Origin of the sequence: Sutcliffiella sp. NC1, from assembly GCF_027594365.1 — a bacterium.
Taxonomy (GTDB): Bacteria; Bacillota; Bacilli; order Bacillales; family Bacillaceae_I; genus Sutcliffiella; species Sutcliffiella cohnii.
Genome location: NZ_CP115153.1, coordinates 615858 through 673528, shown reverse-complemented (window position 1 = coordinate 673528; position 57671 = coordinate 615858). Strand labels below are relative to the sequence as shown.

General features: G+C 36.0%; 70 protein-coding genes and 1 pseudogene (1 of these 71 only partly in view). 14 read left to right on the top strand and 57 right to left on the bottom strand.

Annotated elements, in window-relative coordinates:
• From O1A01_RS03405 to O1A01_RS03390, 4 genes are all read right to left on the bottom strand, one after another.
• On the bottom strand, positions 1-439 hold the 5' portion of the coding sequence (locus tag O1A01_RS03405) for an SEC-C metal-binding domain-containing protein (RefSeq protein WP_066413781.1). It extends 128 nt beyond the left edge of the window; only the first 439 of its 567 coding nucleotides appear in the window; its start codon is at positions 437-439; its stop codon lies off the left edge, out of view.
• Between the two features lie 291 nt (positions 440-730).
• Positions 731-1051, bottom strand: a complete 321-nt coding sequence (locus O1A01_RS03400; protein ID WP_066413782.1) for a helix-turn-helix domain-containing protein — start codon at positions 1049-1051, stop codon at positions 731-733.
• Positions 1052-1207: 156 nt separating this feature from the next.
• Complete coding sequence (locus O1A01_RS03395) at positions 1208-1366, bottom strand: hypothetical protein (protein WP_157076612.1); 159 nt, start codon at positions 1364-1366, stop codon at positions 1208-1210.
• A gap of 103 nt (positions 1367-1469) precedes the next feature.
• Positions 1470-1610 carry a hypothetical protein gene (locus O1A01_RS03390; protein WP_157076613.1) on the bottom strand — a complete coding sequence of 47 codons (141 nt, stop codon included), beginning with the start codon at positions 1608-1610 and terminating at the stop codon, positions 1470-1472.
• Between the two features lie 372 nt (positions 1611-1982).
• On the opposite strand from O1A01_RS03390, the gene O1A01_RS03385 reads away from it, so the two are divergent.
• Entirely contained in the window at positions 1983-2447 is a 465-nt protein-coding gene (locus O1A01_RS03385) for a hypothetical protein (protein ID WP_066413784.1), read from the top strand.
• A 340-nt stretch (positions 2448-2787) separates the two neighbouring features.
• On the opposite strand, the gene cdr is transcribed toward O1A01_RS03385, so the two are convergent.
• From cdr to O1A01_RS03265, 24 genes are all read right to left on the bottom strand, one after another.
• A complete protein-coding gene (gene cdr, locus O1A01_RS03380; RefSeq protein ID WP_066413786.1) occupies positions 2788-4725 on the bottom strand; it encodes a CoA-disulfide reductase in 1938 nt (645 codons plus the stop codon).
• Between the two features lie 270 nt (positions 4726-4995).
• The gene (locus O1A01_RS03375) at positions 4996-5910 is read right to left on the bottom strand and encodes a cupin domain-containing protein (protein ID WP_066413789.1); all 915 of its coding nucleotides are present in this window, start codon (positions 5908-5910) and stop codon (positions 4996-4998) included.
• 191 nt (positions 5911-6101) lie between these two features.
• A complete protein-coding gene (locus tag O1A01_RS03370) occupies positions 6102-6719 on the bottom strand; it encodes a class I SAM-dependent methyltransferase (protein WP_066413792.1) in 618 nt (205 codons plus the stop codon).
• Between the two features lie 496 nt (positions 6720-7215).
• Entirely contained in the window at positions 7216-7443 is a 228-nt protein-coding gene (locus O1A01_RS03365; protein ID WP_034626685.1) for a sulfurtransferase TusA family protein, read from the bottom strand.
• A 43-nt stretch (positions 7444-7486) separates the two neighbouring features.
• Positions 7487-8614, bottom strand: coding sequence for an MBL fold metallo-hydrolase (locus tag O1A01_RS03360; protein ID WP_066413795.1), 1128 nt, complete (start codon positions 8612-8614; stop codon positions 7487-7489).
• Between the two features lie 44 nt (positions 8615-8658).
• A complete protein-coding gene (locus tag O1A01_RS03355; protein ID WP_035661036.1) occupies positions 8659-9054 on the bottom strand; it encodes a DsrE/DsrF/DrsH-like family protein in 396 nt (131 codons plus the stop codon).
• Positions 9055-9071: 17 nt separating this feature from the next.
• A complete protein-coding gene (locus O1A01_RS03350) occupies positions 9072-9305 on the bottom strand; it encodes a glutaredoxin family protein (RefSeq protein WP_066413797.1) in 234 nt (77 codons plus the stop codon).
• Positions 9306-9317: 12 nt separating this feature from the next.
• Positions 9318-9893, bottom strand: a complete 576-nt coding sequence (locus O1A01_RS03345) for a sulfurtransferase TusA family protein (protein WP_270065549.1) — start codon at positions 9891-9893, stop codon at positions 9318-9320.
• Positions 9894-9948: 55 nt separating this feature from the next.
• Positions 9949-10233 carry a rhodanese-like domain-containing protein gene (locus O1A01_RS03340; protein WP_004427588.1) on the bottom strand — a complete coding sequence of 95 codons (285 nt, stop codon included), beginning with the start codon at positions 10231-10233 and terminating at the stop codon, positions 9949-9951.
• A 19-nt stretch (positions 10234-10252) separates the two neighbouring features.
• Positions 10253-10552, bottom strand: coding sequence for a rhodanese-like domain-containing protein (locus tag O1A01_RS03335; protein WP_425319496.1), 300 nt, complete (start codon positions 10550-10552; stop codon positions 10253-10255).
• An 88-nt stretch (positions 10553-10640) separates the two neighbouring features.
• Positions 10641-11120: a DsrE/DsrF/DrsH-like family protein gene (locus O1A01_RS03330; RefSeq protein ID WP_066413803.1), complete on the bottom strand. Its 480-nt coding sequence runs from the start codon at positions 11118-11120 to the stop codon at positions 10641-10643.
• Between the two features lie 71 nt (positions 11121-11191).
• Positions 11192-11419 (bottom strand): sulfurtransferase TusA family protein, encoded by a 228-nt coding sequence (locus tag O1A01_RS03325; RefSeq protein WP_066413806.1) that lies wholly within the window; start codon positions 11417-11419, stop codon positions 11192-11194.
• Positions 11420-11598: 179 nt separating this feature from the next.
• The gene (locus O1A01_RS03320) at positions 11599-11859 is read right to left on the bottom strand and encodes a metal-sensitive transcriptional regulator (RefSeq protein ID WP_066413813.1); all 261 of its coding nucleotides are present in this window, start codon (positions 11857-11859) and stop codon (positions 11599-11601) included.
• A complete protein-coding gene (locus O1A01_RS03315; RefSeq protein ID WP_157076614.1) occupies positions 11846-12166 on the bottom strand; it encodes a rhodanese-like domain-containing protein in 321 nt (106 codons plus the stop codon). Before O1A01_RS03315 ends, O1A01_RS03320 begins: the two co-directional genes overlap by 14 nt.
• 86 nt (positions 12167-12252) lie before the next feature.
• Positions 12253-12639: a rhodanese-like domain-containing protein gene (locus tag O1A01_RS03310; protein ID WP_066413822.1), complete on the bottom strand. Its 387-nt coding sequence runs from the start codon at positions 12637-12639 to the stop codon at positions 12253-12255.
• A gap of 163 nt (positions 12640-12802) precedes the next feature.
• Positions 12803-13060 (bottom strand): YidH family protein, encoded by a 258-nt coding sequence (locus tag O1A01_RS03305; protein ID WP_333482924.1) that lies wholly within the window; start codon positions 13058-13060, stop codon positions 12803-12805.
• A 75-nt stretch (positions 13061-13135) separates the two neighbouring features.
• Positions 13136-13519: a DUF302 domain-containing protein gene (locus tag O1A01_RS03300; RefSeq protein WP_066413825.1), complete on the bottom strand. Its 384-nt coding sequence runs from the start codon at positions 13517-13519 to the stop codon at positions 13136-13138.
• A 113-nt stretch (positions 13520-13632) separates the two neighbouring features.
• Positions 13633-14199 (bottom strand): carbonic anhydrase, encoded by a 567-nt coding sequence (locus O1A01_RS03295; protein ID WP_066413828.1) that lies wholly within the window; start codon positions 14197-14199, stop codon positions 13633-13635.
• The gene (locus O1A01_RS03290; protein WP_066413831.1) at positions 14186-15880 is read right to left on the bottom strand and encodes a SulP family inorganic anion transporter; all 1695 of its coding nucleotides are present in this window, start codon (positions 15878-15880) and stop codon (positions 14186-14188) included. The genes O1A01_RS03295 and O1A01_RS03290 overlap by 14 nt, the downstream gene beginning before the upstream one ends.
• A gap of 227 nt (positions 15881-16107) precedes the next feature.
• Entirely contained in the window at positions 16108-16335 is a 228-nt protein-coding gene (locus tag O1A01_RS03285; RefSeq protein ID WP_066413834.1) for a sulfurtransferase TusA family protein, read from the bottom strand.
• 14 nt (positions 16336-16349) lie between these two features.
• Entirely contained in the window at positions 16350-17486 is a 1137-nt protein-coding gene (locus O1A01_RS03280) for an MBL fold metallo-hydrolase (RefSeq protein ID WP_270065548.1), read from the bottom strand.
• Between the two features lie 24 nt (positions 17487-17510).
• A complete protein-coding gene (locus tag O1A01_RS03275; protein WP_270065547.1) occupies positions 17511-17900 on the bottom strand; it encodes a DsrE/DsrF/DrsH-like family protein in 390 nt (129 codons plus the stop codon).
• A gap of 18 nt (positions 17901-17918) precedes the next feature.
• Complete coding sequence (locus tag O1A01_RS03270) at positions 17919-18491, bottom strand: sulfurtransferase TusA family protein (protein ID WP_066413843.1); 573 nt, start codon at positions 18489-18491, stop codon at positions 17919-17921.
• Between the two features lie 23 nt (positions 18492-18514).
• Positions 18515-18835: a rhodanese-like domain-containing protein gene (locus tag O1A01_RS03265; protein WP_066413845.1), complete on the bottom strand. Its 321-nt coding sequence runs from the start codon at positions 18833-18835 to the stop codon at positions 18515-18517.
• A 196-nt stretch (positions 18836-19031) separates the two neighbouring features.
• On the opposite strand from O1A01_RS03265, the gene O1A01_RS03260 reads away from it, so the two are divergent.
• Positions 19032-19295, top strand: coding sequence for a hypothetical protein (locus tag O1A01_RS03260; protein ID WP_235858087.1), 264 nt, complete (start codon positions 19032-19034; stop codon positions 19293-19295).
• A gap of 192 nt (positions 19296-19487) precedes the next feature.
• Here the strand turns inward: O1A01_RS03260 and O1A01_RS03255 are convergent, their stop codons facing one another.
• The 15 genes and pseudogenes from O1A01_RS03255 to O1A01_RS03195 form a co-directional block, all read right to left on the bottom strand.
• Positions 19488-20123, bottom strand: a complete 636-nt coding sequence (locus tag O1A01_RS03255; protein WP_066413848.1) for a thioredoxin family protein — start codon at positions 20121-20123, stop codon at positions 19488-19490.
• A gap of 21 nt (positions 20124-20144) precedes the next feature.
• Entirely contained in the window at positions 20145-21701 is a 1557-nt protein-coding gene (locus tag O1A01_RS03250; protein ID WP_270065546.1) for a bifunctional metallophosphatase/5'-nucleotidase, read from the bottom strand.
• A gap of 24 nt (positions 21702-21725) precedes the next feature.
• A complete protein-coding gene (locus tag O1A01_RS03245; RefSeq protein ID WP_066413853.1) occupies positions 21726-22826 on the bottom strand; it encodes a sensor histidine kinase in 1101 nt (366 codons plus the stop codon).
• On the bottom strand, positions 22816-23505 hold the full coding sequence (locus O1A01_RS03240; protein ID WP_174522359.1) for a response regulator transcription factor: 690 nt from the start codon (positions 23503-23505) through the stop codon (positions 22816-22818). The genes O1A01_RS03245 and O1A01_RS03240 overlap by 11 nt, the downstream gene beginning before the upstream one ends.
• 21 nt (positions 23506-23526) lie before the next feature.
• The gene (locus O1A01_RS03235; protein ID WP_270065545.1) at positions 23527-24087 is read right to left on the bottom strand and encodes a peroxiredoxin family protein; all 561 of its coding nucleotides are present in this window, start codon (positions 24085-24087) and stop codon (positions 23527-23529) included.
• Between the two features lie 17 nt (positions 24088-24104).
• On the bottom strand, positions 24105-24821 hold the full coding sequence (locus O1A01_RS03230; RefSeq protein ID WP_084380292.1) for a cytochrome c biogenesis CcdA family protein: 717 nt from the start codon (positions 24819-24821) through the stop codon (positions 24105-24107).
• On the bottom strand, positions 24805-25467 hold the full coding sequence (locus tag O1A01_RS03225) for a hypothetical protein (protein ID WP_066413860.1): 663 nt from the start codon (positions 25465-25467) through the stop codon (positions 24805-24807). The genes O1A01_RS03230 and O1A01_RS03225 overlap by 17 nt, the downstream gene beginning before the upstream one ends.
• A gap of 562 nt (positions 25468-26029) precedes the next feature.
• Positions 26030-26548: pseudogene (locus O1A01_RS03220) on the bottom strand (MFS transporter); the annotation flags it as partial.
• Positions 26549-26640: 92 nt separating this feature from the next.
• Positions 26641-27360, bottom strand: coding sequence for a hypothetical protein (locus O1A01_RS03215; protein ID WP_066413862.1), 720 nt, complete (start codon positions 27358-27360; stop codon positions 26641-26643).
• A gap of 294 nt (positions 27361-27654) precedes the next feature.
• Positions 27655-27798, bottom strand: coding sequence for a hypothetical protein (locus O1A01_RS03210; protein WP_157076616.1), 144 nt, complete (start codon positions 27796-27798; stop codon positions 27655-27657).
• 243 nt (positions 27799-28041) lie between these two features.
• A complete protein-coding gene (locus O1A01_RS03205) occupies positions 28042-28476 on the bottom strand; it encodes a hypothetical protein (protein WP_066413869.1) in 435 nt (144 codons plus the stop codon).
• Positions 28477-28585: 109 nt separating this feature from the next.
• The gene (gene tnpC / locus O1A01_RS03200; protein ID WP_066413871.1) at positions 28586-30163 is read right to left on the bottom strand and encodes an IS66 family transposase; all 1578 of its coding nucleotides are present in this window, start codon (positions 30161-30163) and stop codon (positions 28586-28588) included.
• Between the two features lie 67 nt (positions 30164-30230).
• Entirely contained in the window at positions 30231-30587 is a 357-nt protein-coding gene (gene tnpB, locus O1A01_RS25405; protein ID WP_084380294.1) for an IS66 family insertion sequence element accessory protein TnpB, read from the bottom strand.
• 227 nt (positions 30588-30814) lie between these two features.
• Positions 30815-30907: an IS66 family insertion sequence element accessory protein TnpA gene (gene tnpA / locus O1A01_RS25400; RefSeq protein ID WP_425319484.1), complete on the bottom strand. Its 93-nt coding sequence runs from the start codon at positions 30905-30907 to the stop codon at positions 30815-30817.
• Positions 30908-30955: 48 nt separating this feature from the next.
• Positions 30956-31519: a TniQ family protein gene (locus tag O1A01_RS03195; protein WP_066413875.1), complete on the bottom strand. Its 564-nt coding sequence runs from the start codon at positions 31517-31519 to the stop codon at positions 30956-30958.
• A 729-nt stretch (positions 31520-32248) separates the two neighbouring features.
• Here O1A01_RS03195 and O1A01_RS03190 point away from each other — a divergent pair.
• A complete protein-coding gene (locus O1A01_RS03190; RefSeq protein ID WP_066413882.1) occupies positions 32249-33499 on the top strand; it encodes a hypothetical protein in 1251 nt (416 codons plus the stop codon).
• A 356-nt stretch (positions 33500-33855) separates the two neighbouring features.
• On the opposite strand, the gene O1A01_RS03185 is transcribed toward O1A01_RS03190, so the two are convergent.
• From O1A01_RS03185 to O1A01_RS03155, 7 genes are all read right to left on the bottom strand, one after another.
• Entirely contained in the window at positions 33856-36474 is a 2619-nt protein-coding gene (locus O1A01_RS03185) for a TrlF family AAA-like ATPase (RefSeq protein ID WP_066413884.1), read from the bottom strand.
• A 355-nt stretch (positions 36475-36829) separates the two neighbouring features.
• Positions 36830-38074: an MFS transporter gene (locus O1A01_RS03180; protein ID WP_066413887.1), complete on the bottom strand. Its 1245-nt coding sequence runs from the start codon at positions 38072-38074 to the stop codon at positions 36830-36832.
• A 55-nt stretch (positions 38075-38129) separates the two neighbouring features.
• A complete protein-coding gene (locus tag O1A01_RS03175; RefSeq protein ID WP_066413890.1) occupies positions 38130-38858 on the bottom strand; it encodes an MBL fold metallo-hydrolase in 729 nt (242 codons plus the stop codon).
• Positions 38859-38875: 17 nt separating this feature from the next.
• Complete coding sequence (locus tag O1A01_RS03170) at positions 38876-39523, bottom strand: ArsR/SmtB family transcription factor (RefSeq protein ID WP_066413893.1); 648 nt, start codon at positions 39521-39523, stop codon at positions 38876-38878.
• Between the two features lie 131 nt (positions 39524-39654).
• Complete coding sequence (locus tag O1A01_RS03165; RefSeq protein ID WP_270065544.1) at positions 39655-40773, bottom strand: cysteine desulfurase family protein; 1119 nt, start codon at positions 40771-40773, stop codon at positions 39655-39657.
• Positions 40774-41354: 581 nt separating this feature from the next.
• Entirely contained in the window at positions 41355-42758 is a 1404-nt protein-coding gene (rlmD, locus tag O1A01_RS03160; RefSeq protein ID WP_270065543.1) for a 23S rRNA (uracil(1939)-C(5))-methyltransferase RlmD, read from the bottom strand.
• Positions 42759-42775: 17 nt separating this feature from the next.
• Positions 42776-43639 carry a DNA-3-methyladenine glycosylase family protein gene (locus tag O1A01_RS03155; protein ID WP_270065542.1) on the bottom strand — a complete coding sequence of 288 codons (864 nt, stop codon included), beginning with the start codon at positions 43637-43639 and terminating at the stop codon, positions 42776-42778.
• A gap of 174 nt (positions 43640-43813) precedes the next feature.
• On the opposite strand from O1A01_RS03155, the gene O1A01_RS03150 reads away from it, so the two are divergent.
• Positions 43814-44665 (top strand): DUF4097 family beta strand repeat-containing protein, encoded by an 852-nt coding sequence (locus tag O1A01_RS03150; RefSeq protein ID WP_270065541.1) that lies wholly within the window; start codon positions 43814-43816, stop codon positions 44663-44665.
• Between the two features lie 66 nt (positions 44666-44731).
• The gene (locus O1A01_RS03145) at positions 44732-45199 is read left to right on the top strand and encodes a hypothetical protein (RefSeq protein WP_270065540.1); all 468 of its coding nucleotides are present in this window, start codon (positions 44732-44734) and stop codon (positions 45197-45199) included.
• Positions 45200-45220: 21 nt separating this feature from the next.
• Here O1A01_RS03145 and pdaA read toward each other — a convergent pair whose 3' ends face one another.
• Positions 45221-46039 carry a delta-lactam-biosynthetic de-N-acetylase gene (pdaA, locus tag O1A01_RS03140; RefSeq protein WP_066413905.1) on the bottom strand — a complete coding sequence of 273 codons (819 nt, stop codon included), beginning with the start codon at positions 46037-46039 and terminating at the stop codon, positions 45221-45223.
• A gap of 358 nt (positions 46040-46397) precedes the next feature.
• Between pdaA and O1A01_RS03135 the strand changes: the two genes are divergently transcribed.
• The 4 genes from O1A01_RS03135 (at position 46398) to O1A01_RS03120 (ending at position 48119) form a co-directional block, all read left to right on the top strand.
• Complete coding sequence (locus tag O1A01_RS03135) at positions 46398-46820, top strand: stage III sporulation protein AH (RefSeq protein WP_066413907.1); 423 nt, start codon at positions 46398-46400, stop codon at positions 46818-46820.
• Positions 46821-46984: 164 nt separating this feature from the next.
• Entirely contained in the window at positions 46985-47185 is a 201-nt protein-coding gene (locus tag O1A01_RS03130) for a DUF4083 family protein (protein WP_066413916.1), read from the top strand.
• 118 nt (positions 47186-47303) lie between these two features.
• Complete coding sequence (locus tag O1A01_RS03125; protein ID WP_066413919.1) at positions 47304-47486, top strand: hypothetical protein; 183 nt, start codon at positions 47304-47306, stop codon at positions 47484-47486.
• Positions 47487-47564: 78 nt separating this feature from the next.
• Positions 47565-48119 (top strand): GNAT family N-acetyltransferase, encoded by a 555-nt coding sequence (locus O1A01_RS03120; RefSeq protein WP_066413922.1) that lies wholly within the window; start codon positions 47565-47567, stop codon positions 48117-48119.
• 100 nt (positions 48120-48219) lie between these two features.
• Here the strand turns inward: O1A01_RS03120 and O1A01_RS03115 are convergent, their stop codons facing one another.
• Positions 48220-49077: a manganese catalase family protein gene (locus O1A01_RS03115; protein ID WP_066413926.1), complete on the bottom strand. Its 858-nt coding sequence runs from the start codon at positions 49075-49077 to the stop codon at positions 48220-48222.
• A gap of 199 nt (positions 49078-49276) precedes the next feature.
• Here O1A01_RS03115 and O1A01_RS03110 point away from each other — a divergent pair, with 199 nt between their 5' ends.
• Entirely contained in the window at positions 49277-49888 is a 612-nt protein-coding gene (locus tag O1A01_RS03110) for a class I SAM-dependent methyltransferase (RefSeq protein ID WP_270065539.1), read from the top strand.
• A 385-nt stretch (positions 49889-50273) separates the two neighbouring features.
• On the opposite strand, the gene O1A01_RS03105 is transcribed toward O1A01_RS03110, so the two are convergent.
• Positions 50274-51707 carry a DDE-type integrase/transposase/recombinase gene (locus tag O1A01_RS03105; RefSeq protein ID WP_270064909.1) on the bottom strand — a complete coding sequence of 478 codons (1434 nt, stop codon included), beginning with the start codon at positions 51705-51707 and terminating at the stop codon, positions 50274-50276.
• A 163-nt stretch (positions 51708-51870) separates the two neighbouring features.
• Here O1A01_RS03105 and O1A01_RS03100 point away from each other — a divergent pair, with 163 nt between their 5' ends.
• The 3 genes from O1A01_RS03100 (at position 51871) to O1A01_RS25395 (ending at position 52681) form a co-directional block, all read left to right on the top strand.
• Positions 51871-52146, top strand: coding sequence for a hypothetical protein (locus O1A01_RS03100; RefSeq protein WP_066413930.1), 276 nt, complete (start codon positions 51871-51873; stop codon positions 52144-52146).
• 143 nt (positions 52147-52289) lie between these two features.
• The gene (locus O1A01_RS03095) at positions 52290-52589 is read left to right on the top strand and encodes a hypothetical protein (protein WP_270065538.1); all 300 of its coding nucleotides are present in this window, start codon (positions 52290-52292) and stop codon (positions 52587-52589) included.
• A gap of 20 nt (positions 52590-52609) precedes the next feature.
• Complete coding sequence (locus O1A01_RS25395) at positions 52610-52681, top strand: hypothetical protein (RefSeq protein ID WP_443081807.1); 72 nt, start codon at positions 52610-52612, stop codon at positions 52679-52681.
• A 54-nt stretch (positions 52682-52735) separates the two neighbouring features.
• On the opposite strand, the gene O1A01_RS03090 is transcribed toward O1A01_RS25395, so the two are convergent.
• The 3 genes from O1A01_RS03090 to O1A01_RS03080 form a co-directional block, all read right to left on the bottom strand.
• On the bottom strand, positions 52736-54271 hold the full coding sequence (locus tag O1A01_RS03090; protein WP_270065537.1) for a fumarate hydratase: 1536 nt from the start codon (positions 54269-54271) through the stop codon (positions 52736-52738).
• A gap of 248 nt (positions 54272-54519) precedes the next feature.
• The gene (locus O1A01_RS03085; protein ID WP_270065536.1) at positions 54520-54666 is read right to left on the bottom strand and encodes a hypothetical protein; all 147 of its coding nucleotides are present in this window, start codon (positions 54664-54666) and stop codon (positions 54520-54522) included.
• Positions 54667-54809: 143 nt separating this feature from the next.
• Positions 54810-54992, bottom strand: coding sequence for an SE1561 family protein (locus tag O1A01_RS03080; protein ID WP_066413942.1), 183 nt, complete (start codon positions 54990-54992; stop codon positions 54810-54812).
• A 142-nt stretch (positions 54993-55134) separates the two neighbouring features.
• On the opposite strand from O1A01_RS03080, the gene yfkAB reads away from it, so the two are divergent.
• Positions 55135-56262: a radical SAM/CxCxxxxC motif protein YfkAB gene (gene yfkAB / locus O1A01_RS03075; RefSeq protein WP_270065535.1), complete on the top strand. Its 1128-nt coding sequence runs from the start codon at positions 55135-55137 to the stop codon at positions 56260-56262.
• A 47-nt stretch (positions 56263-56309) separates the two neighbouring features.
• Here yfkAB and O1A01_RS03070 read toward each other — a convergent pair whose 3' ends face one another.
• Positions 56310-57089 (bottom strand): YfkD famly protein, encoded by a 780-nt coding sequence (locus tag O1A01_RS03070; protein ID WP_084380296.1) that lies wholly within the window; start codon positions 57087-57089, stop codon positions 56310-56312.
• Positions 57090-57671: the final 582 nt, after the last annotated feature.

Genomic DNA, 57671 nt, shown 5'->3' with positions numbered 1-57671 from the left:
TGTCGTAAGTATAGCGGTTATTCACTTTTTTGTTATATAGTGGGTCAAGAAAAGTCTCAATAATTTTTGCCGCGATGCAATATTTCTTTTCTGCAACAACTACAGTTTGTCTGCAACCAATCTCCCACAATTGATTAAAGAAGTTACTGAAATAAGCTTGATTGCGTTTATTTCCAGTTAGATTAGTACCTTTCAATTCCCCTTCAACTTTCAAGGTCTGAGCTACATTTGCTATTAGCGTTGTGTCCCTCAATCGCGCATTCGGAACTATCCATCCTCCTACAACGTAGAACGGCTGATCTAAATCCAAGTAGTTGGATCCACTGTTTCCCGCCTCGTCAACAAATACAGTATAATGACCTTCGTGGAAAAAACAGCATTTTTTATATTTAAGTCCACTCCCACAAATGCAAGGGTCATTACGTCTAATGTTAGTCATAATAAAATCCTCCGTATTATATTCACGAATCTCTTATTAAAATAATACCAGAAGATAGCAAACATTTGTTATTATTTCCCATAATTATAGCAGTCTTTGCTGCGTAGTATCCGTCTATTTCGCAATCTAGCATATATATTGGACCATACACAAGGAGACAGTCCATTAATTTCCATTAAATGTTCGTTGAAAATCAACGATTATTCCATCCCAAATTCAATCCTAACAAACCGCCTCACAATGGTTAGCATGAAGTGTCAGTAATAGATCCACTGCGTTACTACTTGGAGACTATAAATTAAATTCATCGACATCACCCGCTTTCTGGCTTTTCAGATCAATACGAACTAATATTTCTTTTGCTTTAGTATCTAATTCAGTTGTAGTGATGAAGGCATCCTTAGAGATTCTCAAATGCTCTCCATCCGTTTTACGTGCTCCTTTAAATTTATCCTTTTCAAACATTCTTCGAATAATTTCCTCACTTACACCTAGTTTTTCAGAAACTTCACTTGGTTTGTAGTAAAGTTTATCTTCTTTAAATTTCGGGTTACCAGTATCTCCCGCAGTAAGTAACGAGGCTTTCACTTTACTACGTGTATGCTTTTCCATAGTCAACCTCCACATAAGAAACATAATAGTTCTGTTCACTCAGAATTAATTCTACTGAAACCTCCATAATTTTCACAAAATACATTTTAAAGATAACCATTTCTATTACTTTATAAATTGGCTTTGTTATCGTTTAGTTTGATTTTAATACGGAAATTAGAACTCATTGATAACAAAATCAATTAAATTTATATCATCAGCTGATAAATTAAATTGGTTTCGAACCTCTTCGTACGTGCCGCCTTTCTTAACTTGTTCAATTGCTTTAGCCAGTATTTCATCTTCACTATATGTATGTTTCTGTGCTTCTTTCATATCTAAATAACCTCTATCCAATTGTACCAAATCAACAATGAAGATTAACAGAGTCAACAAATAAAAGAAGAATGAGACGTGTATACTTCTTATGTCCCGTTCTTCACTCTTCCTCTATCCACTTTTTCATCGCTGGATCTTGCTTTATTATTTTTTCAATTATATTATAAAGTCCTTTGTCTTGGACGTTGGCTTTTCGTTCGTTCACATGCTTCTCTACTTCCTTTTTGAACTTTTCATTCAAGTGTGTTCCCCCTTTTATTTTCCTAACGTATTCTTCCCTTGCTTTACGATTTCCAAAGATACGTGTAGCTAAATAACCTCGCAATCCTAGACGTACTAGAATATCATCAATAGAGATATTGATGTCCCTTAGATAGATCCATTTCTGACTTGATAGGTGTACATAGATTACGTAGCCACCCTCTGCCACGATTTCAACGATTTCGTGCCACAGAATAGTTTTCGATCACAGCCTCCATAATGTTAGTTGCTACGTACCGTTTTTTCTATTCTTGTCTAGTCGATTTAAAATTAATTATTAAGAAAAATATTTAATGATAATAATAATAATGAAATTCGGAAAGATAAATAAAAAAGAAAGGAGCTCTATAAAATGAGTATGCCAAACATTATTCGAATAATTTTATTGGTAGCCCCTTGGCTTTCAGTTCCTGTGATACCTATAAAATCCTTTAAGCAATTTCTTCCTGTTACTCTTTTTGCTTCAACGCTTGTAACTGGGCTATGCGCACTAGCAGTACCTTATAAATGGTGGGTTGTAGAAGGTGGTTTAAAAAATAAGCTCCTTAATGACGGAAGTTTTATATTAGGACCATTTTTTATTGGGACAATATGGATTTTCCACTTTACGTTTGGAAATTTCAAACGTTATCTATTAATAAACTTGCTCATCGATTTGTTTTTTTCTTACCCTTTAAACTGGATATTTCAAAGAATGAAACTTTATAAATTAGTACACTTCACACCAAAACATATATTTCCTATTTTTACATTGTTCGCATTGACGATCTATGGATATAAATTATTATTAAGTCGTTTGAAAATTTTTATTTACTAATATTTAGAGGTTGCCTCGTTTGGCAACCTCTTATTTACTTTCTATATATGACTTGGATAGTGACCGACAGATATGATGTAGTCTGTTTGCCATATCTTTTTTATTTTAAGTGCTAGCGAACCATATATAGATATTATCAGAACTAGTTCAATTATGCAGCACGTAAGGTGAAAGTGTGTAATATCTTAACCCTGATGATAACTCTAAAACCATAAATATCTATTAGATACTAAATAACAACCCACTATTAATTAGAAGATCTTTTAGGCTTCAAAAAAAACAACCAAGACCAATTCAGAAGAAAGAATATGAACTCTTTACTATTCCTTAATTTCCAGCACTAATTTTTCTGAACATAAGCTTTAATCATTTTCCTATCTTTCTTCTCCTCTAGTAAAGTATGGCCATTGTGCTCACACCATGAAGGTAAATCCCTAACAAATTGTGAATCAGTTGCTGTTACTTCTAAAATTTGTCCTTTTCCCATTTCTTTTACTGCTTTTGCTACACTTATAATAGGTCCTGGACATTGAAGGCCGCTGGCATCTATTTTTACATCTGGTCTAAACTCTTGACAATCAACTCGTGCCACACCGGAGTCGTCCGTTTTCATATCACAGTCTTTCTTTTTATTGCTATGCACTGAAGAGTAAGTTTTCCAGCCACCATCTAAATTTTTCACTTTAAACCCATTTTCCTGAAGGATACGTGTAGCTAAATAACCACGTAGCCCTACTTGGCAATTAACATAAATCTTTTCATTTTTCGGAAGTTCTGTTAACCGCTCCCGGATATCATCAATTGGAATATTAATGGCCCCTTCGATAAAGCCCATTTCTAACTCGATAGGTGTGCGTACATCGACTAACGTAGCACCATTTGCCACGATTTCATCAATTTCATGCCACTGAACGGTTTCGATCACACCTTCCACAATATTGGTTGCTGCGTAACCTAGCATATTAACAGGATCCTTAGCTGAAGAATATGGAGGTGCATAGGCTAGCTCTAAGTCAGCAAGGTCTACGACGCTTAAGCCACCTTTAATGGCTGTTGCAATCACATCGATCCTTTTATCGACTCCATCCTTTCCAACCGCTTGCGCTCCATAGATTTTGCCTGTTTCTTTATCAAACACTAGTTTTAATGCAATCGGTGCTGCACCAGGGTAATAGCCGGCATGTGAGCTAGGATGAAGATGGATAACTTCGTACGGAATTCCTAAACGCTTTAATGTTTTTTCATTATTTCCAGTAGTTGCCACTGTATAATCTAAAACTTTAGCAATCGATGTTCCAAGTGTACCGTTATATTTAGCTTTCTTTCCGTAAATATTATCCGCCACAAGTCTGCCTTGCCTATTCGCTGGCCATGCGAGTGGAATCATCGTCGGCTTCCCGTTAATATAATCCTTTACTTCAATAGCATCACCAATCGCATAAATATTTGGGTCGTTTGTTTGTAAATAGTCATTTACTTGGATTCCTCCACGTTCTCCTACCTGAAGGCCAGCGTTAATAGCAAGTTCATTCTCTGGGCGAACGCCAATCGATAAAATAATGAGGTCGGTCTCCATTCGCTTACCGTTATTTGTAACAACAATCTTTCCTTCGCTTTCAAAAGACTCGACCCCATCGCTTAAAACAAGGTTGACTCCCTTTTCTTCAAGATGCGTATGAATGATGGATGCCATTTCATAATCTAACGGGGCCATCACTTGGTTAGCCATTTCAATAACCGTAACATCTATCCCTCGTTCATGAAGATTCTCTGCCATTTCTAAACCGATAAATCCACCACCAACGACAACCGCACGCTTTGGTTTTTCGTTATCAACATAAGACTTAATTTTGTCTGTATCTGGTATGTTTCTCAAAGTAAAAATAGCCTTTGCTTCGTTCAGCCCCTGAATTGGCGGAACGATTGGACGTGCCCCAGGTGAAAGCACCAAATCATCATAAGATTCTTCATACGCATTCCCTGTTTTAAGATCTTTGACTTGGACCGTTTTTGTTTCACGATTAATTCCAATAACCTCACTAAGGTTACGGATGTCCAAATTAAACTTTTTTGACATTCCTTCTACTGTTTGAACTAATAGTTTTTGGCGATCTTTGATCTTCTCACCAATGTAATAAGGCAAGCCACAGTTAGCAAATGACATATATTCTCCTTTTTCAAATAGGACAATCTTTGATGTTTCATCTATTCTTCTTAAGCGAGCAGCTGCTGTGGCACCGCCTGCGACTCCACCGACAATAACAATTTTCTTACTCATTATTTTTCCCCCTAGTTAGTTATCAATTACCTTACAGGGTATATACCCTGTATAGTATATTACGAGGTTACTCTCTTCTTTGATGTGATTTAAATCACAGTTAGCTTTTTTTATTTTAATTTTATAAAGCTAACCTACGAATGAAGAAAATCAATATAGAAACTAGAGATTAAACACTATAATATCGAATTTTAAAAGAGCTTGAAAAAACAACCGAATCTCAACAACCGGTTGTTTTTTCAAGCTCTTATTTTTCTTCATTATTGTATATCAATGGCCGTGTTCTTCTTCAGCCGCAATAGCAATAGCTTTTGTTTCATGAACGGTTCCATATGGATGCTGAGGTGGCGCATAGATAGAGTACAGCTTAAGTGGTTGATTTCCCGTATTGGTCAAATTGTGCCATTTACCAGCTGGTATCACAATCGCATAATCGTCATATACTTTTTCTTCAAAATCTAATCGTTCTTTGCTATCACCCATTTGAACAACTCCTTGCCCTTGTTCAATACGTAAGAATTGATCAAGAGTTGGATGAATTTCTAAACCAATATCCTCTCCAACATCAATACTCATCAAAGTGACTTGCAAATGATCTCCTGTCCATAAAGCGGTACGGAAATTGTTATTTTGATTAGTCACTTCTTCTATATCTACTACAAACGGTTCTGCCCCATAATCCATTATTTCACTTGTAAGTTCTGCATCTAACGAACCAAATCGTGTAGCGTTCTCTTGCTCACCATTTAGAGCCCATCTAAACACATTTTGTATTTGTGGATGCCCTATAAGTTGGGAACTCTTTTGATACTCTTCATAACCCTCTACTTCTAGCTCATAAGCCTTTTGTAAACCATCTCTATAACTCTGAAAAGGAACGTGATCGATCTGATACATAGGTAGGATACCAGTAAGATCGGTATAAAGATTGGTGAAATGAGTTAAATGGGCTTTGTTCCCTTCTAAAGCCTGAAGAATATCAATTTTATGTTTTTTAGACGGTGCAGCATTGGCTAACTGTCTATAAAACTTAATGGCTTTGGCCTCCCGTTTAATCCCTTCAAGTATTGCTTCAAAAGCTTGGTCATCCTGCCCGTGATGATTTCTTGTCATAAAGTCTGGATTATATATGGGTGTGTTAGCATTAGCGTAATATGGATATGGATTTGTGTTAGAATAATACATTTCATTCATTCCCTTCAATGGTTTATCAAACTTATCATATGCCTATGTGAAGAGAATGGACTACTAATGAATATACTTAATTAAAAAAGGGCATTTGATTAGTTTAATAACTTTTTAGTTTTTTTGCACAAAAGAAAAATAGAATAGGATCTACTCCTAATCTATTCTTTGTGTAACTACTAAAGAAAAAATCATAATTGGCTTTTGAATTCACTCTTTTTTTGCCCGACAAATTGAATAACATGAGACAAGCCATTATGTAAGTCTCCTTCTTGTCGGACAACCTCTCCCATAAAAAAGTGAACAATACGCCAATCAGAAAAAACATTTAGAAATTCTTCGGGTTTGTATAAAAGCTCTAAGTTCTGAGGGCCACCACTATTATATGGTATTTGATAATGCGAATACACTTCCGTAATAAAATAACCACCTGGTTTAACTGACTCTTTCACTCCTTGTAGTGTTTTCTTACGTAACACTTCTGGAAAGTGCCCAAAAATACAGACGATCTCATCCCATATGTTTTGTCGCCAAACAGCTTCATTTAGATCAACCAGTTGCGTATTAACTTTTACACCTTTTTCATCTGCTAATTTATTCGTTTTTGATAAGCCTGATTCAGCATAATCCCAAGCTGACACGTTCATTCCTTGTTCAGCTAAGAATACAGCATTACGCCCTTCACCTTCTGCAATAGCAAGAGCGTCACCTGATAATGGAAGTTTTCTCTGCACTTCCGCTAAAAACACGTTTGGTTCTGTTCCATATACGTAGCTCTCATTTTGAAAACGCGTGTTCCATAGGTTCATTTTCTATCTCCTAAACTGTATCTTATAAGAAGTAACACCCTATAATCAGAATAGACATATAGGGTGATAAAACGATTAACGAATCACGACAAAATTGCCTGTTCCCAATACATTTTTCGTATAATCTATTTTGACATTATTGAAATAAACCTTATCTTTCTCAGAAATTAAAAATTGAATACCATCCTGTGCAATGATTACATCATTTTCTAAAGCTGACTCTTCCAGAGCCAGACGAAGTTGAGGTCCTCCTCAACCAATCCCCATAGTTAAACGGATAAAGGGTTCTATTCCTTGTTTAATTGTATCTTGAATTTCACTTAAAATCTTTTCGACTGCTGTGGGTGTTATTTTAACCATCTAATATACCCTCCCTCTAAAAAGTTATAGTTTAATTATATGATTTAACAATGTCACTTCTTTTATAAAACCTAATGTTGTACCTCCCTTTTAAAGAAGAAAAAGGGAACCAACCCGGTTCCCTTTTCTTTTATATTTAGCCTTTTTTAATCCAGAACCTTAATACACCATCTTCTTCCGTATCTGATAATAACTCATGACCACCAGACTTCGCCCATGCTGCAAGGTCATTTTTTGCTCCTTTATCAGTCGCATGAATTTCTAGCACTTGACCTGAATCAAGTTCCGTCATAGCTTTCTTTGTTCGAACGATTGGCATAGGACATGCTAATCCTTTGGCATCTAATACTTTATCTGAGTTCATTTATAAAACCTCCAGTTATTTATTTCTAATTTATTATCGTTTGTTATCTTACTGCACAACGGTTTGGCCCAATTTCCATTTCACGTTGTTTCTCTTCATCTGGTGTAATTTTACCCATATTGGTTTCACGAATTTCTTGATACGCGTTTGGTTGTGGCGGTAAGTTTTCTGTCACCATTGATCTAAACTCATTTTCATCTTCAATGTTTAAACCATGATTTTGAGCAAATAGTGTGCCTAGTTTTTCTGCAACACTTCCATCTTCATTTAACTCTTCGATGATCATAAAGTGAGCCGGTAAAACAATCAACTCTTCTGATAGTTCTCTATAACGCTTATAAAGCGACTCACGTAAATCTCCTACCCAATCTTCAGCGAGTCCTGCTAGGTCAGGTCTTCCAATTGAATCAATGAAGAGAATGTCTCCGGATAATAGGTATTTTTCATCGATAACAAATGAAGTCGATCCGATTGTATGACCAGGTGAGTATAGCGCATGAATGTTGATCGTTGAGTTTCCGATCACTACGTCATTCCCACCTTCAAGTGCCGCATATTCAAACACTACTTCACCAGCGTCTTTTGGAGGTAACCAGTACGTTGCACCAGTTGCTTCGGCAATTTTTCTTCCTCCAGAAATATGATCAGCATGTAAATGAGTATCAAATACGTGTGTGATTTTTGCATTGATTTCTTTAGCAAAGTTCACATACACATCTGCCATACGTGTTGCATCGATAATCGCAGCTTCCCCATTTGAAACAACCATATAAGATAGACAGCCTTTACCTAGACGGACAAATTGATATAGCTCACCACCGTCTTTTAGGTTCCCTACTTTAACTGGCTCTAAATATTCACTCCAAGTCTTCATTCCGCCTTCAAGATAAGAAACATCTAGTCCTTCATCAGACAACATCTCTGCTACCATCATCGAAGAACCTTCTTTCGCACAAACGACTAAGACTTCTTTATCTGCTGGAATTTTATCCATGATTTCTTCTACGCCATCTAATAGTTCAAAATAAGGAATATTAAAGTAATCAAAGTTCTCTCCTTCAATCTTCCAATCAGCGAAATCCCCTTCATTACGAACGTCTAGAATAAATAGCTCTTTCTTTTCAATTACTTTTCTTGCTACTTCTTTTGAATTCATCGCTTTTACTAACATTTAATATACCCCCTATAGTATTTTTAAGTTTAAAAAAATTTTAATTAAAACGTTAATGTTACATCCGCATCCTTGGCGAATTCTAAGAACGTAACGGCTCCACCCACTTCAATTCCATCAACAAATGCATCTTTTTCTAGTTCCATAACATCCATTGTCATTTGACAACCAATCAATTTAACACCCATTTCTTGTGCCATTGCCACGAGTTCAGGGATCGCTGGAACATTTGCTTTCTCAAAACCCTTTTGGTAATGCTCTTTCCCCTCTGGCATTGGTAATTGACCGTATGCTTCTTTATGAATTAGGTTTAGACCTTCAAAGGTAAAGAATATCGCTACCTCTTGGTCTGTTGCAGCTGCAGCTGTTGCCACATTGAAAACTTTGTAGGCATCAAATAACCCACCATTGCTTGCGATAATCGCTAATTTTCTACTCATCTTCTTTCAACCTCCTATTACTTTCTCAATGCTGACATAATGCTATTCGGATCATAACCAACAACCCACTGGCCGTTCACTTCCGTTTGTGGAACCCCTAATTGACCTGTTTTCTCTACAAGTTGCTGCATAATGGCAGGATTTGTTTCTACATTCACTTCACGATAGGAAATGTTTTGATCTGCTAAAAAGTTCTTTAACATCACACAATAACGACAACGATTAGATGTATAGACAGTAATCTGATTCATAGTTGATTCCTCCTATTTACTGAGACTATCTGTTGGATGAGTCCATTCACTCATGCCAGGTACGACATTAATCACTTTTTTAAATCCTGCATCGGTTAACTTTTGTGCGGCTAAATCACTACGGCTTCCAGTACGACACACAACATAAATATCTGCATCCTTGCTTAGTTCATTTAAACGATTCTCAAGCTCACCAAGTGGAATGGATTTTGTCCCAGGAATATGATTGAAAGCATATTCAGCTGATTCACGTACATCTAACACTAGAATATCTTCTTTGTTAGCTAACTTTGCTTGAAGTTCCTCGTTGTTTACAACATGTGGGTGTTTCTTCTCTTCTTTCTCTTCCCCAGTCGCCTTACGAAGATAATGTTTTAACACATCGCCCTCTTCAACCGTTCCTAAATATTGATGTCCAGTGCTCTGTGCCCACGCCTTAATATCAGCAGTTGATCCTTTATCTGTTGCTTGAATTTCTAATACTTTTCCTGGTTCGAGCCCATTCATCGCTTTTTTTGTACGAACGATTGGCATTGGACATGCTAATCCTTTTGCATCTACTAGTTGATCAAATTTAATAGTTTCCATAAATAGTCCTCCTTAGAATGAATACCTATATAGGTATAATAAACTTCAAAAAATTTTACTGAACGTTCCCTTCCCAGTTCATCATGCCTCCAACCATATTGGTAGCATGAAACCCGTGACTGGACAGAAACTCAGTGGCTCTTCCACTTCTAGCACCAGAGCGACAAACAATAATATATTCTTTCGTTTTGTCTAGTTCATGTAGACGAAATTCTAGTAATCCAAGCGGGATGTTTACACTCCCAGGTATATGCCCTGCTGCTACCTCATCCGTTTCACGAACATCAATAATATTGGGGTTAACGAGACGTTCTACTTCTTTAGGTGTGATTTCTTTCATAACTGATTTCCTCCTAACGTTAGTTCCAAGCGCTCATACCGCCTTTTACGTTTGTGATTTTTTGAAAGCCCATTTTCCTTAACACTTTTGTTGCTTTATTGCTGCGCATTCCACTCTGGCAAATAACTACAACTTCTTTCTCTTTTGATAACTGGCTTGCCTTCTGAGAAAGCTCATGAAGAGGAATATTTTTAAATGTGTTAATTTTATTTCTAGAAAACTCACCAGATGTTCTTACATCAATAAATTGAACATCTTTTCTCTTTAACTCTTTTTTAAGCTCACTCGCTGAAATTTGTTTTACACCTTTAACAGGCATGAACTTATTGATTAAAAAGAATGCTACTAGGCCAACAATTATTATATTAATGATTACGTCCACTTTGTACCCCCTTGGGTAAAACTTATTAAATAAATAAGTTCACATTTCCTTCTTCAGCATCTGCTAGATATGCAGCTACTCCCGCGTATTCTAATCCATCAATTAATTCATTTTGCTGCAGTCCTAAAAGGTCCATCGTCATCGTACATGCCACAAGTTTGACTCCTTGTTCTTTAGCCATATCAATTAGATCCGGTAAAGGCATTGCATTATGCTTCTTCATGACATGTTTAATCATTTTAGGACCCATACCAGCGAAGTTCATGTTTGAAAGTCCCATGTTATCTGCTCCTCGCGGCATCATTTTAGCAAACATTTTTTCCAAGAACCCTTTTTTTACTGTTACTTGTTCTTCTTTTCTAAATGCATTTAATCCCCAAAATGTTGAGAAGATTGTTACTTCATGATCATAAGCTGCAGCCCCGTTTGCGATAATAAAAGCTGCCATTGCTTTATCATAATCACCGCTAAATAAAATAATCGTTGTTTTCTTTTTGTCTGTCATGTTGCTCTCCCCTTTGTCATTTATATTTATCTATACCCTATCAGGTATGTTTCCGATTAAAAAAATTTAACCTAGCCTTTTTTAATCCAAAACTTTAAAACTCCATCTTCCTCTACATCTGTTAGTAATTCATGACCACCTGATTTTGCCCAGGCAGCTAAATCATTCTTGGCCCCTTTATCAGTCGCATGTATTTCTAAAATTTGCCCAGCTTCTAATTCGTTGATTGCCTTTTTAGTACGCACAATTGGCATTGGACAAGCTAACCCTTTTGCGTCTAGAACTTTATCTGCTTTCATATTGTTTCCTCCTAAATATCATTTATACATATACCCATACAGGTATTATATCTGATTAAAAAAAATTAGTCAACCTATTTCTTAGCTAATAACAACTTTCTTTACTTAACTAACCGAGTACCTATAGGGGTATATTAACTTATTTTTATTGCCGCTGTCAACCTTTTATATTTATCTTTTTACCTGCTTTTCACTAACAAGTTAACAGCTTCCTGGATGGATTTTTCTGTATCTTCCCCATTTTCGATCTGCTCTCTGACACAGTGCTCCAAATTGGTACTAACAACAACACCAATTGTCCGGTCTAGCGCATTTCTTGCTGCAGAAAGTTGAACAACGAGATCCTTACAATCCTTTCCTTCTTCCATCATTCTTAGGATAGCTTTCACTTGCCCCTCTATGCGTTTCACTCTATTTTTCATTTGATCAGTGTATTCCATGAATTTCCCTCCTATCTGTGCAAGCCATTTGCTTACTATAATATTTATCTTCTAAATAATATCCAGCTACTTTAACACCTTTACTTTTTAAAAAACGAGCGCTTATCGTTACATCTAATATATCTGAACCAATAATACAAACAGGTTTCCCTTCAAGATCAGGTAAATTCCTTTTTATATAAGGCAAAGGAATATTATAAGAACCGTTGATAGGCGTTTTATGAGCCTGAAGATAACCTCTTACATCGAGTAAAATCGTTTTTTCATCACTGAAATGGTCTATATCCATGCGCGCTAATCCAATCACTGGCACAAATCTTCTATATAAAATATTTGATCCTATTAATAATAGCACAATTATGAAGATGGTCATATCGTTAACCTAAGAAGTATCTAATTTGTTACTTCCCCTTCCCAAGCAAGCATTCCACCTTTTACATTAATTAAATTTTGATACCCAAAATCTTTAAGTTTATTTAAGGCTTGTAGGCTTCTATTCCCGCTTCTACATATAATCACAACGGTTTTATCAGCAGGAATTAGATGATAATTGCTTTCTAACTCACTAAGAGGAACATTAATCATTCCCTCTATATGGGACTCTTGAAATTCGTGAGGTTCTCGTACATCAACATAGAAAACGTCATCAGATGCATTCGTCATCATGTTGGCAAGTTGTTCTGTACTCACTTGTTCTACCCCTATTGTGGGAATTAACTTATAGCCAATAAAACCGATAATGAATACAAGCGGCAAAATATAGGAACTATATTTCTTCATTACCTTAACCCCCTTTGCTCTTTATATTTTATATATTATACCCCTTAGGGTATAAAGTCAAGGAGTGTTAACAAAAAAATAATAAATACCAAACAATACCAATATAGCGGTAATGATGAATGTCATATAGAAGATAATTTTATACGAAGAATGAAACGTTTGGCTATTTATAGCCTTTCGATTTCGGTAATAAACAAATGTAGCAAAAAAAAATGGTTAATAGCCCCATCAAAAGAGAAAATAAACTAATAAACATTGCAATTGTATTGTCTAAGAACTCATTCATTGGTGTATTAAAGTGTAGGGTTGTTGCTAAGAATCCTACTCCAATAATAGCAATGGCTGTTCTAATCCAAGCTAAATACGTTCTTTCATTTGCTAAGTGTTGTTGAATATATTTAGATTCATCGGATTGATTCATTTGGATAGACCTCCTAACTTGTAAAACAAGCCTCTTGCTACTAAGTTAGACTTTTCACAAGAGACTTTATATGCATCAAATGCTTTTATCGATAGCAAAAATCAGTCTTTTCTCGATATCCGCAGCTATTCCATTTAAATCTTCATCATTTACATACTGTATTAATGAAGTAGGTTTTGGCATTCCAATTTTCGTTTTTCCATTATCGTTATACACTACTATCTTACAAGGCAGGAAGTACCCAACCATTTTATTTCTATCTAATACTCGTTTCGCTTCTTGGGGGTTACATACTTCTAACACTTTATATGGATCGTTAAATTCCAATCCTTTTTCTTGTAACTTTGCTTGGATATCAAATTCCCACAAGACTCCAAATTGCTCTTCCATCAAATTTACTTTTAACTTCTCAATTGTTTCTTCCATTCCACTTACTGTATCGACAGTATAATCAAACATAATTTTCTCTCCTTTATGAGTTATTGGTACCAGTAAAAACAACGTATTACTTTTTGCATTGTTAACTTTTAAAAAAATAGACACCTTATTTAGAGAACAACTTTAAGAACCAATTAATTCTCAAGCGGAAACACCCTTTCCAATTCCCCTGACTCGACATGAAATAAACATCCTAAAACTTCTATATCAGTCCCGTATTCCTTATAAATAGGGTGCTCCATTAATCTTTCGACTTGTTTTAAAACATTTAGCTTCGTTAATTCATCCAATGAAACTGGTTCTATCTTCGTACTTTTATCAGGTAGACTAGCGCGAACTCTTGAAATCCAACCCTGGAGCTCCTGCTCATCGTTCTCTAACCAAGCGGCCTTTACGCCTCCGCAGTCGGTATGACCTTTAATGACAATCTTTTTTACCTTTAAGTGTTTCAACGCATAATATAGACTAGCCGAAAAGCTTTCATCTTCCGTTACCACTTGATTAGCAATATTTCGATGGACAAACATGTGTCCTAAAGGCATTTGCGTAATGACAGAAGGACTAACACGCGAATCACTGCAAGACAAGACAAAGAATTCTGGTGTTTGACCTTTTTTTAACTCATCAAAGAATGTTGGGTCTTGTTCTTTAATCCTTTGTATAAATTCTTCATTTTTCTTTCTTAATTCAAGTTCCTCCATCTTTGCTCCTCTCCTTCTGTTTGTTAATTGCATTAAGCGCGTGCTCAACCGATAAATGCCTTAAATTTTCCCCATATTTTTCATCCCAGTTCGCTTTCTTCAATAAATCCATCACAGGACCTTTAATTCCCGCGAAAAGAAATGCAATATCCCCTTTTCTACATGACTCCATTATTTCTTCTAATGAATGTATTGCTACAGCGTCTATGGAGTTCACACCTGAAAAATCTAAAATAATCCACTTCGTCTCAGGCTTTTCTCCTACACGCTCACATAGTTTATCTTCTAAAAAGGTCATATTCGCAAAGTATAATGAAGCATCGACACGGAAAATCATAACTTCTGGGTCTACTTTTGCTTCTGGGTAGCGTTTAATATTACGGAACACATTTTCTTCTTGTAAATACCCTAACTCTGCGACATGAGGATACGCACTCCGAACGATAAAAACAAGTAAGGAAAATACTACTCCAATTAATATCCCTTGCTCAATCCCAATTGTTAGCGTAGCTATGAAAGTAATTACCCACGTCCAACCATCCACACTTTTGATTTTAAATAAATGTTTTGCTTCTTTCACATCAATTAGACTGTATACAGCAACCATAATGATCGCTGCTAACACTGCATTAGGAAGATAGTAAAAGAAACCAGTGAAAAATAATAACGTTAGGATAATAAGAATAGCAGTTATTATCGTCGCAAGTGGTGTCTTTGCCCCAGCTTGATAATTCACAGCTGAACGGGAAAATCCTCCTGTTACGGGATATCCTGCAAAGAAAGAACCACCAATATTAGCAAGCCCCAACCCTACTAGCTCCTTATTTGGAACTACTTTATATTTTTCTTTAGCCGCTATTGCCTTTGCCATCGCAATCGACTCCATAAAACCGATAAAAGATATGGCTAGTGCGATAGGAAGAAGTGCCATAACAGCATCTAGTGTAAATACAGGTAGCGATAATGACGGCAGACCTTTTGGTACTTGACCAACAATTTTCACTCCTGCTTGCTGCAGCTGTAAAAAGTAGATTGTACTAATGCTTAGGACGACGACCACAAGCGGACCTGGAATTTTAGGTACAATCTTTCTTAATCCAATCAATATGAGAATACTAACCAATCCAATGGTTAATGTTATTGGATTTATTTCAGAAACCCTGCTTATCGACTCAAATATAATTTTAAATACATCTTTATCTGCTTCTAGTTTCACTCCTAGTAAATGCTTCAACTGACTTAATCCAATAATGATTGCGGCTGCAGAAGTAAAACCACTAATTACAGCATGAGATAAGAAGTTTACTAAGAAACCAAGTCTAAGCACTCCCATTAGAAACTGAATTATACCTATCATAAGCATTAAAAGTAACACTAACGAGATATACTCATCTGTTCCAGGTTCAGCAATCGTAGATACCCCTGCTAGTACTAATAATGACACCATTGCAACGGGACCAACTGCTAATTGTCTCGACGTTCCAAATAATGCATATATAAGAAGTGGAATAGTAGAAGCGTACAACCCAATAACCGGTGGTAATCCGGCTAACATTGCATATGCCATCCCTTGTGGAATAAGCATAATCGCAACGATTAACCCCGCTGACATATCTCCGCTTAAATCCGAGCGTTTATATTTTGGCATCCATTCCAATGCCGGAATTAACTTTTTAAACATAAGGTTCCTTCCTCTCTTTTAATTTATAGTATACATATACCCCTATACCTAATATACCCCTATACCTATTTTAGGTTTATTGAGTTAATTTGTCAATCATTTAAATTTTATGTATAGATCAGACCTAAGAGGAGATACATGTTATAGACAACTAGAGGCATTTAACAATGTCCCTTACTTTGTTTAAAATCCTACTATGAAGAGTTATCCTCATAGTAGGACGAGGGTTAAGACTTTTTAATATAAAAAGTAAACACACCATTTTCTTCTTTATCACTTAATAAATCATGCCCACCCGAACTTGCCCAAGCAACAAGGTCGTTTTTAGCTCCCTTATCGGTAGCCTGTATTTCCAACACTTCTCCAGACTGTAACTCATCTATTGCCTTTTTCGTCTTCACAATCGGCATTGGACACGCAAGACCTTTTGCATCTAAAACTTTCGTCACTTCCATCTTTTCATTCCTCCTTAACGTACTGCACAGCGATTTGGCCCAATCTCCATCTCCCGTTGTTCCTCAAGATCTGGATTGATCTTGCCCATATTCATCTCTCGAATTTCCTGATATGCGTTCGGCTGTGGCGGTAAATTTTCTGAAACGGTTTTTCTAAATTCATTTTCATCATTGATATTCAACCCATGATTTTCTTTATACAAATTGCCTAATTCTTCTGATACACTCCCATCTTTGTTCATTTCATTAATTCCCATGTAATGGGCAGGTAGCACAATCAGATTATCTGCTAATTGTTTGTACCGGTCATAAAGGGTTTGTCTAAGATCTGCTACCCAGTCTTCGGCTTTTCCCGCTAAATCAGGGCGGCCAATTGAATCGATAAATAAAATGTCTCCTGTTAACAGATATTGATCATCAACAATAAAGGACGTACTCCCTATCGTATGTCCAGGCGAATAAATAACTTTGATTAACACTTTCCCAACCTTGATCTCATTTCCATCTTCGAGCTTCGTATATGAATACGTTACCTCTTCAGCATCCTTTGGTGGTAAGTGATATTCAGCACCTACCTTTTCAGCTAACGTTCGTCCGCCGGAGATATGATCAGCATGAAGATGCGTATCTAACAGGTGAGTTAGCTTTAAGTTATGTTCGCTAACGAATTGTTCATAAGGTTCGATTATACGTGCTGCATCAATGATAGCTACTTCTGCATTTGATTCAACTAAATAGGATAAACACCCTTTACCAATTCGAACAAATTGATAAATAGTACCTCCACCTGTTAAATCACCTATTTTAATGGGCTCTAGATATTCACTCCACGCTTTCATTCCGCCTTCAATAGAATAAACATGATCATACCCAGCTTCTGCAATTTGTTCAGCGACAAATTCAGACGAACCTCCCTTTGCACAAATAACATAGATCGGCTGATCTTTAGGCAATTGATCCATAATCGGATCAAGACTGTCAATTAAATCAAAGTAAGGCTTATTAATAATATGGACGTTTTCCCCTTCAATTTTCCAATCGTCAAAATCACCTGTGTTTCTTACGTCTAAAATAAAAATTTGATCGCCATTAAGAATCTTTTTTGTTAACTCTTTAACATTGATTCCTTTAATCGCAGTTGTTGTCGTCATGGTTTCCCCTCCTATAGTTCTTTATTAAAATGTCAGGGTCACGTCAGCATCTTTTGCATACGTCAAAAATGTAACGGCACCACCAACATCAATTCCCTCAATAAAATGTTCCTTCTCTAAACTCATAACATCCATTGTCATTTGACAAGCAATCATTTTCACACCCATTTCTGTAGCCATCGAAACAAGTTCATCAACTGGTGGGACATTGTTTTTCTTAAAGCCTTCTTGGAAATGTTCTGCACCTGCAGGCATGGGAAGATTTTTATGTGCCTCTTTATGAATTAAATTTAATCCTTCAAAAGTGAAAAATATTTCAACTTCAGCATCTGTAGCAGCGGCTGCTGTTGCGATATTAAAAACTTTGTAAGCATCAAACATTCCATCATTTGCAGCAATAATTGCCATTTTCATTGATACTCTCTCCCTTTTTTAATGAAGTTTATTTGTTGGACCCGTCCATTCTTTCATACCAGGTACCACATTTCTCACATGATTAAATCCTTTTTCAGCAAGCTTTTGTGCTGCGAAATCACTTCTGCTGCCGGTTCGACACACGACATAAATCTCACCACTTTTATTTAATTCTTCAAAGCGTTCTTCAAGCTCTCCTAACGGAATATGATCAGCTCCCGGAATATGCCCAAAAGCGTATTCTGCAGATTCTCTCACATCTAAAATGGTGACTTTTTTATCCCCTTCTATTTTTTTAGAAAGTTCATCAAGCGTCACAACATAAGGATGTTTGGTTTCCGTTTTTTCTTCTTCTGGGCTTGCTTTTCGAAGGTAATGTTTTAACGTCTCTGCCTCTTCAATCGTTCCAAGGTATTGATTCCCCGTACTTTCAGCCCATGCTTTTATATCGGCGGTTGAACCTTTATCAGTCGCTTGTATTTCCATGACTTGACCAGGTTCAAGCGTATTCATTTCCTTTTTTGTTTTAACAATTGGCATCGGACATGCAAGCCCTTTTGCATCTAACGTTTTATTTACTGTTACTTCCAACTCCTTCACCTCCCTAACATCTTTTATTTTCTTTCTAAATCACCTTCCCAATCCAACATTCCACCTACCATATTCTTCACCTTATATCCTTTGCCTTTCAAAAATTCAGCAGCTCTGCCACTTCTGGCACTGGATCGACAAACTAAGATATGTTCTTTGCTTTTATCAATTTCACTAAGTCGATCCTCAAGCTCTCCAAGTGGGATATGGTGTATTCCGGGAATGGCTCCTTCTGCTATTTCATCATGTTCACGAACGTCAATGATGCTATCCAGCTTGCCTTCATTTATGCGATGTGATACTTCAGTTGGTGTAATTTCTTCAATCAGTGTATTTGTTGACATATTGTATATTTCCCCCTCTAAATGCAGATAAAAAAAGAGTGGTACATAGTTATCATTTCAAAAGGCAGACATTTTTACTTCTTCAGGTTCAAAAAGCACTTTGCTAAATTCAGTTCTTTAACCCAATAATTTAATTCCGCTTTTACTACCATTCCGCGAATAGCTTTTGTCATTTAATCGAAAGAGGTGCACTTACATGGGATTCCTTCCTCCAACTTCAAGAAGAGTGCAGTTAAACACACCAGTAAAAGTGAACGAAAAGATTGCACTAGAAACACAGCAAAGTATTGAAAGGTATCAATATGAGAACAAGGAAGATATAATGAGGCGACTTGATAAACTTGATCAAGAATGGGATACTGAACGAGTTTTAGAAGCTTCAGTAGCATCTTTCGTTCTCCTTGGAACCTTTCTAGGGCTTACGGCAACAGAAGGTGCATTTATTTTCAGGAGTGATTAGTTATTTTTTACTGCAACACTCTGTGCAGGGTTGGTGTCCTCCATTACCATTAGAGGGTTGGGTATTAGGACCCCTATTGAGATTAATGAGGAACGCATTGCGTTACAATCTCTTTTATAAATTAAATACTTATAAAAGACCTCAAACAATGTTTAAGGTCTTTTACGATAAATTAGAAACTATTATGTTTTTTTATAATCTTTTTAGAACCAGCTCAATTTTTTTAGTGCCGTATGAGTGTAATGTTTGTAGTAGACACTTTTTCATCTTGTACGCGTTATCTTCTGAAATTGTTTTTTCTTCATGGTTAATATAAACTCGTGCTAAATCTTCTTCAAACTCAACTAATTCTAAAGTAGCACTATCTGGAAACGGGTTAATTAATGGTTGTAAATCAGCTTCAAATAGCAAATTGATTGCTGTAATACGAGGGGTTTTCACTGGTGTTGGATTAGTAAAATCTATGTCTACCGCTTCTAGTGCGTCACCATTGAGTAAATAGATAGTGTAAGATTCTACACTCTTCTCTCTTTTGGCTCCGCTTGGTAAGGTTGTATAGTTTTTTTTAGTTTTAATGAGTTGTATTACCTCGTCTGTTTCCATAAATCCCTCAACCCGATTAACTTCTTTTCCATTTTTATCTCGAAACAACGTAGTAGGATTATTACTAATCCGTGCCTCATTCGTTAACTCAGGTTCTTGATCAATAAACACAATCGAAAATGTTTGCTCAGGTAACAAGGTAGTAACCTCTTCCAAAACATGCCTCATCGTTCTACCTAAGGGACAAGCTGACATCGTAAATAGAGTGAGATTAGTCACTTTCATCGGTTTCACTCCTCAATATTACTATTCTCTAATGGAAAACACCTTTTTTTGAAATTTCTGGGAACCTGGTATACGTAATGGTTTACTCCACCCTTCTTCATATACAGGTAATGCCGGATTACTATGCATCCAGTCGATCACCATCTCAAAATCTGTTTGTTCCCATTTACACACATTCTGTCCTTTTTTTAAAGATGAGTACTTATGGCCACCTTCAAACATCAACTGGTTCAAAACAACTTTATAGAATTGATCAAGGGAGATTGGTTGATTATTCACTCTTACATTTAGAACTAAGTTTTTCAACTTAGAGGAATATTGATAAACAAAAGCAAGTCCTGTTACTTGAATAAGACCACCAACTCGTTCTTCTACATCTGGATGAATTTGGTTTAAAATACTTTGTTCTAAAGCTGCTACAATATCTCTACCTTTTAATTGTACGGTATAAATAGATGAACGATGAAGTAGCAAGTTCGTTAATTGTTCGAGTGTGATAGGCCCAGGAGGGATCGTTACCCCAAACCCTATTCCGGGTAATATTGAGATATCACTAGTTGTCTTAGTACGTAGAATATTGCCAAAGAACGTTTCAGCAGGCGATTCTCGCTTATAATTACGAATCATAGGAGATGTAATTCTTCCGACATCCTGCTCTAGTCGATCTTTGTGCTCAAACCGCATTTCATTTATCATTCTTTGTATATTTACATTCGGTTGAAAGTTCTCAGGGATAATAGGGATAATACTTCCTTCTGCTCCTACTAATGAGCTACGATTAAATTGCAACCTTAGTACCCCAAGTCCAGTATAGTATGGTGTAGACTGAGAAATGATGACACCATTTCTTATCTCCTTTGGAATGGGTTCATGAGAATGCCCTCCTACAATTACATCAATTCCTTCTATGTTTTCTGCCATCTTTCTATCTAAATCTGATCCTAAATGCGACAATATAATTACGCAGTTAACCCCCCTATTTTTTAATCGATTAATGTCCGACTGTATTGTTTCTAAACTAAACGTGTATTTAGCGCCACTTGTATTCTTTTTTGATGTTGTTTCGGGTGTTAAATGATAAGTCAGACCGTAGATACCTATTTTAAAACCATTGATCTCTTTCACCATATAAGGATTGCCTAATAAAGGTGCTTCTGTTTCCTCTTCTAATAAATTAGCTGCTAACATTGGAAAGTTCGCTTCATTTGCTCTTTGTTTTAAAACCTCTATTCCATAATCTACATCATGGTTTCCTGGTGTCATTGCATCATACCCTAATTGGTTCATCAATTTAATGTAAAAACTGCCTTTTGTTATGTTCGCAATTTCACTATCACAGAATACATCTCCTGCTTCAAGTAGAAGTACATGATCATTTTCTTGCCGAATACGATTAACTGCTTCAGCTAAATAGGCGAAACCACCTAACTTTTTATATAGAGGAAATGAGTGACACAAGCGCAATTGAGAAGAAATGTCTAAACTAGATATTTCAATAGGTAATAAATGTCCATGACTATCATTTGTATGAAGTAATGTGAGTGTCCACTCGTCTTTTTTTTGCTCCTTATAACTCATTGACAGCCTCCTAAAAAAACAACTTTATCCATAAAACGTTCTATCATTTTCAATTGGTAACATAAACCAAAAGGTATGAACATTTTGACTCGTTTTTAGGCCTACTTCTCCGTTATGAATTTTGATAATCTCTTTGACAATCGATAGTCCTAACCCAGACCCTCCTAAATTACGATTCCGTGAAAGGTCAGCTCGATAAAAACGTTCAAAAGGTTGGTTCTGATCTTCAACTGGAATAGGTAGCCCTTCATTTTTCACTTGAACTTGATAGCCTTTTTCACTCATAAAACCTATAATCTCCATCCATCCCCCCTTATCATAATTGAGGACGTTTTCAATTAAATTTGTTAAGACCTGTTTCAAGGCCTCTTTCTCAGCGTTTAACTGTTTATCTTCTACGCTAACCTTGATTTGGATCGATTGTTTCTGAAGTTCTAAGCGAAACATTTCAACTTGGCTTTCAATAAGAAGACGAATAGATAAGCACTCATAATTTACAGAGCTGCCATATTCATTTTCCCAAATATTAAGTTGTTGCAATTGTTCAACAAGACTTGTAAGCCTCATCGATTCTTCGAAAAGAGAATCGTATAGCTCTTGATTTCCACTTATTACTCCCGATCTTAATGCCTCTAAATAGCCATTGATATTGGTTAAAGGAGTTCTTAACTCATGAGCAACATCTTGAGTCATTTTCTCACGAGAATCCTCTACTTTTTTTATTTTTCTTATCATTTCATTAAAGTGCCTTGTTAATTGACCGATTTCATCAGAGTTTTTGTTATAAATAATCGCTGGATCGTTCCCTTTTGCAATCTTTTTTATCGCCTCCGTTAAAGTACTTAGTGGATATAATAACAAACGAATAAAATAAAAATGAACGACCGCAGCAATGAATATGGAGAGAATAACAGCGTAAACGAGGTAAGAATCCAATTGATTTGTAAAAGCTAACCTTTGTTCAGCTGAAAGAGAATTTTCTTTTTCAATTAAATAGCAAGCAAAATCTTTTACAGATACACCAACAATCCAAATGACCAGTCCGACAACGATACTATTTATCACCGTTAGCTTTAACATAAGGTTCATTTTTAACATTCTTTTTACGATTTGTTTAAAAGGCAACAAACTGATACCCCATGCCTCGAACTGTTTTAATACAATCTGGAGCGTCTACTTGCTCTAGTTTTTCCCTAAGATTTCGGATATGGACATCAATTGTCCGATTCGTAATATCTTTCTCAACATTTGGATAAAGTTCCTCGATCAACTGTTCTCTTGATAGAATTTGATTCGGGTGCTTCATGAACATGTATAGTAATTTGCTTTCATTATTTGTTAAAGAAAGTTTCGTTCCATTAAAATTCACTTCTCCTTTTAAAGGCTTCACTGTGATCCCTTGAAAACTAATTTTATTACAACGATTCTCTGTTCGACGCAGCACCGTTTCGACGCGAGCAACAAGTTCATTTGGACTAAATGGCTTTGTTATATAGTCATCCGCCCCCATTCTGAGTCCATTAATCCGATCTTTTTCTTCCACCTTGGCTGTAACCATGATAATCGGACTATCACTTTTCTTCTCTGTCCTAATCCATTTACAAACCTCTTCTCCACTGACTTCAGGAAGCATTAAATCAATGATCGTAAAACACGGATCGTACCGCTCAAACATGTCTATGCCTTGTTTGCCGTCTCCCGCCTCCCACACATCATAACCTTCTTTTTCAAGATAGATCTTAATTAATTGTCTTATTTTATGATCATCTTCTACAATTAAAATAGATTTGCCCTTAGTGTTCACTCCGAACCTCCACATCTCGTATTAATTAATATTGTTTATCATTGTCTCCATCATTTCATAAGACATGGGCCCAATCACTTTATTTTGAACGAACCCCTCAGTATCAATGACATAAGTTGTTGGTATAGAATAAGCTTGATACATCGCTCCGATATCACCATCGACATCTAATACAACTGGAAATGTCAATTGAAATTCCTCATACACAAAAGGCCTTACCGCATCTTTATTTCGCTCTTGAGTTGTTAAATTAACTGCCAATATTATAACTCCATCATTCTTATGTTTCTCATAGTAGTCTTGCATATGGGGCATTTCAGCTCGACATGGCGGGCACCAAGTTGCCCATAAGTTTAGGATTACTTTTTCCCCTCTAAAGTCTGATAACTTCAATGGCTCTCCTTCTAATGTTTCTAATTCAAAGTCCGGTGCCAAATTTCCTTGGTTTAATCCTACTTCAACATCTACTACAGTCGTTTCACTGTTCAGTTCATTCCCACTTTCTCCACGTAAATCCATTAAACCCCATCCTATTAGCCCAACTAAAAGGAGGATCACAATCAAATTCTTTTGTTTTTTCATCTTTTATTTTCCTTCCCTTAACCAAAATAGGTGAAAGTTGCAAGCCAAGCACTAATCCTTTGAAATTGACCTGTAAATAGAAGCAAACCTAAACCGATTAAAATCCAACCATTAACTACACTCAATTTAGGTAAGATTGAATTAATATTCCTTACAACTTTCAATGAATAGGTCACAAGTATTGATACCATTAAAAATGGTATCCCCAATCCTAATGAGTACACTGACAATAAAATCACACCACTACTTACTGTTTCGTGCGAGGCTGCTAATAATAAAATAGAGGATAAAACAACACCTACACATGGACTCCATCCAAATGCAAAAGCCATTCCAATTAAAAAGGAAGGTCCTGCACCTGCCCTTTTAGATTGCATATGTATTCTTTTTTCCCTCATAAGGAATTTGAGTTGTAAAAGGCCTACCATTTGAAGTCCAAAGATGATAATAAGGAGTCCGCTTATTTTTTCAACAATGTTTCTATTTTCCATAAACATTTGACCTATGAAACTTGCGGATACTCCTAAAAGGACGAAGATGATACTAAATCCCAAAATAAAGCTTATTGATCTAGTAAATACTAGTTTCTTATTTACATTGACCTTATCAGAGACTGTAGAACCTGTTAACGTAGCAATGTAAGCAGGAAGTAACGGAAATACACAGGGTGATAAGAAAGAAAGCAGTCCTGCAGTAAAGGCTACTAAAATGGATAAATTATCGATTCTTCTCACCCCTTTTCCATTTCTGTACTATTAGCATAAGTAGAGCTAACAAAATAAAACCAATTTGGAGATTTGTGAACCCAAAAATAACTGGTTTTATTTGAGTCAAATAACCTAAAAAGATTTGACCTAGACTATAAATTAATAAGCTGTTGGATAATTCTTTTCCAAGATCTACTTCCTTATTCTTCGACATGACAAATAGTAGCCATCCAGCTAAAAAAATTTGACCAGAGTAGTAAAAATAATTTGTATGGAATAAATAAATAAAATAAGTTGCGCTCCCTGCAAGCCAACCACTGAAAGTAAGATTCACATACGTTACTATTCCTATGCTCTGCTTAGTAGATTGAAAGTAAATATAAATGAAGCAAATTAGAATTCCTAACAACATTCCTTTTTGACCACCATCAAAATAAAGAATCCCCAGTGGATAGGCAAAAGCATGAACCGGATTGAATAATACATAACTTAGTTTCCAAACAATAAAGCCATAAAATAACGCATTAAATACCGTATCTAATAATGGTTTCTTGTCTAAATTTAATCGACTTAAACGAATGTTCATTGCTAGATAGGCTACTACTAGTGCACCCCCAATAAAGATCCATTTGATAGGCAAACGTATCGAACCAATAATTAAAAACTCCTCCATAATGCTCCTCCTTTATCTTCAGTTATACTTTGTGAATATTAAGAAACGTTTAAGAAGTAAATAAAACAAAAAAAGTGCATTTTCATATGCACTTCCCCATGACTCTTTAGCTAAATAAAGTACGATCCATAATTAACAATATCCCCTAAAAAATTGAGAGTACAGTACCCATAATACTATAGATAATAAATATAGCTCCTACCAGGAACCAAAGATAAACAGCTGGTCATATTGGAGGCGATATTTTAGCCTTTTTACCATCTGTTGTCCGTTTATTCATTCCTCACTAGTTAGTTGAACAACTTTTTTCTTCATTCTTCATATGATGCACACTCCCTCTACTAAATAATACCCTAACAGGTACATTATTAGGGTATGTAATCAACTAGAATTACAATTGTTTCACATATTTGATGAATTAAAAAGCCGATTTCTACGTTAGGTGTTATAGCGTACTTTACGTTGAAAATAGTTTGATTCCCAATCTCCTGCCTCTAATTTTAATAGTGACTTTTAAATCACCGCTAATCGTTAGCTTATATAGGTTAATCTGAATCTATTCTCAAACATCAGACTCTTCTCTTCTTTTTCCCGTCCTTCTAGACCAAATCACCACAGGAATCAGTAATAAAGACAATCCGCCTCCAGCTATTGACAATATTGTATAACTCGTATTAGCTACAATCATTCCAGACATAGCTCCACCAGAAGCACCTGTTAATGCTATGATAACATCCACTGTCCCTTGAATCTTAGCACGTTGTGATGAAGCAGTTGAATCAACAACCTAAGCTGTCCCACTTATCAATCCAAAGTTCCACCCTACTCCTAGTAAGGAAAGAGCTATGATTAAGACAAGAATAGAATCACTTGGTGCAAAAGCTGCCAACAAACCTGCTAATAGTAACGTGACTTCAGCAGCAATAGCCATCGCAGTTCGACCAACCTTATCCACAAGTACATCTGTAACCAATGAAGGAGGATACATCGACCCAATATGATTTCCAATAACAAGACCAATTGCGCCAAGTCCATGACCATGATGAGCCATATGAATAGGTGTCATCGTCATAATAGTTACTCTATTTCAGTTTATTAAATGTCGTATTACAAGAAAGTCCGTTGACTCTGGAACTTTTCAAGAGACAACGGACCTTTCTCATAAAACTTTTATCACGTTACCTTTTCTTGCATTCTTTTTCTTAAAATGATGATTAAATAGCACAATAAACAATTAATAATTACCGGGAAGATGGCCATGTCAATTTGTGCAAATATCATTAAAATATCTATTCCATTATCAAAGAGAATATTTGAATATTCCGGAAATTCAGAAGATAATTGAAACATTTCTAAGAATAAATGCCATACTAACACTATCACCACAAATATTATTCCTATAAATTGAATTGCTCTTTCAACAATTTTCAACTCACCTTGATAACATAAAAATGCCCACGTTACCAAAAGAGTTACAATGTAGATAATATAATCATAACCTCTTAAAATTTCAGTCTCTGAAAGAAAGATCATTGCAAATAATGGAACAATGACCATCCATGCTAATGATATTCTTAAACTTTGATAAGCTTTAATAGTAAAAACCCACAACGCTGCTAGTATTAAAGCTACCCATAACCAAATGATTATTTCGTTAACAAATCCAATATTACCGAAGATAACGCTTAAAATCAGAGTAATAATGAAAAGTAGACCTAGCCTTCTAACTTCTATACTTCGATTTTTAATATCTAACCAAATAAAGGTTGAAACAGATAATGTAGCAACTGGAGTAACTAAAATCTTGAATATTTCATAATACTGAGATAAAAACAAAAATACTACAGTTAACGCAAGAAACAGACCTAAAAACACCTTTTCTGTATAGTTCACTGAATTCCCCCTCACCTTTATTAGACATGTCCTTCTAATCAATATGCCTTGTACCATTTCCTTATACCTAAATTTTTACATTATTAGTATTTAAAATAAGTCTATATCACTAAGGAGTTCACTAAATTTTGTTGATTTCTTAATGTTTTGGTCTGTTGATACTTACTGTTGAACAGTATTTAGTCGAATACGAAAGACGATTGCTTTTAAAGTAATCGTCTTTCGAGGGTTATTCTATAACCAATATATTTGCTGCGCACAGATAATATTTTATGATCTTTAAACCTAACTTAGTTAATCCTTTACATCGTCCTTGCATATTTCACTAACTAGCTGCCACAACGCGTTGGTTTCTTTATTTTTTGGTCCAAGCCTATCACAAAGCTCCTCTACTTTGTTCCTAAACTCTTCCGACACACCATCATCTTGTTCTGCCATGTGGACAACTCCTTTTTTCTGAAAAAGCGACTTTGCTTCTTGAACACTCGCTCTTCTTTAGTCAAAAAACTACTTACAATATGTATTTTATGAAACAGTTTGTTTTGGTGATATTTATTATCTCTTTTTTATTTATCCCATATACAATAGAAGCATGACTAGTTTTCTTGTAAATCCTCATGATACGGAAAGTGAAAATGACCAAATCACGTGGATTGGGTCATTTTTTGTCTTTTAAATTAATCATAAACCCACTAATCTATTATAGTTAAAAACTTTTTTTAGAAGCTCCTCCATGATTTCATCGATTAAAATTTTTAGTTCTTTCCTAAAAACTGTGTAGGGAATTCTTTGTTCTACAATAGTTTCAGAAGGATATATACCTTCTTCTAGGAGTTTCTCAACAATCGGAATTACATCATACTTAATTTGATTTAGTTTTATTTCTTTTTGTCTAAGAAAGTGTGCCTTCCTCTTTGAAGTTATTTCTTCACACAAATCCTTTGCATGTCTATAGAGAATATAAGTACTATACTTAGATAATTTTATTGCTTGAGCCATACTTAAGGGAGGAATTTGTTCTGAATCTAATATTGTTTGAAGTTCTTTTCTAACTTCCTCAGGTGAAACATTATAATAGCTGTGCTGTCTATTTTCGAGATTATCAATTGCCGACAAATGTTACTTTTATCAATCGGCTTAAAATGAATTAAATCTACAATTGACGTTTGAAAGGTAAGCGTAAAATAATCCCCACCTATTTATAGATGGGGACTTATTATATGCTTTATTTAGATTTATTTGGAACGCTGCATTCCTCTGGGAGTGTTGATGACCAGGGTAAGAATTGTGCCAGTTGGTCTTTATCTGTCGTATCCACATTAGGGAGCTCCTCAAATAGATAGCTGAGATAATTGAAAGGGTTTAATCCGTTTTCTTTAGCTGTCTCTACCACGCTATAAATGATCGCACTAGAATGTGCGCCCATCGCGGTATTACTGAAAAGCCAGTTTTTCCGGCCAATAATAAAAGGCTTGATAGACCGCTCTGCACGGTTGTTATCGATCTCCAAACGCCCATCCTCTAAGAACGCTACTAAACGTTCCCACTGGTTACGACAATATTTGATCGCTTTGCCAAGTGCACTTTTGGGCAACACTCGTGGAGTTTGTTCACGAAGCCATGCCGAAAAAGCATCTAGCACTGGCTGGCTGAGTTCTAGACGTGTATGATAACGTTCCTTCGGACTTTTGTCCTTTATATCACGTTCAATTTCAAAGAGTTTATTACAATAGGCTAAGCCTTCCTTTGCTTTTACGGCAGTCGTATCTGCCGATTCAGGCAATGCTCGCAAAGCTTCCGTGAAGTTTCGACGTGCATGCGCCCAGCACCCAACCAGCGTTACACCAGAAATACTGTTGTAGCCTGCATATCCGTCTACATTCAAATAACCGTGAAAGTCGGCTAGGAATCGTTGTGGATGCTTGCTTGCACGCGTTTGCTGGTAGTCATAAAGCACGATAGGGGTGCTTTCTCCTCCAGTACGATACAGCCAAATGTACGACGTTGATTTGGCTGGTCGATCTGGTTCAGAAAGAACTTGTAAAGTTGTTTCATCCGCATGTAAAATATCGTGCTTCATCAGATGTGCATACATCTCATCGTATAAGAGCTGAAGCCAGGTGTTAGCACCGTAAATAACCCAGTTTGCCAAGGTTTGGCGTGGAATGGAAACACCAAAGCGTTCTAGGTGTTTCTCTTGACGATACAGTGGCATGCCTTCCACATATTTTTGTGTCATGGTATAAGCCATCGCGGATGGAGAGGCCAAGCTGCCTGGAAAAACAGGTTCTGGCATCTTCGCTGTAACGATGGGTGTTTCAAGTTCATGGCGTTCACAATGGCGGCAGCTATAAACATGGCGTACGTGCTCAACGACCTTCACTTGAGCAGGAATAACCTTTAATTCTTTGCGCACTTCCGTGCTCATGTCATGTAACTCACCGCCGCAACACGAACAGACCTGTTCCTCATCGGATAGACAATATTCAATCGTCTCGGTAGGCAGGTTTTCAAGCTTTTGTTCGCGCTGACCACGCTGCTTCTTACGCTTATATGCCACTGTTTCGATAGTCGGTTCTTCAACGGTCGAATCAGCCGTATCTTCAGCTTCATTGAAAAGTGAGATCTGGTCTGGGTTGGTTTTCTCACTAGAAGAGCCAAACCTCTGTTGTTGACTAAGGCGAAATTGTTCCTCATACCATTTAAGCTTGGTCTCTAATGCCTCTTTTTCCAGCTCCAGCTTTTCATTTTGCGCTTTATAATATTCAATTGATTCTTTTGATGTATGCGCTGTATTTTCCATAAAATAAGTATACGAAAAAGAACCCGACTTGACTAGTCGGAATCCTTATTTTGCGTCATTTTTATATTTATATAACAGTGCGTGCTTTCACTTCCGAGTGAGCTTGTTTTTGTTCAAGTGGTAAACCATCTAAGAGCCACCGCAGTTGGCGTGGATTGATGGGCACAGGTGGTGAATCTTTTTCAGATGGCCAGTGAAATGTTCCACGCTCCAATCTACGGTAATGGAGCCAGAAACCATTGTGCTCCCACTGCAGGATTTTCAACTTATCGCGTTTGCGATTACAGAATACAAACAAGCAGGGGGAAAAGGGATCGAGATTGAAGCATTCTTTTACAATGACTGCTAGACCATCAATGGATTTACGAAGATCTGTACTACCGCGTGCCAGGTAGACACGTTCAAAATGGGAATTGGTTATCATTGGTTTTGTAGCACATGTACAACATCCGATAATAAAGCCATACTGGCGCCCGGACGGACTTCAACGGAAATTGAACCAAAATGAATGAACACTGGGGCATGGCCACTGCTACTTATTAAATCGTCTTTCACGTTGACAGTCAGCCACTGTGTATCAAGTCCTGTATCAGAGGGTGTATCATCCTCAAAATGTCTTATCCAATAATACATTTGATGACTTTTGATTCCTTATTCTCGACACCATTGGGCCACATTTAAACCACTTTCTTTCCATGCATCAAATCTAGCTTTCCACTCTATTCTTTTGTCTGTTTGGGTCATGGCATAACCTCCTAAATAACTTTCTAGGAAGATTATCGCATGAACTTCCTACACTGAAAATGTGGGTTCTATTTGACGCTTACTTTGAAAGTAGAATGATAGATTTAGTAACTTTTCAAAAGTTATATTACTACGATCCATCACATATTCAGAGATCATACTTACATTAAGGATTTTACCAAACTCACTTATATTTCCATCTGTATATTGATTAACGAGCATTTTTACAATTTGATTAGGGAAATTTCTAAGTGGAATGTTGTTACTCTGTTGAAGGAACTCTAAAATTTGTTTAAAGTTCGAGATACACCATGAGTCCCATTCATCTAATTCCTTGTATTCTTCGACATTCTCTTTCCCTAGCCAATTGCCACATTTACCACAATGCCCTACCTGCTGACTTGAAGAAATGAATTTGTTTTTCTTGCCACATGAGTAACATTTCTCGTCTAATGGAACAAAGTGATCAGGACAATACTTCATTAATTCTATATTCCATATGAGTGGTTCATATATTTCCTTGCCTTCTTCTTTCCAACTTTCAAAGCAGAGGGGACACCAAGCACGGTTTTTCCTTATCATATTTCTTTTAATGAATATCTTATTGTGCAATCCTGCCCCAATAGTTTAAGTGAAGAACTTCCCAATATAACAAATCTCTATACAAAAAACCATACCAGAAGATAACCAATTATTGTTCATATTTTCCATAATTGGCCGCAGTCGTTGCTGCCGCAGTATCCGTCTACTATGCAGTAAAGATTCTATACTACGATCCTAATAACAGAATAATACAGTATTAAAATTTGAGTAGAATTAACAGCTCACTTCTCCATTAGCATGTGACTCAAACCTACTTATTAATAAACATACTGGTTATAAAGCAATAGAATAAGTATCATATACAATTTAAGTGCCTCTACAACACGACTATAGTTTCCACTTAAAAAGGCTATCTGAGTAAAAAAGTACCTAGGTAACCATTTCCAGCATACAGAAGTGTAGTTGCTTTTCTTTTATCCACTTCCAAGCCTTCTTTCGTAAGAAATCTTAATCATGATGATATTCCATACAGTAATTGAGATATCTGTAAAACACCCTAAAAATTGTTGTCAAAATACCCTCTAAATCAATGTTAAGGTATAGTATATGGGCATATATAGTTAAGCTAAGAGACTCCAAATTATTAGATAAAAATTTTTAAAAACTCTCTATAGATTTGATTCATTATTTTATTTATTTTATAAATAGAGTGTAGGACATTAACATAACAATCATAACAAACAAATCATAATACAATTTATAATCAGCCTACAACACAAATTAAGGAGGTTGATGCATATGAAAGAAGGAAAACAAAGTTTTAAAGAAAGTTATAGTAGTAATTGGGTTTATACACTTAAGCAGGTTGAAGAACTAAAAAATATCTTACTATCAAAAACTACCGAAGAGGTTTTATTTTGGTCGGACGGTACATGGGCAAGTAGGAAACAAAATATATTTTGGAATGATAAGGAAGATCCTTTGTTTACATTTACAAAGAATGAAATTCAATTTATAAACCAAGATACGGTTGAAAATTCACTTTATAGTATTTGTCATTTGATCTTTGGTTTAGACCATCCTTTATCTAATCTAGATATCCATGAATACCTATTAGAAAGAAAAAACACTGATATTAAAAGTTTTCTACAACGGGATTTATTCAGGAAGAACCATCACACTTATAGTTTTGTATTCACTTATGGTCATCTTAATTTTAAATGTTCTATAGAATGGGAAAACTCTAGTCGTTCTTTGAGAGTTTTACTAGATGATGGAACAATTGGGATTGCTGATGGTATTCGTTATATCATAAATTATCTTTTCGACCTCTCAGATGAGATAAGGAATGAATATGATGCCTTTATTTTATTCTGCAGGGAGATAAGGAAGTTTGAAGAATATTATTACAATAGCAAGAACGAATGTATATCTCAAACCACTACTCCCACTGAAGTACTTATGTTGCAAAGGGAGATGACAACAGACATTATTGGTAATTACATAAAAGTGGCCGACTTACTAGACTATTTTCAATTAGATATACCTTTCCCCAAAAGCAATGATAAAGAAAAGTATATTGATTTCAATGATTTATTTGATGATTACCACGATCTCTATGGATATATGGATGTTGGAGCCATCGAGAGCCATATTTATTGGTTTGTGAATAATAATATCTTAGAACCTTTTGATATACGGAAAGAAAAATGCATATACACTAATAGTTATGAGATCTTATTAGACAAAAGTTATCTGATAGAATGGAATTACCTTGAAGAATGCTTTAGGATAAAAGAAACAGATGAGAGTTATAAATACTTTGATTCTGCTAGAACACTAATTGATTATCTTCTTTCGAATGTCTCGGACTCAGATAAAAAATTTAAGGATATTTATAATAAAAATATCGAACAATTGGCTTATAAAATTTGTGAAAACTTGGATGATAATCATGTATATAAATATTTATTGAATATGATTACAACTTATGAAGAGACTAAACTGTGGAGAAATAGCCTACTAAATGACCCCGACTTACCATTCTAGTAGCGGATATGGCATTATGTGTGCCTAGTTGCTAAATAATAATATTTGTACTAGTTTTATATATTTTAAGAGTCTCTATAATTAATGTTGTAATAGGATATTTAATCCAAGGTATTTAAAATCTGAAAGAGATTGAGCATAATTCTGCATTAACCAAACCTAAAAACTTCCCTTGCACAGCTGCAAGGGAAGTTTAATATTATGAAAAACTGTTCCCATCAAATCGATAATTTATTTCAAATATTTTATCTGTGTACCATTCACAAAATCCCACATCATCTGTAAATCTCAGAAACATATCAAATTATAGTTGAGATGAAGTTCTTTTACTTTTGAGCACTATATTAATTTGAGATCTACAAATTATATTTTGCCTTTCTCATTTTAAACGCAATATTCCCACCCTCTAATGTATTTACCACCGCTGTTTTTACATTTGGGTTATCAACTGAACCGATACAATTTTCTTTAATTGAACCATGCCTATCTACTTCTTGCATAACCACTATTAGTTCAGCGTCACCGAATACAGGTATATTGGCATTATGTGTTGCAAAAATAAATTGTCTGTTTAATTTATAATCCCTTAAGCCATCAACAAAATTATTTGCAATATAGGAATTATCCAGATTGTCTTCAGGCTGATCTATTATCAGAGGGTCATTATTATCTAACATTAATATATTTAGGATAGCAGTACATTGTTGTCCTTTCGAAAGTTTACTAAGTGATTTATAATTTTCTTGTTCATTTTCCACACTAGCAGTATTTAGTTTGACATCTATTACATCTAATAATTGAACTAATTCAAGTTCTAATTTTTTGGCAAGCGGAATGTTGGCTAAAATTTCTGCCTTTGCTCTTGTTAAGTTATACTCTTCAATTAGTTTGTCGCTCCCCTGATTCAAATGCCCTATAAAGGAAAATAAGGAAAACTCATCTTTATCTCTTATCCAAGTTAAACTTTTTGGGCCTAAACCTTCAATGTCAGATAGAACCTCTATTAATTCATCTCTATTTTTAGCAGCATGTATTTCAATCTGTACTTTACCTCTTAATTTGCCTTTATTTATTTTTTTTACTGCCTTTCTTAGAGAATCATAGGATTGATCTTGTGTTTTTTTAAGTTTCTCTATCAGTGTTCTTCTTTCGGAGATTATTTCTTCTAAATCTTCTTCTAATTTCTTTGATTCACTTTTAATTGGGTTTATTCTAGCAATTTCAGCTACTGTTTCTTTATATTCTAAGGCAATTTCTTGTCCGGTTTTTCCATTTAACCCCTCTAATGATTTAATTGAATTTCGTATTTCTCCATCTGATTCTTGTTTTATCACTTTCCATTCAGAGTTAATATCTTCTACACTTCTGGCAGACTCTTTAACAAGTTTTTCATACTCATCCTTTAACTCATTAAGTTTTAAATTAAAGCTTTTGAATACTTCATCAACCAGTTTAAATTTAGCATAATTTGGAGTTTTATCTAAAAATTCCCTAGAAAAAGGTAAATCTACTTCACTAAATGGAACATTATGTTGGACAATGACCTCTTGCGACTTTTTTAAATACTCCTCTTCTGTGGAAAGATGTTCTATTGTACTTAACTTATCTGCTATCCCTGCTTCTTTAAAAAATTTCACTTTTTCCTCAAGAATAGGTAACTTTGAGACTCTGGTAGATGTTTCATCTTTTTTCTCTATTATATCTACTAATTTAATCGCATTTTGTTTTAATTTCTTAATTATTTCTTCCTTTTCATTTAAGTTATCTGCCTGATTGGGAAGAAACCTATTTAGAATATTTAGTTTGGCTTCTTCATTTGCGACTAGTTCTATTATCTCATTTTGCCCATAAATCTCAATATGAGGCAGAATGTCCTTTACAGTTAGATTTGATACAGAGTCATCTATATTCTTTACTACTGTTGGATCTCCGTATCTTTTAATGACTTTATATTCTTGTCCATACCGGTGATATGACGTAACATGCAATTCAACTCTGCCATTATCTAAACCTAGATTTGATTTAATTAACTCACTAAAGTACTTTTTTGAATCATTACTTTTGGGTTCTAAGTCTAAAGCATATCTCACCAACTCTAACAGTGTAGATTTCCCAGTACCCCGGCCACCAATAGTTGTATTTAAATTCCTTGATAAATCAACAGACATGCCGTCAAGATATCCTCCAAATACCTCAATTTTATTTATACTGCTATGAAAGCGTTCATTTTGGTCATATGAAAGTTTAACTCTAGCAGTCGGGTCTTGAAAAGCCTCTTTAAAACAAGTAAAATTCAAATCTGACATTTTAACTAAGCAATATGCATTTTTCTCTAATAAATCCTCAGGCTTACAAATATCCTTTGCATTTATAAACGCAAAAGGAGTTTCTTTCTTGTACATTGGTTCTTTATTTTTTATTATATTTATATATCTTGGATCTACTTCATTTAAACTATAAGGTATTTGCGCTACTTTTAGTCTTTCATCTGTCCAGATATGATTCATCTGACCCATTTTTAATATTCCATTGTCACTAGTGATATGTGCTGCGTACCAAAAACCACCTAATTCTTCTTCAATTAATTTAGCAATATCTAAGCAAGATAAATAGCTAGGCATTACTCCATTTTCTACATCAGTTAAACCTAGCCTACCAAGATATCGGTTTAACTGATCAGGAGTTGTCTCCTCTGAAAATTGACACACTATATGTATTTTTTCGGCTGTTGCAATTTCAAACCCCGGAAACACCGTTATTCCATTTTCAGTTAACAAATTCCTCAACTTTTCAGCAGTTTGAACACTTCCGTGGTCTGCCAAACCAACTACTTTAATTTCTTCTGATAAGCAATTATTTAGGACTGATTGATTATACTCTTCTTCGCTAATTTCGTGCTCTTCACCTCTATAAGCAACATAACTATAAGGATTAACCTGTAATGCACACTTGTAAAACTCAGCAAAATTCTTCAATTTAGTAACCTCCTTCTACATTTTTTTACACCTACAATTTCCATTATATATCAAAAAAAATTGTATTTTTCGTACTCAAAGTATGTAAATGAAGAAATATTTAATTTTAGGAATAAATTAAAGGCAGCAGAGTTTATAATAACCCCACTGCCTTTTTAGGTGTTTATAAAATTGATAGTAAAGTTGAGAATGTATAAAATACATTCATTACAACCTTTCTAGCCACTCTTTATCAAGCACTACTTCAACTCTCTGCTTTACCACTATTTGTGGTACGGTTCAGCACACACGTTTTGGTAAGTACCTAAACTAAAAAGCCAATCCTCAAAAGAATTGGCAGTATATGATAAAATTTTCAATTGTGTTCTGTTCTAACTTTTAGCGTTTCATTCATACGTGTACTAGATAGTAGTCCTGCAATGAAAGGCAGTAATGCCACTAATCCAATTGCCCATGTTACACCCATTAAATCTGCTATTATACCAGCAAGTAATGCACCAAAAGCGTATCCACTATCCCTCCAAAATCTATATACTCCCATGGAAGATGCACGCCAATTAGGAGCAGCAACATCACCAATCGCTGCTTGTAAAGTTGGATAAACCATCGCAGTACCTAAACCTAATAAAATTGCTCCAATAACCCATAAGAAGAAACTGTTAACAATTAGAATAAACCAAAGTGCTATGGCTTGTGTCCACATGCCATAGGTAATTAGTTTTTTTCTTCCGATCTTATCACTTAGTACTCCAGTAAATAATTGAAAGAATCCCCAAGCAGCGGGATACAGCGCAACAATTGTTCCTATTTGGCTGACACTTAAACCAACAGTAGTAAAATAGATTGGGAAGAGCCCCCACGCCATTCCGTCTTTTAGGTTTGTAGATAAACCAGAGAAACTAATCGTGGAAAGATTTTTGTCTTTCCATGTTGTTAAGTTAAAGACCTCTTTCGATGAGATATCTTTATTGGCTTCAGTGATTGTTGAATTATTTTGAATTTGAACTTTCAAATGCTGCCCTGTGTCTTTCACAATCAACGTTAGTAATATCCCAACAATGACAATTCCAATTCCGATATAAAATGGGTCTGGTCTTAATGAAGAAGACGAAGCCACATAGCCTGAAACTGCTGCTAACAATGCCACACCAGAATAACCTGCAAATTCATTTAATCCTACTGCAGTTCCTCTTTGGTTAGCCTTAGAGAGATCTATTTTCATATTGACAGTCATAGACCATGTTAAACCTTGATTAATACCTAAGAGTATATTTGCAAAGACGATAACCCACCAAGCATGAGCAAAAATTATTAAAATAGGTACAAATAAACCAATTATCCAACCTATTAATAGCACTCTTTTTCGACTAAATCTATCTGCTATTTGCCCTGCAAAATAATTTACAATCGCTTTGGAAAAGCCAAAACTAATAATAAACGATAATGCAGCACTTGTAGAGGCTAAACCAAACTGTTCTTCGCCTAAGATTGGCAGAACTGTTCGTTCTATTCCAACCATCGATCCGACAAATAGATTTGTTACTACTAACAATAGAAATTGAAAAAGATTTTCCCTTATACCAATTTTAGGTTGATTCATCCCTTTCACCTCCAATTTAAGAAAGCCTGAAATAATATCAGGCTTCCCTTCACTCTTATTTTCCTTGATTTGTTTTTCTCATTTTCGTAAAGTTCTCAGGTTGTGGTGGAACCTCTTTGGTCATAAAATCTACAAACTCTGCTTTTTCACCTTTTTGTAAGGCAAGATTAAATCGTCTTTCAAAACCTATTGTTGAAGAAGGCTTTCCACTCAATCCACGACCACATACTGACCCAGAAAATGCCCCCGGATATACTTCAATATGGTCTTCTAATTCCATGATTTTTTGTAAACTGTTATACAGGTTATTTGCTCCTTCCTCTATAGATGAGGCTAACTCTGTACGTCCAGCATCTCCAACCATCAACGTATGGCCTGTAAGAACAAACCATGGTTCTTCTCCACGTCTTGTGTCAGTTACAACAATAGAAATGTGTTCAGGCGTATGACCGGGTGTATGCAAGAATGTTAACTTTGTATTCCCAGCCATTAATTCCTCTCCATCTTCTACAGGTGTAAAATCATATGTGGTGTCTGCAGAACTATGAAGGACATACTTTGCACCTGTTTTATCTGCTAATTTTCTAGCACCTGATACATGGTCTGCATGTAAGTGTGTATCAATTACATAAACAATATTCAATCCTAAGTCTTTTGCTTCTTTAATGTAAAAATCCACCTCTTCTTCTAATGGATCAACAACAACTCCTTGAGAAAGGCTTCCACAACCAAATAAATAAGATGCCGCAACTGGATTCATGTGTAAATATTGACGAAATAACATAACTAAAACCTCCTATTTTAATGTTGTAATTGTTTCCATTCATTTATCCCTGATTCAAGCAATGAAGCATTGTATCCTTTTGAACGTAAAAACTCTACTGCTTCCGTGGCGTAAACACAATATGGTCCACGACAATATGCAACAACTTCTTTGTCTTTTGGCAATAAATCAAGTTGTTCTTCTATTTCAGAAATTGGGATTGAGATTGCACTTGGAAGGTGGTCGTTCAAATATTCATCACTTGGTCTGACATCAATTAGAGTAATAGAACCCTCTTCCACCTTTTTTATTAATTCACCAATCTGAATAGTATCTAACTCATTATTCTTTAAAATAAAGTCGTTCCTTACATAGTTAATCTCAGCAATTCGGTCTTCTGCAGTACTTCTTAAAGCCAAGACTAAGTTCAATACTTTGTTACAGGCTAATTGATAAATAACATAATTTTTCTCTTTAGCGAACGAAACTAACTTTGCATCAAGTAAGGTCTGTAAGTGCTTTGAAGTGTTCGCTATACTCATCTTTGTTTCAAGTGCCAATAATTCAACCGATTTAGGACCCTGAGTTAACAAATCTAACAATTCAATTCTTTTAGGACTAGATAAAGTTTTACCTATACGAGCAAATTCCCCATATATAAAGTCTTTAAATTCTCTAGAATTCAAAGTGTTCTCACCTCCCTCAGAATTTAATTCAACTATTCAACTGATTAGTTGAATAATAACACAATTTTTTTAGGTTGTAAATATAAAAATAAGCATGCCCATAGAATATCCATTAGACATGCTTTTTATTATTAAAGTATTTTCTTTAATCGAGTTATTACTAAATCGATTTCAGTTTTTGTCGTCTTCCTACCTAAACTAAATCTAACTGCCCCCATTCCAATATATTCTGGTACTTTCATTTCTTTTAAAACAGGTGATAACTCAATATTTCCAGAATGACATGCAGATCCAGTAGAAGCGGCGAGTTCAGGAATTTTCTCCAATATTTCTTGGCCTACTTTATTAATAAAACTTACATTCAAAGTATTAGGTAGCCTTTCTATAGGATCACCATTTAAGACAATTTGTTCATCGAATTCCTCTTTTAATCTATTCCAAAAATAACTAGTCAGGCTTTTTAAATCATCTGTAATTAGTTGTATTTTAGATAACTCACATGCTTTACCTAGTCCAATGGCAAGCAATGTATTTTCAGTCCCTGCCCTTAATCCAAACTCATGCCCAGCCCCATGTATTAGTGGCTCAAGTTCGATTCCATTTTTTATATATAGTGCTCCGATGCCTTTTGGGGCATAAATTTTGTGTCCAGCAATCGTCAGCAAATCAACATTTAATTCTTCAATATCTATTGGAACCTTACCTACAGATTGAGAAGCATCTGTATGAAAAGCAATTTTATACCTGTCAGCAATTTCTCCAATCTCTTTAATGGGTTGTAAAGTCCCCACTTCATTGTTGGAGTGCATAATTGTAATTAGAATTGTGTCTTCCCTAATAGCCTTTTCAATTTCTTCTAGTGAAACTTTTCCATATTGATCAACACCTACATATGTTACTTCTGCTCCTAATTGCTCTAGGAATTTACAAGGATTCAATATAGCAGGGTGTTCTATTTTAGAAGTAATGATATGGTTACCTCTACATTTGTTTTTGTAGTAATAACCTTTTAAAGCAAAATTGTTAGATTCACTACCACCACTAGTAAAAATAATTTCTTTAGGTGAACAAGAAATTAAATTTGCAACTTGTTCTCTTGCCTTATTCAGTAATTCTTTAACTGGTTTACCAGACCAATGTAATGCAGAAGGGTTTCCATAGTAATCCTCTAATAAAGGTTTCATCGCATTTATCACTTCAGGTGCTACTGGGGTACTGGCATTGTAATCAAGATATATTTTTTTATCCACCTAATTCACTTCCTTTATAAATTAAAATTTTGTCTATTTGCTTTTTATTTTTATAAATATTCATTATTCTTTTATTTAAGTATAATAAAAGAAAGCATAGTAATCTTGTACCATGCTTTCTTTTTCTTAACTATCATTATAATAAGGTTATATTTTTTCAAGCCACACATCATTTATGACTATTTCTACTCTCTGTTTTACCACTATTTGTGATACGGTTCCCCTTGTATAAAATAAAAGTTATATTAGTGGTTTTACAGTAGTAAAGATAAAAGTACCCTTTAGAGGAGAATATTACGTATTATAAGCGGTTAATATAGACTTCCATACCAATACTCTTAATCATGTTCAAAAGTAATTCTAGAGCCGTTTAAAGACTTATTACTAATGGAATTAAATTCTTAAATAATGCAAAAAAGACAGGTTATTCACCTGTCTTATCTTTTACGATAATAGTATTTAGTAATTTGTGTGTTTAAAGATGGTACCGGTGGTCGGGGTCGAACCTACACTCCAGAAGGAACACGATTTTGAGTCGTACCGCGTCTCCCATTCCCACCACACTCTTCTATTAAAAAAAATTATTTTAAAATTAACTCAGCAACCGATTCCACATGCGCCGTATGCGGAAACATATCCACCGGCTGCAAGTTCTCCACCTTATAATCCTTAGACAAAAACTGTATATCCTTCGCTAAAGTAGACGGATTACAAGACACATACACAACCTTCTTTGGCTTCACTTGCAAAATCGTTTGAAGCAGTTTGTCATCACACCCCGTACGTGGTGGATCCACAACCACTACATCCGGTTTCCATCCTTCTTTTACCCATTTTGGCATCCATTTTTCTGCTTTGCCTGCGACGTAGGTCATGTTTGTGTAGCCGTGGCGTTTGGCGTTCTTTTTGGCGTCTTCGATTGATTCTGGGATGACGTCCATGCCGCGGACTTCTTTGGCGTCACGAGCTAGCCAGAGTCCGATTGTTCCGACTCCGCAGTAGGCGTCGACTATTTTTTCTTCACCTGTCAGGGCTGCTGCTTTTTTTACTTCGTCGTACAGCTTTACCGTTTGGACAGGGTTGAGCTGGAAGAAGGCACGTGCACTAAGTTCGAACGAAATGTCGCCTAGTGTTTCTTGGATGACTTCTTCTCCACTTAAATGAATCGTTTCTTCACCGAAAATGAGCGACGTTTTTTGGCCGTTTATGTTTTGTAAAATGCTTTTTACTTTCGGTAATCGCTTTTTAATTTCTTCAACGATGAGCTTTTTTCGTGGGATGTCTGCTTGTGAAGTAATGAGGACAACTTGAATTTCACCAGACTCGAATCCAACTCTCGTCATAATCGTACGGACAATTCCTTTTCGTTTCCGCTCATTATATACGGACACATTGAAATCTTGGAGAATTTGCTTAACCGTGTTCGTTACTTCGGTCGTATCCTTATGTTGAATTAAACATTCCGAAATGTTGATCAGTCGATGCGAGCCCTCTCCATAAAGGCCAGCGATGATTTTTTCTTTATCTTTCCCAACTTGGAATTGACTTTTGTTACGGTAGTACCAAGGGTCTTCCATGCCAATCGTTTTTTCGATCTTCAGTTTATTAACGTTTAGTTTCGTATGGCGCTCTAACGCTTGAATCAAAATATCACGTTTATGGTCTAGTTGGGCTCCGTAGTCCATATGCTGGAGCTGGCAGCCGCCGCATAATTCGTAAACGGGACAAGGTGGTGCAATGCGGTGCGGTGATTTTTTTCGTATTTTTTTCACTTTCGCTTCGGCAAAATTTCGTTGAATGTTCGTTGCTTCCGCTACTACTTCTTCACCTGGAAGTGCTCCCTTTACGAACACGACTGACTTTTTGAAGTAGCCGACTCCTTCGCCGTTAATGCCGAGACGTTTTATCGTAATTGGAAAGGTTTGTCCAACTTCCAATCGAACGTTTGATTGAACTTGTTTTTGTTGTTGCTTTTGCTGTTTCATATGTTCCTCCGAAATCTTTATTCAATGCTGCGCCATAGGTAGAGGGATGCATAGCTTAAGTATGGCTCCCAATCTTTTGACCATTTTTCCATTTCGTCTTTGGACGGCTTCGCTGGAAGATTGAATAATTTTTTTAATGCATTTTGTATACCGATATCAGCAATCGGAAAAAGGTTTGGTCGACCAAGTGCAAACAATAACACATTTTGCACAGTCCAAGGCCCGATTCCTCTTACTTTTATTAGTTCTTTTAAAATTTCTTCATCTGTTTGATGATCGATATTCTCTACATTTAGTTTTCCTTCCGCAATCAATCTTGATGTATCGATTACATATTCCGCTTTTCTTCTACTAAATTGCAGCGAAGTTAACGCTTCATAATCTAACTCGGCAATTGTTTCTGGAAGCGGGTAAAACCATACTCCGTCTCGTTGAAAGCCAAACTGTTGCACAAATCGTTCTGTTAACGTGTGGGCAAATTTTAAATTTAACTGTTGGTGAATGATACATTTCATCATACAACCGTACATATTGAATTCTAAAACAATCGGCGTTCCTTCATGTTCTTTGAATATCGGAGCTAAATTCGTTTGCAAATAATGCTGCTGAACCGGTGTTAACGAGCGATCCCAATGGAAAATCCTTGCGATACGTTCCTTTATGGTTGAAGACATTTCTTTTTCACTACTCACTTCAAAAGCTGGATGTTCCGAAGTCCCAACCGCTTTAACCGTCACAACTACCGGCTCGCCTCTATCATACATCGGCACACGAATTATTCTCGCTTCCTTATCGACCGCATGTAACGGGTCCATCGAAAGCCGATCTAACACTCGATTAAATTCGTAAGGTCCGTCTATTTTCACTTCATAACTGTACATAGAAAATTCCCCTATTCTCCTTTACGTCTTCCCCCATTATAACGATTACCGTTCCCTCCTGACAAATATACGTTACGCCTCAAGTCTTATAAAAAATAATACTGAAGAGTATAGGATTAGGAAACGTTTTACCATACACTAGAAATAGATAATACGAATGGAGTTGGGGTCACAATGAAATATTTAGGAATGGGGTTATTTTTACTCATTGCCCTTTTTACTATTTACAATTTAATTATTAATGCAAGTTGGTCTTTTGGGAATAGCAAATCGGATGAGGTTGCCGTAACGGATTCCATCAATACGATTACGATAGAGGGTTCAAGCTCCAGTATCGAAGTTGTCACGGAAGACCGAAGTAGTGTCAAAGCAGAACTTGAAGGTAAAGGTGACGTGCTTGTTGAGAAGAAAGGAAAAACAATTGCTGTGGAATACAAACCGCCAACGTTTCGATTTATTTCTTTTGGTCGCCAAAAAATAACCGTTTATATTCCAGAGTCGTTTAATAAAACGATGGAGTTTGATATCGGTTCTGGGAATGTGAACTTTGAAGGAAGTGCAAGTAACCCAATTGTTTTAGAAGAGTTACAATTAGATATTCGTTCTGGGAATGCCAAGCTCGAGCATATTCAAGCAAAAATGTTGGATAGCGATCTTTCTTCCGGAAATGTAACGATTCGCAATGTAACAGTTGAAGACGGAAGCTTTGACGTTCGTTCAGGAAATACGACGATTCGTAACATTGTTGGATCCTTTACGGCAAATGTATCGTCTGGAAATTTACAAGTGTCTGTGGATGAACTGACCGGTGATGTCAAAATGCAAGTAAGTTCCGGTAGAGCAACTCTCCAATTACCGAAAGATGCGGACTTTACGCTTAACGGTTCGATTAGTAGTGGCCATATTAATACAGGCTTCCCTTTTGATCAAATAGACGAGGACCGTCGCTCTGTAGAAGCTTCTCACGGGGATGGAACACATTCGATTGAACTGAAGGTTTCGAGTGGAAGCATTAAAGTTCATTGATAGAAAACTTGTAACTTTTTCCTGCCCACCTACGTCCAATGAAAAAAAGAGAAGGTGGGCATTTTTATGAAAAAATTTGTAGTCCTTATCGTTTTTCTTATACTCGTTGGATGTTCGTCTGGGATTTCTCCTGTTGATGAAAGTATTGATGAAGTTGATTCACCTAAATACCCTGGTAGTGTGATTGTAAATGAAGTGACATATCCGATGGAACCCGGCGGCTATAGGTGGGAGAGAAAAACTTTGAGCGGTACAGAGGTCGTTATGACCGATGCAGCGTCTCCAAACCAAATTGCAGAAAGCATGGAACCTATTCAAGTGAAAAAAGGAGAAACGATTTCTTTTCAATTTGAAAAAGAAGAGGCAAATTTAACCGTATATCTTTGGTCCGAGACGGAGAGGTTAAATGAAGTAGAGCTAACGCACAATACTTTTCATATCCCTGATGAAACTGGGTACTATATTTATGAAGTAGTGGCACAGTGGAGAAATGGCGAGGTTTCGTATACATTTACTTGCGAAGTAAAGGACTGACGTGTTTGTCAGTCCTCACTGTTAATTTTGAATTAGCATTAACGGATCAGGTATTGTTGTGGGTTCATTTAACTCGTCTAGGCTTTTAAATTCATACCCTTCTTTTCGAAGATCATCAATGACTTTACCTAATGCTTCGGCGTTATCTTTAGAAACCGTATGGAGTAAAATAATCGCTCCAGGATGGATTTGCTTCATAATATTGTCATACGCGTACTTCCATCCTTTTTGTTGATCCGTTTTCCAATCAACAAAAGCTAGCGACCAAAAAATGTGTTGATATCCTTCGTCTTTAGCGATTGCCATCGTACGTTCACTAAAAATGCCTCTTGGTGGTCGAACGTAACGCATTTCTTTAATTCCAGTAATTTTTTCATACTCATCTTTTACCATTTGTAACTCTTTTTTCACCCGAACGTCATTCGCTGTCGTTAAATCAGGGTGATGCCATGAGTGATTGCCAACAATATGCCCTTCTCTCGCCATACGACGAACTAATTCTGGTTGGTCTTTTAAATAATAACCTGTTACAAAAAACGTTGCCGGTACTTTCTTTTCCTTTAACACATCAAGCACTTGCGACGTATACCCATTTTCATAACCGTTATCAAACGTTAAATAAATCTCTTTCTTCGATGTATCCCCTAAATATTTCGCACCATATTTCTTCAAAAGTTCATTATATTGTTTCCCAGCATCAGGCGGCTCGTGATTTTGACTTCGTTTGAACCCCCAATGAATGGACGTATTCGAATAAGCTGTTGCAGCAGTAATATTAGGAAGAAAAGTTGATAAAAACAAACAGCTGATCAAAAGGAAACCTAACATCCCTTTCCGCATGTTCATTCCTCCTTTACATTTATTTTATCTACCTCTAGTTTCCGTTACCAATGTTTCATAAATACTCTGCAGTGTTTTCCATTTTTGTGGGACACGGGGATGGGACAAGGGGACAGGTCCCTCGTCCACACATTTACTGGAAATTTTATAATTATTTGTCATATCAGATGCCTGAAATCATTATCATAATGACCAAAAACTCGCTAAATTTTGGCGAGTTTTTCTTTTCAATAGATAGACCTAATCATCAAAATTTTCAATACAATATATGGAAACCGTGATACAATGAGGTTAATTAAACATTATTTAATGTCATCATACTTGTCAGTAAAGCTATATGTATGGGGAGAATCTTATAATGCTAATGATCGAAAGAAATATAAAGGGTAAATCATATAAACAATTAATAGACATTTTATCAACGAATTGTAATCGTTTTGCATTTGTAGAAAACAGACAGATGATGGATATTGAAGAAGATCGTCTTACATATATTGATACATTAATTTCCGATATCGCTGAACATCTAATCGAAAGAAAAATTCAACAAGAATGGGAAACAACAAAGCTTCGTGAGGACACAGCATATGTTTATTATTTTTATTTAAATAATGCGACAAAGCTATTCTTAAAAGAACGTAGCAATTCTGTTTTCGATTGGCTTAACCCTGAATTACCCGAAGACTTAATGTTTTATCATAACGAGAAATGTTTATTTGCTTCATGTTCACATGAAAGATATTTTATGGTTGATGAAACTATATGGGATAGCTTGAAGTAAACAAGAGCGTTTTGTTACAACTATAATTTCGTTTGTTGCAACGTTTAGAAATGACTTAACTTTAGTCGGAGAAGGTAAGTTTTTTTACTGGCAGCACCGTCAAATTTTATTAGTTTCTCACTTTGGTTTACCTATAAACACAAATGGAATGGAGGGTTTTGAAGATGGGACATACGACTGCCTATTTTTTTATTATTGTATTTGCACTTATTTTATTATTTGTCATATCTTTTTCAATGTTTATACGGAGGATACTAATAAATTCTTCCATACGAGCTAATAATTCCAATGCGATTGCTAAAAAACTTGATAAGCTAATTGAACAGAACGAGAAAATTGTGTCCTTGTTGGAAAAGAAGGATTGAGTTTTCTTTAAGAAGAAGCAAAGCTTTCTCTTGGTGAAAAATTTACTTTAGAAATGCTTCAATGGCTGTTTTTGAAGCATAAAATTAAAAATTTGTTTAAGATTGGGTGTTGGTCATAATGGATAGATTCTTATATCTCTTTGGTATTGTAGTATTTTTCTTTAGTTTTATTTTTTTCGTAATGAATTTTTTTACTGGATATGATGGAACAGCTATAATTTTCTCTGTACTCGCAATGCTTAATGCAAGTATTGCAATCGGTGTTTCTGAAATTTTAACAAGAACTAAAAAATTAAAATGAAATTTTCCTCTTCAGTTATTGTACCAACGAGACAGGTTAGTTTAAGCAAAATCCTAAAAATTATGATGAGGTGTTTGTTTGTGTAATTTTAACTATAATATAGTGACAGATAGATTAATAATAAGGCCATATATCAAAGGAGATTTTTCAAATTGGTTAACCCAATTTAATAATAGATTGCCTTCACAGCACAAATATGATGACGGTAAAATAGATATGAGCATTTGCACTAAAGAATGGTTTGGAGAATTGTTAAATAACCAGCAACAGATGGCTTTGGATGACAAAGTATATGTATTTGGTATATTTCGAATAGAAGATAATGCTCATTTAGGTGCAATAGATTTCTCTACAATTATGAGGGATGATTTTCAATGGGCAAGATTAGGTTATACAATTCATAACCAATTTTGGAGACAAGGTTTTGGAAAGGAAGCTGTAAAAGCAGCAATAATTCTTGCTTTTAATAAGCTAAACTTTCACCGTATAGAAGCACACATTAATCTCGATAATACTCCTTCGATAAAATTAGCCGAAAGTGTTGGAATGCAATTTGAATGTATAAGAAAAGGTTTTATCTATGAATTTGATGAATGGACTGATAACTTAATTTACTATATAAATTCAAAATAATTTTTATTGAAAAACGTATGCTTTAGTACAATAAGCAACACTAATTCCAAAAATGAAAAACGCCCTAAAGCAAAGGGCGTAGTATTCGTTTATTAACCCCTCAATTATTAAGATCAAAAAGACCTGGGGCATGCTCATTTGGCATATCTGGCATTTCCGGAACTGGATAGCCTTGTGGTGGATCAATGACTGCCAACTCTCCGCCATTTCTGCTTGGAGTTGTCCCCTGAAAGATTTCACCAATTCTCGTATCATCTAGGCGGAAGTTGAATTGGGCATTATGGAAGCCCATTTCTACATATTTACGACATTCTGGATATTTGTTTAAATCATAGTTGGGAATCGGAAATAGCTTTCCCCAATCGACACCTAATGTTTCTAATGCTTTAGCAAATGCATTTTGATGGGCATTATCACGTACAATTAAGAAAGCGATTGTTTCCCTTAGCGTTTTATTGCTGCTCATCTCGTAAATTCTCGACTTCTGAAGAACACCGGTCGACTCTAGCACAACATTATTAAGTAAATTTGCCACAAGGTTTCCATGGTCATATACCCATGAACCATTCCATGGATTGCCACCTGCATCAACCGGCAGTGAAGCTTTAGCTCCCATAATATAATGGTGAGGGTTTGCGCCAGACTGTATAACATCATCTAATGGAGCCGCATCAGATGCCTGGTTTCCTGGCATATCCCCTCCCGATTCGTTTAAAAGTTGGTTAATTGTCGTTTGAACGAGCTCTACATGACTAAGTTCTTCTAGAAATATTCCTCGGATTAGGTCACGATATTGTTTCGCTTTCCCCCTGAAATTTGCACTTTGGAATGAGAATTGCATCAAAGTTCTCATTTCACCAAATTGCCCTCCAAGTGCTTCCTGAAGAACTTTTGCCGCATGAGGATCTGGTTTATCAGGCACAATCATATTAATTAAATCTTCTTTATAAAAATACATATTATCTACCATCCACCTTTCAATTAATTCTTATTTATATTGCCAAAAAGGAAGGGTTAATATTTCATGAAGATATAGGTAAACGTTATATCTTGATTCAACAGGACAGGTTTGTTGAATTGTCATATACAGACTGGTATGCTGAAAAATGACGTTTTTATGTTTATGTCTGTTAATTAAGCTGATTGGAGAGTTTATAATGGGAAATACAGATAAGTTTGAAATGATAGCTAATAAATATGACACACCTGAAAGAATCGAAATTGCAAATGTATGCTCAGATGCCATCCGCAATCATTTAGTTGACGCTAAAAGTAAATCTGCAATCGATTTTGGGTGTGGAACTGGGCTTGTCGGAATGAGTTTGTTAAACGAGTTTCATTCTGTACTTTTTCTTGATTCGTCACAAAATATGATCAATGAAATAGAACAAAAAATAGCTGATTTTAATATTCATAATGCAGATACACTATGCTTTGATATTGAAAAGGAAAGACCGACTGATTTACAAGCTGACTATATATTTATGGCTCAGGTTTTACTTCATATTCCTGATGTTGAATTTGTTTTATCAAGACTGTTTGATGTTCTGAATGAAGGTGGACATCTACTAATAGTGGATTTTAATAAAAATGAAAAAGTTGTTTCAGATATTGTTCATTACGGATTTAATCTAGAAGAGTTAGCAGACAAGATGACTAAAATCGGGTATAGGGACATTCAATTCAAAACTTTTTATACTGGAAATAACCTATTCATGGGACAAGATGCATCTATGTTTATTCTTGATGCAAAAAAGGGAAATCGATAAAGAATAAAATTTACGGTTAAAAACAACACAGCGAACGAGTAAAGGAGTTAGTGTTGAAATAACAGAGAGCGTTTCTTCAAGAAGGAGAAATGCTTTTTTTGTGGAAGTTATTGTACTAACTGGGAGAAGAGTTAAAATGGTAGTGTCAAAAGTTCTATGAAAAACTAGCACGGTTCATACTACCTACCATTTATTAGGTGGAATTGCTCGCTATCGCTCTTGACAAACACACCAATGGTTTATTCGGAGGTCAATCAAGGGCGAAGGGAACAAAAGAAGGCATGCTAAATAAACCCTTGACTCTTTCCATTTTAAACCATTGGTAAGTTCGGTTTGTCAAGAGTTCGCTTCGCCGATAGCTGAATAGGGCTCAGCTAAACAAAAGTTAGGCTGACTGTTGTTGAATCCAGTCCTGGGCTAATCCAATAAGGGCTGTCCATCTCGCTGGCATGGTTGGTAGCTTTTCTAATTCTGGAATTGTTACTGGCACTTTACCTTCAAGTGAAGAATGTGGGCGCAAGAAGTTAAAGTAAGCCACAAACAATGTCACAAAAGAAACAGAACCTTGTTCAGAACCAAAGCCGTGTGTCGATCGATAATTTCCTTTAAACGTGCGATTTAGTCTCTCGATGATTTGCTTGAGAGGTCGATACTCTCTGGAGACATCATCTTCATTTGTTAGCCCGATGACCTGTTTTACGTCAAACGATATGTGGTTTTCTGCGAAGAAATGCTGTGCCAACAAGTAAATAGGGTTACCATCTACTACAAATTGTAGGTTTTCGGGTATTTCTTTCAGCTTCACTAGTACTTCATCAATCGCTCGTATTGCTGTTGCGGTGTCGCGATTTGGTGACACTGGATACGAAAGAATGACTTTCTTGACCGCATCAAAAAAGAAAAACAGATAATGCCAACGACCGTTGACCCGGATGTACGTTTCATCCCCACAGAATTGATCCGACAGCTCATACGGAAAGTAGTCAATATAAGGCTTGAGCCATAATGCGACGCTGTTTTCGTAGTTTAGGATACTTTGATGGGAGACAGACACGCCGTGAATATCCTTCATGATCGCTGCCGTTTTACGGGCCGATAATCCGTAATTGACATGGTACGTCAAGATGAGCCCAAGTGTATGCGGTGAAACATACAATCTTGATAAATCGACTTTTGGCTGCTTTGGTGATTGTTTGGATAACGGTTGATAGTCGATGTGGAACTTCCGGTAAATGTAGCGAACTTTCAGCGATTGTGGATCTTCTTTAAACTGTTTTTTCTCTTTTTTAGTCATGGCATTCAAGTTCTTTTGATAATAAGAACAACGATCATTTTTACACTTAAACACGTGAAAATCTTTTCGTTCTTTAATTTTTTCTAGCGTTTTAAGACAGTGAGGACACTTAAGGATGGCCTCTTTCTGATAACGACTCTTTTTATTGAAAACACACGCACACACCTTACATTGATATTGTCCTTTTCCTCCGTTGTTTGCGTACAGATACGCAGAAGGAGCACCACACTTCGGACAACATAATGTAGACGGTACAGGTGTAGAATTCGATCGACGCTGTACTGGTTTTAACGGTTTCCCTTTGGAATGAAGGTGTTCCGCTAATAAAAGTTGATAATTGAGCATTTTAGGTTTTTCAATGATAGGTAAATCATCAATTTGAAGCTTTCGATAAGGCTGATTAACAGGAGCTTCTTTTGGTTTATCGAACATGCTTTTTCCAATCAATAGAGTGAGCAAAGTTCGAATAATTTGTTCTTGATAGTTTATAAAAGTTAATAAATAGGTTATAATTTGTGGGTACAAATTGTCACTTCCTTTTCTGGAATTGGGTGTGTGGTAACCTCAATTATCTACAGAAATCAGGGGGTGGCAATTTTTTTGCTTATAAAGCCCTCTAATATAGGATTTAATAACCTATTTCTATATAAAGTTTTGACAATACGGTTAAAATAGGGGGCGTAAATTTATGAAAAGAACCGTAATTGGCGGATTTATAATGTTAGGTGGATTATTAACCACATTAACAATTATTTTATGTGGAACTATATATGCAATTCATATTACGGCATGGTCTGGTAAATCAAAGTTATGGCATGCAATCTTTGGAGCGAAACAATTTGGAAATGAAGTTGTACAGTCATTGTTCTTAGGATTTCCATTCATATTAGGAGTGATTTTTACACTTATAGGTCTAGTTATTTTAGGAATCGAATATTATAAAACTATCGAAAAGCAAGGTTAAGTAAATTTTTTGGTTCCAACTAAATTTACCTAATAGATTAACATTTTTTACTGTTCAACTTACGGGGCATGTTAGTGAAACGAAGAAAAAAAGTGAATGCGAATAGAATTATGTAAGATAATCAATATGAGGCGTGATTTTTAATGATGAAAACCGATTTGTATGAAGCCTGTAAAATAAAAGCGTTTATTTTTATAGAAAAGCGGCTGATTTTACTGATGTTTATTGCATTCATGACGGGTTGTTCAATAGAAAATTTTGACCCAAAACCTCCTCACACAACAGGGTATATTCTCGAAGTAGATGGGAAAGGTTTATTGGTTGCAGAACGTATATCTTCTAAAGAATTTGATGAAATAAAAGATATTCCAATTGAAGAGTTGATGGATAGAAACCTCTCCTTACTTTATATAACTTACGATGATTTAAAGGGTTTAAAGTAGGTAATGAGGTCGACATTTGGTTGGATGGCGAAGAGATTGAAGCAAGTTATCCAGGTAAAGCCAAGGCGGTGAAAATTGAGTTAAGAAAGTGAATTTCAAAAAACAAATGGAACCTCCAAATTCGCGGAAGTTCCATTTGTTAATTTTTATTTAAATACCGGCTCTTTAAATTGCTCTAGCTTTTCTAATGAAGATTTTTCTACATCTTCATGTAAGCTATTACCGTGAGAGTCCATTGTCACAACTGCTGTGAAGTCTTCTACATTTAAATGCCACATTGCTTCCGGGATACCGAATTTCATTAAGTCTACTCCGTCTACCCCTTTAATACAATCTGCATAATATTGTGCCGCTCCACCGATTGCATTTAAGTATACACCGCCGTGTTCTTTTAAGGCAGCTAGCGTTTTCGCACCCATACCACCTTTTCCGATAACGGCACGGATACCGAACTTCTTCATAATATCACCTTGGTAAGGCTCCTCACGAATACTTGTCGTTGGGCCAGCTGCTTTTACGTGCCAGTTTCCATCTTCGTCTTTCATCATAACTGGTCCACAGTGGTAAATGATTTGACCATTTAAATCAACAGGTGCGTCGTTATCCATTAAATATTTATGAATCGCGTCACGGCCAGTGTACATTCTACCTGTAATGCGTACAACGTCCCCTACTTTAAGCTCGCGAATTTGTTCTTCTGTTATCGGAGCAGTTAACACTACTTCACGTGAATCTTTCTTATCAGAAGCCTCTTCCACTTGCTCATCTTTAAAGTCAATCATGTCGCCATCTTGGTATAACCATTCCATAATTTCGCCTGTTTCCGGATTAATTTTCATCCCTAAGCGACGGAATGCCCAACAGTTGTACGCAACAGATACGAAGAAGCTTGCTGGAATACGGTTCATGACGCCAACTTTACAGCCTAGTAACGTCGTTTCTCCACCGAAGCCCATTGTTCCGATTCCTAGTTTGTTTGCATTTTCCATTACGTACTCTTCTAATTGACGAAGCTCTTCTACTGGATTTGTATCATCGTTGCTGCGGAATAATTGCTCTTTCGCAAGCTCGTAACCAGATGTACGGTCTCCACCAATTCCAACTCCGATGAATCCAGCACTACAACCTTGTCCTTGTGCTTGATAAACTGAGTGCATAATACATTTGCGAATGCCGTCTAAGTCACGACCAGCACGTCCAAGTCCTTCTAGCTCAGTCGGTAAGCTATATTGAATGTTTTTATTTTCACAACCGCCACCTTTTAGAATAAGGCGAGCATCGATGTAATCTTCTTCCCATTGTTCGAATTTAATAACAGGAGTTCCTGGTCCTAAGTTATCTCCACTGTTATCTCCTGTTAAAGAATCAACCGAGTTTGGACGTAGTTTCCCATGTTTTGTTGCTTCTGCCATTGCTTTATAAATGGCGTCTTTTATTTTTAATTGGTTTACGCCAACTGGTGTTTTAATTTTGAAAGTTGGTAAACCTGTGTCCTGACAAATTGGTGATACGTTTTCATCAGCCATTTTAATATTATTTGTGATCGTCGCTAGTGACATTGCAGCGCGTGTTCCAGCACTTTCGCTCAACTTTGCTTTTGCAATCGCACGACGAACATCTTTCGGTAATTTCGTAGATGTTTCAACAACTAGCTCATACAAGCTGCCTAATATTTTTTCCATTTTAAAAATTCCTCTCCTATCCCCGTATATAGTGAGTATTTTATATATAAATAATTGTACAATAATTATTATACTGCTAATTACGGATTGGGGAAAGGAATTTGTAACCGTCTACAAATTACTGTGCTGATTGCCTGCTCTTTTATTCCATTGGGGTCTTTTTATCGGCCAACTGGAGTTTGTTTTGTGCCAACTGAGTCGCTTTTTCGGCCAACCGGAGTTCCTTTTCCGCCAACTGAATTGCTTTTTCAGCCAACTGGAAGTCCTTTTACGCCAACTGAATCAATTTTCCGGCCAACTGGAAGTCCTTTTCCGCCAACCGAATCGTTTTTTCGGCCAACTGCTCTTCCTTTCGCGCCAACAACCCCCGCTTTTCGGCCAACCCGACTTTCCATTGCGTCAACCAGCACCCTTTTTCAACCATTGAACTTCATTAATATCAAATTGTCAGGCTAATCCACCATACTTACTCCTTACCGAATAAAATAAAAAAAGTCCAAAAAGTCAGCCGCTACTGATTTTTGGACAGTCCCTAAGTTTACCACTCTTTTTTAAATTGATTATACTTCACTTCTAAGTCATCTAACATTTCAATTAATCGATCGATGTCTTCTACCTCAGTTGATTCAGGATCCATTGAGTCGATTACCTCTAGGAACATATTTAATCGATTTTTTAAGTATGATACTTGATCGTCTTTGTTATGTGTTGCCTTACCCATTGTTTTGACCGCTCCTTTCTTTCTTAGTTAATAGTACTGAAACCGTTTGTTCGTTGCAAGTGTTCGTAAAATTCACGGTCTAATTCGTTCACTTTCATGATACAATGAAGAGTAATTTTGTTTTAGAAGGAGTTTAATATAAATGAAAACGAAAGCACCTTTACAAGCTATTACTCCAAGCTTTGACCCTTGGGAAGCTTATTTAGATGTAGAACAATACGGCAAAATGACACTAACGAACGTTGAATTTACGACTACTACTATTTGTAACATGCGTTGTGAGCATTGTGCAGTTGGTTATACGTTACAGCCGAAAGACCCTGATGCACTTCCGTTAGAGTTGTTAATACGCCGATTAGAGGAAATTCCTCACCTGCGTTCTATTAGTATAACGGGTGGAGAACCGATGCTCTCTAAAAAATCCGTTACTGATTACGTCGTGCCTCTGTTAAAGTATGCCCATGAAAGAGGGGTTCGCACTCAAATAAACTCAAATTTAACGTTAGATCTTGCTCGTTACGAACTAATCGTTCCTTACCTTGACGTTTTGCATATTTCTCATAACTGGGGAACTATCGATGATTTCGTCGAAGGTGGTTTCGCGATGATGGAGAGAAAACCTTCCTATGAACAGCGGGCGAAATACTTCCAAAGAATGATTGATAACTCGAAAGCATTAACAAAAGCTGGAGTTATTGTTTCCGCCGAAACGATGTTGAATAAGCGAACATTACCTCATATCGAAAACATTCATAAACAAATTGTGGAAGAAATGAATTGTCAGCGTCATGAGGTGCACCCTATGTACCCTAGTGATTTCGCAAGCAACTTGGAAGTACTTTCATTAGAAGAAATGCGCGACGCTATCCATCGTTTATTAGACATTCGCGACGAAAATGTGTGGATGCTTTTCGGTACGTTGCCGTTTTATGCTTGTAGCTCTAACGAGGAAGATTTAGCTCTTTTGAAAAAACTGTACGCAGCGAAAAATGTGACGGTTCGTAATGACCCAGACGGTCGCTCTCGACTTAACGTGAACATTTTTAACGGGGATATTATCGTCACTGACTTTGGTGATACACCAGCGCTTGGAAATATCCGAACTACTTCTCTTCCTGAAGCTTATAACAAATGGAACGAAAGTAATATCGCTAAACAGTTAAGCTGTCATTGTCCAGCTGTTCAATGTTTAGGACCGAATATATTAGTAAAAAATGCGTATTATCCAAACGTTGATTTTTCTACAAAGAGCGCAGTTTTATCAAAATAAAAACAGAGTCTCTCAACCTTTATTCTGGGTTGGAAGACTCTTTTTTCTTATCTAGGTCGGTCGCTTGCAGCAAAAATGAATGATGCGTGATCTTGGATAGGAATCCATGCACCAATTCCTTGAGAAGTTACATTTTTCACAACAATTGCTTTTTTACTACCTTTTAGCTCTAAATAGACTTCCCCATATGTTACTTTTCCTTTTTCATTTACAGCTGGAGAATACGCATATAAATAGCCAAGTTTATTAACGGGAACGTTATACACCTGGTCTTTTTTCGTGCCTGCTCCAATAATTGTGCTGAAGGATAATGGTAACTTCGTTTTTTCCATCGCTTTTAACATCATCATTTGTTTCACTTCGCCATCGCTTGCGACTTTAGAGGTTAAACCGCCTTTAATATGCTTTTGTGCTTCTTGACGATATTTCATTTGAACCGGTGCTTTTCCACCGCGATTATCAATGTAGTTCGTGTTGATTTTTTGGTATTCCCAGTTTACGTTCGTCTCTGCCGAATCGTAATAGAGCGGCCATTGTCCTAAATAAATGGTTGCTCTGTACCCTAACGCTACAGGCGAAGGAGAAATATTTGATTCGTTTAACATTTTAATGAGCTGTGGATTTTCAATTTTCACGTTAGAAGAATCAATTAGTTCTTGTGTTAATTCACTAGGCTGTAAATACGGAATATCCTCCGTTGGGTTTGGGTACGTATTTTCTTTTGAAATATCGAGCACGGAGCTTGGTATTTGAACTTTTCCTTGCTGCTTATCTTCTTGCCCTTTCTCTGCCGAATGAGCTGATGGAGCGATAATAAACATTAACATAAAAACGAGCATTACTTTGAAGAGTCTCACGTTGCTAAACTCCTTTCACTAGCCTTTTTATTTTGTTTGCTTTTATTTTTTTCGAATAGAAGGAATATTATCCACGTTCGGCATAAAAAATTAGTTGGAGGAAAGTAGTCTAGTGTATTTTGCAAAACTACTCTTGGGGTTAGACTTTCTTTTTCTAGATAAATTTCACTTTCTGTTTAACTCAACTGGGGTTCTGTTCAACAACCTGGGTTTTCTATTCAACATCCGCTCCGTTCTGGACAACTGCTTCAAATTTGAAGTTACATCTCCCAGCCCATTTCACTTTCTGTTCAACTCAACTGGATTTCTGTTCAACAACTTGAGGCTTCTGTTCAACATCCGATCCGTTCTAGACAACTGCTCCAAATTTGGAGATACATTACCCAACCGATTTCACTTTCTGTTCAACTCAACAGTATTTCTGTCCAACAACTTGGCGGTTCTGGTCAACATCCGCTCCGTTCTGGACAACTGCTTCTAATTTGAAGTTACATCTCCCAGCCCATTTCACTTTCTGTTCAACTCAACATGATTTCTGTTCAACAACTTGGG

Coding starts and splice junctions, on each gene's coding strand:
- O1A01_RS03400 (WP_066413782.1), bottom strand. CDS start 1,051: ATGGAAAAGCATACACGTAGTAAAGTGAAAGCCTCGTTACTTACTGCG.
- O1A01_RS03395 (WP_157076612.1), bottom strand. CDS start 1,366: ATGAAAGAAGCACAGAAACATACATATAGTGAAGATGAAATACTGGCT.
- O1A01_RS03385 (WP_066413784.1), top strand. CDS start 1,983: ATGAGTATGCCAAACATTATTCGAATAATTTTATTGGTAGCCCCTTGG.
- cdr (WP_066413786.1), bottom strand. CDS start 4,725: ATGAGTAAGAAAATTGTTATTGTCGGTGGAGTCGCAGGCGGTGCCACA.
- O1A01_RS03375 (WP_066413789.1), bottom strand. CDS start 5,910: ATGTATTATTCTAACACAAATCCATATCCATATTACGCTAATGCTAAC.
- O1A01_RS03370 (WP_066413792.1), bottom strand. CDS start 6,719: ATGAACCTATGGAACACGCGTTTTCAAAATGAGAGCTACGTATATGGA.
- O1A01_RS03365 (WP_034626685.1), bottom strand. CDS start 7,443: ATGAACTCAGATAAAGTATTAGATGCCAAAGGATTAGCATGTCCTATG.
- O1A01_RS03360 (WP_066413795.1), bottom strand. CDS start 8,614: ATGTTAGTAAAAGCGATGAATTCAAAAGAAGTAGCAAGAAAAGTAATT.
- O1A01_RS03355 (WP_035661036.1), bottom strand. CDS start 9,054: ATGAGTAGAAAATTAGCGATTATCGCAAGCAATGGTGGGTTATTTGAT.
- O1A01_RS03350 (WP_066413797.1), bottom strand. CDS start 9,305: ATGAATCAGATTACTGTCTATACATCTAATCGTTGTCGTTATTGTGTG.
- O1A01_RS03345 (WP_270065549.1), bottom strand. CDS start 9,893: ATGGAAACTATTAAATTTGATCAACTAGTAGATGCAAAAGGATTAGCA.
- O1A01_RS03340 (WP_004427588.1), bottom strand. CDS start 10,233: ATGAAAGAAATCACACCTAAAGAAGTAGAACGTCTCGTTAACCCCAAT.
- O1A01_RS03335 (WP_425319496.1), bottom strand. CDS start 10,552: ATGCCTGTTAAAGGTGTAAAACAAATTTCAGCGAGTGAGCTTAAAAAA.
- O1A01_RS03330 (WP_066413803.1), bottom strand. CDS start 11,120: ATGACAGACAAAAAGAAAACAACGATTATTTTATTTAGCGGTGATTAT.
- O1A01_RS03325 (WP_066413806.1), bottom strand. CDS start 11,419: ATGAAAGCAGATAAAGTTCTAGACGCAAAAGGGTTAGCTTGTCCAATG.
- O1A01_RS03320 (WP_066413813.1), bottom strand. CDS start 11,859: ATGGAATACACTGATCAAATGAAAAATAGAGTGAAACGCATAGAGGGG.
- O1A01_RS03310 (WP_066413822.1), bottom strand. CDS start 12,639: ATGAAGAAATATAGTTCCTATATTTTGCCGCTTGTATTCATTATCGGT.
- O1A01_RS03305 (WP_333482924.1), bottom strand. CDS start 13,060: ATGAATCAATCCGATGAATCTAAATATATTCAACAACACTTAGCAAAT.
- O1A01_RS03300 (WP_066413825.1), bottom strand. CDS start 13,519: ATGTTTGATTATACTGTCGATACAGTAAGTGGAATGGAAGAAACAATT.
- O1A01_RS03295 (WP_066413828.1), bottom strand. CDS start 14,199: ATGGAGGAACTTGAATTAAGAAAGAAAAATGAAGAATTTATACAAAGG.
- O1A01_RS03290 (WP_066413831.1), bottom strand. CDS start 15,880: ATGTTTAAAAAGTTAATTCCGGCATTGGAATGGATGCCAAAATATAAA.
- O1A01_RS03285 (WP_066413834.1), bottom strand. CDS start 16,335: ATGGAAGTGACGAAAGTTTTAGATGCAAAAGGTCTTGCGTGTCCAATG.
- O1A01_RS03280 (WP_270065548.1), bottom strand. CDS start 17,486: ATGACGACAACAACTGCGATTAAAGGAATCAATGTTAAAGAGTTAACA.
- O1A01_RS03275 (WP_270065547.1), bottom strand. CDS start 17,900: ATGAAAATGGCAATTATTGCTGCAAATGATGGAATGTTTGATGCTTAC.
- O1A01_RS03265 (WP_066413845.1), bottom strand. CDS start 18,835: ATGTCAACAAATACACTGATTGAAGAAATTACACCAACTGAAGTATCA.
- O1A01_RS03260 (WP_235858087.1), top strand. CDS start 19,032: ATGGGATTCCTTCCTCCAACTTCAAGAAGAGTGCAGTTAAACACACCA.
- O1A01_RS03255 (WP_066413848.1), bottom strand. CDS start 20,123: ATGAAAGTGACTAATCTCACTCTATTTACGATGTCAGCTTGTCCCTTA.
- O1A01_RS03250 (WP_270065546.1), bottom strand. CDS start 21,701: ATGAGTTATAAGGAGCAAAAAAAAGACGAGTGGACACTCACATTACTT.
- O1A01_RS03235 (WP_270065545.1), bottom strand. CDS start 24,087: ATGAAAAAACAAAAGAATTTGATTGTGATCCTCCTTTTAGTTGGGCTA.
- O1A01_RS03225 (WP_066413860.1), bottom strand. CDS start 25,467: ATGGAGGAGTTTTTAATTATTGGTTCGATACGTTTGCCTATCAAATGG.
- O1A01_RS03210 (WP_157076616.1), bottom strand. CDS start 27,798: ATGGCAGAACAAGATGATGGTGTGTCGGAAGAGTTTAGGAACAAAGTA.
- tnpC (WP_066413871.1), bottom strand. CDS start 30,163: ATGGAAAATACAGCGCATACATCAAAAGAATCAATTGAATATTATAAA.
- tnpB (WP_084380294.1), bottom strand. CDS start 30,587: ATGATAACCAATTCCCATTTTGAACGTGTCTACCTGGCACGCGGTAGT.
- tnpA (WP_425319484.1), bottom strand. CDS start 30,907: ATGACCCAAACAGACAAAAGAATAGAGTGGAAAGCTAGATTTGATGCA.
- O1A01_RS03190 (WP_066413882.1), top strand. CDS start 32,249: ATGAAAGAAGGAAAACAAAGTTTTAAAGAAAGTTATAGTAGTAATTGG.
- O1A01_RS03180 (WP_066413887.1), bottom strand. CDS start 38,074: ATGAATCAACCTAAAATTGGTATAAGGGAAAATCTTTTTCAATTTCTA.
- O1A01_RS03175 (WP_066413890.1), bottom strand. CDS start 38,858: ATGTTATTTCGTCAATATTTACACATGAATCCAGTTGCGGCATCTTAT.
- rlmD (WP_270065543.1), bottom strand. CDS start 42,758: ATGAAACAGCAAAAGCAACAACAAAAACAAGTTCAATCAAACGTTCGA.
- O1A01_RS03155 (WP_270065542.1), bottom strand. CDS start 43,639: ATGTACAGTTATGAAGTGAAAATAGACGGACCTTACGAATTTAATCGA.
- O1A01_RS03150 (WP_270065541.1), top strand. CDS start 43,814: ATGAAATATTTAGGAATGGGGTTATTTTTACTCATTGCCCTTTTTACT.
- O1A01_RS03145 (WP_270065540.1), top strand. CDS start 44,732: ATGAAAAAATTTGTAGTCCTTATCGTTTTTCTTATACTCGTTGGATGT.
- pdaA (WP_066413905.1), bottom strand. CDS start 46,039: ATGCGGAAAGGGATGTTAGGTTTCCTTTTGATCAGCTGTTTGTTTTTA.
- O1A01_RS03135 (WP_066413907.1), top strand. CDS start 46,398: ATGCTAATGATCGAAAGAAATATAAAGGGTAAATCATATAAACAATTA.
- O1A01_RS03130 (WP_066413916.1), top strand. CDS start 46,985: ATGGGACATACGACTGCCTATTTTTTTATTATTGTATTTGCACTTATT.
- O1A01_RS03125 (WP_066413919.1), top strand. CDS start 47,304: ATGGATAGATTCTTATATCTCTTTGGTATTGTAGTATTTTTCTTTAGT.
- O1A01_RS03115 (WP_066413926.1), bottom strand. CDS start 49,077: ATGTATTTTTATAAAGAAGATTTAATTAATATGATTGTGCCTGATAAA.
- O1A01_RS03110 (WP_270065539.1), top strand. CDS start 49,277: ATGGGAAATACAGATAAGTTTGAAATGATAGCTAATAAATATGACACA.
- O1A01_RS03100 (WP_066413930.1), top strand. CDS start 51,871: ATGAAAAGAACCGTAATTGGCGGATTTATAATGTTAGGTGGATTATTA.
- O1A01_RS03095 (WP_270065538.1), top strand. CDS start 52,290: ATGATGAAAACCGATTTGTATGAAGCCTGTAAAATAAAAGCGTTTATT.
- O1A01_RS03090 (WP_270065537.1), bottom strand. CDS start 54,271: ATGGAAAAAATATTAGGCAGCTTGTATGAGCTAGTTGTTGAAACATCT.
- O1A01_RS03085 (WP_270065536.1), bottom strand. CDS start 54,666: ATGGAAAGTCGGGTTGGCCGAAAAGCGGGGGTTGTTGGCGCGAAAGGA.
- O1A01_RS03080 (WP_066413942.1), bottom strand. CDS start 54,992: ATGGGTAAGGCAACACATAACAAAGACGATCAAGTATCATACTTAAAA.
- yfkAB (WP_270065535.1), top strand. CDS start 55,135: ATGAAAACGAAAGCACCTTTACAAGCTATTACTCCAAGCTTTGACCCT.
- O1A01_RS03070 (WP_084380296.1), bottom strand. CDS start 57,089: ATGTTAATGTTTATTATCGCTCCATCAGCTCATTCGGCAGAGAAAGGG.